The 57671-nt window shown below is 55.3% G+C and carries 54 protein-coding genes and 2 riboswitches (1 of these 56 running past the window's edge); of the genes, 20 read left to right on the top strand and 34 right to left on the bottom strand.

Annotated elements, in window-relative coordinates:
* The 5 genes from ccoG to ccoN form a co-directional block, all read right to left on the bottom strand.
* On the bottom strand, positions 1-1121 hold the 5' portion of the coding sequence (gene ccoG, locus ABIE64_RS14295; RefSeq protein ID WP_354377767.1) for a cytochrome c oxidase accessory protein CcoG. Its footprint begins 376 nt before the window's first position; the window shows 1121 of its 1497 coding nt (coding positions 1-1121); its start codon is at positions 1119-1121; its stop codon lies beyond the left edge, outside the window.
* Positions 1122-1352: 231 nt separating this feature from the next.
* Positions 1353-2225, bottom strand: coding sequence for a cytochrome-c oxidase, cbb3-type subunit III (gene ccoP, locus ABIE64_RS14290; RefSeq protein WP_341363132.1), 873 nt, complete (start codon positions 2223-2225; stop codon positions 1353-1355).
* A 15-nt stretch (positions 2226-2240) separates the two neighbouring features.
* On the bottom strand, positions 2241-2402 hold the full coding sequence (locus ABIE64_RS14285) for a cbb3-type cytochrome c oxidase subunit 3 (protein ID WP_007089114.1): 162 nt from the start codon (positions 2400-2402) through the stop codon (positions 2241-2243).
* Between the two features lie 16 nt (positions 2403-2418).
* Positions 2419-3147, bottom strand: a complete 729-nt coding sequence (gene ccoO / locus ABIE64_RS14280) for a cytochrome-c oxidase, cbb3-type subunit II (protein WP_007089113.1) — start codon at positions 3145-3147, stop codon at positions 2419-2421.
* A 14-nt stretch (positions 3148-3161) separates the two neighbouring features.
* Positions 3162-4619: a cytochrome-c oxidase, cbb3-type subunit I gene (gene ccoN, locus ABIE64_RS14275; protein WP_037990692.1), complete on the bottom strand. Its 1458-nt coding sequence runs from the start codon at positions 4617-4619 to the stop codon at positions 3162-3164.
* A gap of 474 nt (positions 4620-5093) precedes the next feature.
* Between ccoN and ABIE64_RS14270 the strand changes: the two genes are divergently transcribed.
* The 3 genes from ABIE64_RS14270 (at position 5094) to ABIE64_RS14260 (ending at position 7802) form a co-directional block, all read left to right on the top strand.
* The gene (locus ABIE64_RS14270) at positions 5094-5537 is read left to right on the top strand and encodes a hypothetical protein (RefSeq protein ID WP_051682292.1); all 444 of its coding nucleotides are present in this window, start codon (positions 5094-5096) and stop codon (positions 5535-5537) included.
* A gap of 50 nt (positions 5538-5587) precedes the next feature.
* On the top strand, positions 5588-6433 hold the full coding sequence (gene dapF, locus ABIE64_RS14265; RefSeq protein ID WP_007089110.1) for a diaminopimelate epimerase: 846 nt from the start codon (positions 5588-5590) through the stop codon (positions 6431-6433).
* Positions 6434-6608: 175 nt separating this feature from the next.
* Positions 6609-7802 (top strand): phosphoglycerate kinase, encoded by a 1194-nt coding sequence (locus tag ABIE64_RS14260; RefSeq protein WP_354377766.1) that lies wholly within the window; start codon positions 6609-6611, stop codon positions 7800-7802.
* Positions 7803-8944: 1142 nt separating this feature from the next.
* Here the strand turns inward: ABIE64_RS14260 and ABIE64_RS14255 are convergent.
* The 10 genes from ABIE64_RS14255 to gpmI form a co-directional block, all read right to left on the bottom strand.
* Positions 8945-9919, bottom strand: coding sequence for a phytoene/squalene synthase family protein (locus ABIE64_RS14255; RefSeq protein WP_354377765.1), 975 nt, complete (start codon positions 9917-9919; stop codon positions 8945-8947).
* A gap of 117 nt (positions 9920-10036) precedes the next feature.
* The gene (locus ABIE64_RS14250; protein WP_354377764.1) at positions 10037-10735 is read right to left on the bottom strand and encodes a hypothetical protein; all 699 of its coding nucleotides are present in this window, start codon (positions 10733-10735) and stop codon (positions 10037-10039) included.
* A gap of 82 nt (positions 10736-10817) precedes the next feature.
* On the bottom strand, positions 10818-11654 hold the full coding sequence (locus tag ABIE64_RS14245; protein ID WP_063095359.1) for an alpha/beta fold hydrolase: 837 nt from the start codon (positions 11652-11654) through the stop codon (positions 10818-10820).
* Positions 11655-11702: 48 nt separating this feature from the next.
* Positions 11703-12509 carry a methyltransferase domain-containing protein gene (locus ABIE64_RS14240; RefSeq protein WP_341363137.1) on the bottom strand — a complete coding sequence of 269 codons (807 nt, stop codon included), beginning with the start codon at positions 12507-12509 and terminating at the stop codon, positions 11703-11705.
* 75 nt (positions 12510-12584) lie between these two features.
* Positions 12585-12776 carry a hypothetical protein gene (locus ABIE64_RS14235; protein ID WP_007089103.1) on the bottom strand — a complete coding sequence of 64 codons (192 nt, stop codon included), beginning with the start codon at positions 12774-12776 and terminating at the stop codon, positions 12585-12587.
* Positions 12777-12862: 86 nt separating this feature from the next.
* Positions 12863-13459 (bottom strand): RNA pyrophosphohydrolase, encoded by a 597-nt coding sequence (locus tag ABIE64_RS14230; protein ID WP_083379426.1) that lies wholly within the window; start codon positions 13457-13459, stop codon positions 12863-12865.
* A gap of 38 nt (positions 13460-13497) precedes the next feature.
* On the bottom strand, positions 13498-14961 hold the full coding sequence (locus tag ABIE64_RS14225) for a divergent polysaccharide deacetylase family protein (protein ID WP_354377763.1): 1464 nt from the start codon (positions 14959-14961) through the stop codon (positions 13498-13500).
* A 101-nt stretch (positions 14962-15062) separates the two neighbouring features.
* Positions 15063-16367 (bottom strand): S41 family peptidase, encoded by a 1305-nt coding sequence (locus ABIE64_RS14220; RefSeq protein WP_037990521.1) that lies wholly within the window; start codon positions 16365-16367, stop codon positions 15063-15065.
* Complete coding sequence (locus ABIE64_RS14215) at positions 16364-17713, bottom strand: murein hydrolase activator EnvC family protein (RefSeq protein WP_354377762.1); 1350 nt, start codon at positions 17711-17713, stop codon at positions 16364-16366. The genes ABIE64_RS14220 and ABIE64_RS14215 overlap by 4 nt, the downstream gene beginning before the upstream one ends.
* Entirely contained in the window at positions 17691-19283 is a 1593-nt protein-coding gene (gpmI, locus tag ABIE64_RS14210; protein ID WP_354377761.1) for a 2,3-bisphosphoglycerate-independent phosphoglycerate mutase, read from the bottom strand. Before gpmI ends, ABIE64_RS14215 begins: the two co-directional genes overlap by 23 nt.
* Positions 19284-19557: 274 nt before the next feature.
* Positions 19558-19657: riboswitch (glycine riboswitch) on the top strand.
* 3 nt (positions 19658-19660) lie between these two features.
* A riboswitch (glycine riboswitch) is annotated at positions 19661-19788 on the top strand.
* A 70-nt stretch (positions 19789-19858) separates the two neighbouring features.
* On the opposite strand from gpmI, the gene ABIE64_RS14205 reads away from it, so the two are divergent.
* Complete coding sequence (locus tag ABIE64_RS14205) at positions 19859-21274, top strand: L-serine ammonia-lyase (RefSeq protein ID WP_354377760.1); 1416 nt, start codon at positions 19859-19861, stop codon at positions 21272-21274.
* 152 nt (positions 21275-21426) lie between these two features.
* A complete protein-coding gene (locus ABIE64_RS14200) occupies positions 21427-21960 on the top strand; it encodes a dihydrofolate reductase family protein (protein ID WP_354377759.1) in 534 nt (177 codons plus the stop codon).
* Between the two features lie 6 nt (positions 21961-21966).
* Here ABIE64_RS14200 and ABIE64_RS14195 read toward each other — a convergent pair whose 3' ends face one another.
* The 5 genes from ABIE64_RS14195 to ABIE64_RS14175 all read right to left on the bottom strand — a co-directional run bounded on the left by ABIE64_RS14195 (position 21967) and on the right by ABIE64_RS14175 (position 25601).
* Positions 21967-22623 carry a hypothetical protein gene (locus ABIE64_RS14195; RefSeq protein ID WP_354377758.1) on the bottom strand — a complete coding sequence of 219 codons (657 nt, stop codon included), beginning with the start codon at positions 22621-22623 and terminating at the stop codon, positions 21967-21969.
* A gap of 102 nt (positions 22624-22725) precedes the next feature.
* Positions 22726-23184, bottom strand: a complete 459-nt coding sequence (rlmH, locus tag ABIE64_RS14190) for a 23S rRNA (pseudouridine(1915)-N(3))-methyltransferase RlmH (protein ID WP_354377757.1) — start codon at positions 23182-23184, stop codon at positions 22726-22728.
* Positions 23185-23265: 81 nt separating this feature from the next.
* A complete protein-coding gene (gene rsfS, locus ABIE64_RS14185; RefSeq protein ID WP_007089093.1) occupies positions 23266-23655 on the bottom strand; it encodes a ribosome silencing factor in 390 nt (129 codons plus the stop codon).
* Positions 23656-23709: 54 nt separating this feature from the next.
* Positions 23710-24318, bottom strand: coding sequence for a nicotinate-nucleotide adenylyltransferase (locus ABIE64_RS14180; RefSeq protein WP_007089092.1), 609 nt, complete (start codon positions 24316-24318; stop codon positions 23710-23712).
* Complete coding sequence (locus ABIE64_RS14175) at positions 24315-25601, bottom strand: glutamate-5-semialdehyde dehydrogenase (protein ID WP_037990525.1); 1287 nt, start codon at positions 25599-25601, stop codon at positions 24315-24317. Before ABIE64_RS14175 ends, ABIE64_RS14180 begins: the two co-directional genes overlap by 4 nt.
* A gap of 306 nt (positions 25602-25907) precedes the next feature.
* On the opposite strand from ABIE64_RS14175, the gene ABIE64_RS14170 reads away from it, so the two are divergent.
* Positions 25908-27764 carry an ABCB family ABC transporter ATP-binding protein/permease gene (locus ABIE64_RS14170; protein ID WP_354377846.1) on the top strand — a complete coding sequence of 619 codons (1857 nt, stop codon included), beginning with the start codon at positions 25908-25910 and terminating at the stop codon, positions 27762-27764.
* Here the strand turns inward: ABIE64_RS14170 and ABIE64_RS14165 are convergent.
* A complete protein-coding gene (locus ABIE64_RS14165; protein ID WP_071240859.1) occupies positions 27754-28710 on the bottom strand; it encodes an AEC family transporter in 957 nt (318 codons plus the stop codon). The two genes, ABIE64_RS14170 and ABIE64_RS14165, sit on opposite strands and share 11 nt — an antisense overlap.
* 127 nt (positions 28711-28837) lie before the next feature.
* Between ABIE64_RS14165 and ABIE64_RS14160 the strand changes: the two genes are divergently transcribed.
* The gene (locus tag ABIE64_RS14160; RefSeq protein WP_354377755.1) at positions 28838-29452 is read left to right on the top strand and encodes a DUF4269 domain-containing protein; all 615 of its coding nucleotides are present in this window, start codon (positions 28838-28840) and stop codon (positions 29450-29452) included.
* On the opposite strand, the gene ABIE64_RS14155 is transcribed toward ABIE64_RS14160, so the two are convergent.
* From ABIE64_RS14155 to nadB, 3 genes are all read right to left on the bottom strand, one after another.
* On the bottom strand, positions 29442-30521 hold the full coding sequence (locus ABIE64_RS14155) for a sensor domain-containing diguanylate cyclase (protein WP_354377754.1): 1080 nt from the start codon (positions 30519-30521) through the stop codon (positions 29442-29444). The two genes, ABIE64_RS14160 and ABIE64_RS14155, sit on opposite strands and share 11 nt — an antisense overlap.
* Positions 30522-30606: 85 nt before the next feature.
* Positions 30607-31047, bottom strand: coding sequence for an MOSC domain-containing protein (locus tag ABIE64_RS14150; RefSeq protein ID WP_007089085.1), 441 nt, complete (start codon positions 31045-31047; stop codon positions 30607-30609).
* Between the two features lie 52 nt (positions 31048-31099).
* Positions 31100-32746 (bottom strand): L-aspartate oxidase, encoded by a 1647-nt coding sequence (gene nadB / locus ABIE64_RS14145; protein WP_354377753.1) that lies wholly within the window; start codon positions 32744-32746, stop codon positions 31100-31102.
* Positions 32747-33006: 260 nt separating this feature from the next.
* Between nadB and ABIE64_RS14140 the strand changes: the two genes are divergently transcribed.
* Complete coding sequence (locus ABIE64_RS14140; protein ID WP_354377752.1) at positions 33007-33426, top strand: GFA family protein; 420 nt, start codon at positions 33007-33009, stop codon at positions 33424-33426.
* An 11-nt stretch (positions 33427-33437) separates the two neighbouring features.
* Here ABIE64_RS14140 and ABIE64_RS14135 read toward each other — a convergent pair whose 3' ends face one another.
* The 8 genes from ABIE64_RS14135 to ABIE64_RS14100 form a co-directional block, all read right to left on the bottom strand.
* Positions 33438-34424, bottom strand: a complete 987-nt coding sequence (locus ABIE64_RS14135; protein WP_007089082.1) for an SAM-dependent methyltransferase — start codon at positions 34422-34424, stop codon at positions 33438-33440.
* 88 nt (positions 34425-34512) lie between these two features.
* Positions 34513-35814, bottom strand: coding sequence for an esterase-like activity of phytase family protein (locus ABIE64_RS14130; protein ID WP_007089081.1), 1302 nt, complete (start codon positions 35812-35814; stop codon positions 34513-34515).
* 182 nt (positions 35815-35996) lie between these two features.
* Positions 35997-36599, bottom strand: a complete 603-nt coding sequence (locus tag ABIE64_RS14125; RefSeq protein WP_354377751.1) for a flavin reductase family protein — start codon at positions 36597-36599, stop codon at positions 35997-35999.
* A 91-nt stretch (positions 36600-36690) separates the two neighbouring features.
* Positions 36691-37980, bottom strand: a complete 1290-nt coding sequence (locus ABIE64_RS14120) for an amidohydrolase family protein (protein ID WP_354377750.1) — start codon at positions 37978-37980, stop codon at positions 36691-36693.
* Between the two features lie 60 nt (positions 37981-38040).
* On the bottom strand, positions 38041-38982 hold the full coding sequence (locus ABIE64_RS14115) for an ABC transporter permease (RefSeq protein ID WP_037990534.1): 942 nt from the start codon (positions 38980-38982) through the stop codon (positions 38041-38043).
* A gap of 11 nt (positions 38983-38993) precedes the next feature.
* Entirely contained in the window at positions 38994-40064 is a 1071-nt protein-coding gene (locus ABIE64_RS14110) for an ABC transporter permease (RefSeq protein ID WP_354377749.1), read from the bottom strand.
* Positions 40061-41710, bottom strand: a complete 1650-nt coding sequence (locus tag ABIE64_RS14105; protein WP_354377748.1) for an ABC transporter ATP-binding protein — start codon at positions 41708-41710, stop codon at positions 40061-40063. Before ABIE64_RS14105 ends, ABIE64_RS14110 begins: the two co-directional genes overlap by 4 nt.
* 132 nt (positions 41711-41842) lie before the next feature.
* A complete protein-coding gene (locus tag ABIE64_RS14100) occupies positions 41843-42856 on the bottom strand; it encodes a BMP family protein (RefSeq protein WP_037990713.1) in 1014 nt (337 codons plus the stop codon).
* 464 nt (positions 42857-43320) lie between these two features.
* On the opposite strand from ABIE64_RS14100, the gene ABIE64_RS14095 reads away from it, so the two are divergent.
* Both ABIE64_RS14095 and ABIE64_RS14090 read left to right on the top strand, forming a co-directional pair.
* Positions 43321-44421, top strand: a complete 1101-nt coding sequence (locus tag ABIE64_RS14095; RefSeq protein ID WP_007089074.1) for a site-specific DNA-methyltransferase — start codon at positions 43321-43323, stop codon at positions 44419-44421.
* Positions 44422-44563: 142 nt separating this feature from the next.
* Positions 44564-44773 carry a hypothetical protein gene (locus tag ABIE64_RS14090; RefSeq protein ID WP_354377747.1) on the top strand — a complete coding sequence of 70 codons (210 nt, stop codon included), beginning with the start codon at positions 44564-44566 and terminating at the stop codon, positions 44771-44773.
* Positions 44774-44857: 84 nt separating this feature from the next.
* Here ABIE64_RS14090 and mutY read toward each other — a convergent pair whose 3' ends face one another.
* Positions 44858-45928: an A/G-specific adenine glycosylase gene (gene mutY, locus ABIE64_RS14085; RefSeq protein WP_354377746.1), complete on the bottom strand. Its 1071-nt coding sequence runs from the start codon at positions 45926-45928 to the stop codon at positions 44858-44860.
* An 80-nt stretch (positions 45929-46008) separates the two neighbouring features.
* On the opposite strand from mutY, the gene ABIE64_RS14080 reads away from it, so the two are divergent.
* From ABIE64_RS14080 to ABIE64_RS14040, 9 genes are all read left to right on the top strand, one after another.
* A complete protein-coding gene (locus ABIE64_RS14080; protein WP_007089071.1) occupies positions 46009-46632 on the top strand; it encodes a DUF721 domain-containing protein in 624 nt (207 codons plus the stop codon).
* A gap of 233 nt (positions 46633-46865) precedes the next feature.
* Positions 46866-47462: a thioredoxin domain-containing protein gene (locus ABIE64_RS14075; RefSeq protein WP_007089070.1), complete on the top strand. Its 597-nt coding sequence runs from the start codon at positions 46866-46868 to the stop codon at positions 47460-47462.
* 72 nt (positions 47463-47534) lie between these two features.
* The gene (gene smc, locus ABIE64_RS14070) at positions 47535-51068 is read left to right on the top strand and encodes a chromosome segregation protein SMC (protein WP_354377745.1); all 3534 of its coding nucleotides are present in this window, start codon (positions 47535-47537) and stop codon (positions 51066-51068) included.
* Positions 51069-51158: 90 nt separating this feature from the next.
* On the top strand, positions 51159-52502 hold the full coding sequence (locus tag ABIE64_RS14065; RefSeq protein WP_354377744.1) for a class I SAM-dependent methyltransferase: 1344 nt from the start codon (positions 51159-51161) through the stop codon (positions 52500-52502).
* Between the two features lie 459 nt (positions 52503-52961).
* Positions 52962-53315 (top strand): AtpZ/AtpI family protein, encoded by a 354-nt coding sequence (locus ABIE64_RS14060; RefSeq protein ID WP_007089068.1) that lies wholly within the window; start codon positions 52962-52964, stop codon positions 53313-53315.
* Between the two features lie 33 nt (positions 53316-53348).
* Positions 53349-54071 carry a F0F1 ATP synthase subunit A gene (locus tag ABIE64_RS14055; RefSeq protein ID WP_007089067.1) on the top strand — a complete coding sequence of 241 codons (723 nt, stop codon included), beginning with the start codon at positions 53349-53351 and terminating at the stop codon, positions 54069-54071.
* Between the two features lie 60 nt (positions 54072-54131).
* Positions 54132-54356 (top strand): ATP synthase subunit C family protein, encoded by a 225-nt coding sequence (locus tag ABIE64_RS14050; RefSeq protein ID WP_007089066.1) that lies wholly within the window; start codon positions 54132-54134, stop codon positions 54354-54356.
* A 74-nt stretch (positions 54357-54430) separates the two neighbouring features.
* Entirely contained in the window at positions 54431-54916 is a 486-nt protein-coding gene (locus tag ABIE64_RS14045; RefSeq protein ID WP_007089065.1) for a F0F1 ATP synthase subunit B family protein, read from the top strand.
* A gap of 4 nt (positions 54917-54920) precedes the next feature.
* On the top strand, positions 54921-55427 hold the full coding sequence (locus ABIE64_RS14040) for a F0F1 ATP synthase subunit B family protein (protein ID WP_007089064.1): 507 nt from the start codon (positions 54921-54923) through the stop codon (positions 55425-55427).
* An 89-nt stretch (positions 55428-55516) separates the two neighbouring features.
* Here ABIE64_RS14040 and ABIE64_RS14035 read toward each other — a convergent pair whose 3' ends face one another.
* Positions 55517-56482 (bottom strand): glutathione S-transferase family protein, encoded by a 966-nt coding sequence (locus ABIE64_RS14035; protein ID WP_354377743.1) that lies wholly within the window; start codon positions 56480-56482, stop codon positions 55517-55519.
* Between the two features lie 166 nt (positions 56483-56648).
* Here ABIE64_RS14035 and ABIE64_RS14030 point away from each other — a divergent pair, with 166 nt between their 5' ends.
* A complete protein-coding gene (locus ABIE64_RS14030) occupies positions 56649-57581 on the top strand; it encodes a LysR family transcriptional regulator (protein WP_063095313.1) in 933 nt (310 codons plus the stop codon).
* The last annotated feature ends 90 nt before the right edge of the window (positions 57582-57671 follow it).

The raw sequence follows: 57671 nt of genomic DNA, 5'->3' as shown, positions 1-57671 counted from the left end.
AAGGCCATCACGCCTGCGACCAGCATCACGATGATCGAATAGAAAATGGTACGCGGCCGGACAATGCGGATTTTGGTCGCCTTGCCATGCGCACGCAACTGGCTGTTTTGCACCGAATCAAACCGGACCAGATCCCGCGGGAAGCCGACCTTGTCCATCATTTCGTTACACGCATCGATACACAGGCCACAGCCGATACATTCCATCTGCAATCCGTCACGGATATCGATCCCCGTCGGACAGACGTTAAAGCAGGCATAGCAATCAATGCAGTGGCCGACTTCCGGCACTTCGCCGCGGACAAGGTTCTTGCGCTTGATCGGACCACGCGGTTCGCCGCGCCAGCCTTCATAGGTGACGATCATCGACTCGTCATCAAGCATCGCCGACTGGAAACGCGGCCACGGGCACATATAGGTGCAAACCTGTTCGCGCGCCCACCCGGCCAGCAGATAGGTCGAAAAAGTCAGGAACGCGATGGTGACATAAACACCCAGTGACGCATCACCGGTAAAGATATCGACCATGACCGTCGGCGCATCGTGGAAATAAAGCACAAACGCACCGCCGGTTGCCGCGGCAATCACCAGCCATGAAAGATGGGTCGCGCCGATTTTCCAGACTTTTTCGAATGTCCAGGGCGATTTGTCCAGACGCATGCGCGCATTGCGATCCCCCTGGATATGACGTTCGACCAGCATGAAAAGATCGGTCCACACCGTTTGCGGACAGCCATAACCGCACCAGATACGGCCAAACAGCGACGTTGCCAGAAACAGACCGATCGCGGCAAGGATCAGAAGGCCGGTGATATAATAGACTTCCTGCGGCCAGATCTCGATAAAGAAGAAATAGGCGCGGCCAAGATCCATGTCGATCAGCACGGCCTGATCCGGTGCCGAAGGTCCGCGGTCCCAGCGCAGCCAGGGAACAATCCAGTAAATGGCAAGCAGAGCGACCAGTGCAAACCATTTCAGGTTACGGAAACGACCCGAGACCCGTTTCGGATAGACCTTGTCGCGGGTTTTATAAAGTGGCTGGTCGCGGTCATCTTCCGGCAGTGTATCGTTTTGCGGGATCGGATGTGCGGGATCGGGCTGTTGCAAATGGGGCATGGCCATTGTCGCTACCTGACTGTTGGGCCGCATCGCCGATAACTGCTCTCTTGTGGCTTTGGGGCCACCAGTTATCTGCATGGTGCACAACATGGCATGCGGCATGCCATGTCGGATTAGGATTATTCAAATTGCAGTGCCAACATACGAAAAACCCGCCGCACCCCACCATGACACAAATCAATTTTTGATCAGATCACAGTGTATAAAGGTGCGGCGGGCAGAAGATTTTAAAGGTTACTGACCGCCACCAAGCGAGTGGACATAAACCGTCAGCATCTTGATGGTTTCTTCGTCAAGACGACCACCCCATGCAGGCATGACGCCACCACGAGAATTGGTCACGGTTTCGGTAATGGTTGCGGCATCGCCACCATACAGCCAGATCGCATCCGTCAGGTTCGGTGCCCCCAATTCCTGAACACCCTTGGCGTCTTCGCCATGGCAGGATGCGCAGTTATCGGCGAAGACTTCCATGCCGCGGGTTGCTGCGGCCTTGTCGGTTTCGCGTCCGGTAAAGGACAGGACATACTGAACAACATCATTGATGCCTTCGCGTTCCAGTATCTCGTCACGACCAAAGGCAGGCATTGCATTGAAACGCGTATCGTCATTGGCATCCCAGCGGACACCGACATGCAGCGTTTCATTGATGGTTTCAAGCGAACCACCCCACAGCCAGTCATCGTCCTGAAGGGATGGGAAGCCCGGGTTGCCCGAACCGCCGGTGCCATGACACGGTGCGCAGTTTTCTGCGAACACGGCCTTGCCACCTGCCATCGAGAAGTTCAGCAATTCGCTGTCATTAACGATTTCATCCAGATCCAGTGCTGCCAGACGCTCCATATACGGTGCGCGTTCGGCGGCAACATTGGCCATGGTTTCATGCAGTTGGGTCCGGTTGGTGGTTTCGAACATACCGGTAAGGTAGCTCGTTGCCGTCGGCCAGGACGGATAAACCACCCAATAGCCGACCGACCAGACGATTGTGGCCCAGAAAACATAGACCCACCAGGACGGCAGCGGTGTATTCAGCTCTTTGATGCCATCCCATTCATGACCGGTGGTTTCGTGACCCGAAACCTGGTCTTTTTCGACATGTGTCGACATAGCTCGGTTCTCCCCCTATTCCTCATCCCGAAACGGAATCCGGGCATGCTCTTCCATGTCTTTCCGGCGCTTTTTGCTGGGCCACATGACCCAGGCAATGATCGCCCCGAAAAGCAGCATCAGCCACAGACCCCACAAGGGTCGGAAAAAGTCAGCGAGTTGCGTAAAGAATTCCATGACGTTCCCCTTCGCCTTAGCGCAGGTTCAGTTGCGGGTTGTAGGTGGTGAAATCGACCATGCGACCCAGGACCTGCAGATACGCGACCAGCGCATCCATTTCGGTCAGTTTCGCGGGGTTTCCGTCAAAGTCACCGGTTGCCGCATTCGGATAACGTGCAAGGAGTTCATCGTAATCCTCGTCCGCCATCGCCTGCAGATACAGGTCGGCCTTGGCATTCTCGATCTGCTCGTCGGTATAAGGAACACCAACCATTTTAAGCGTTTCAAGATGGGCCTGGGCGTCATCGAACTTCAATTCGCGTTCCGCCAGGAACGGATAGCCCGGCATGATCGATTCCGGCACGACAGAGCGCGGATCTTTCAGGTGGGCAACATGCCAGTCGTTGGAATATTTGGCTCCAACGCGGGCAAGGTCCGGTCCGGTACGTTTCGATCCCCACTGGAACGGATGGTCATACATCGATTCCGCGGCAAGGCTGTAATGGCCATATCGTTCGACCTCGTCACGGAACGGACGAATCTGCTGGGAATGGCAGTTATAGCACCCTTCGCGGAGATAGATGTTGCGACCCGCCTGTTCGAGCGGTGAATAGGGACGGACCCCTTCGACCTTCTCGATGGTCTGTTCCATCGTGAACAACGGCACGATTTCGACAATACCACCGATGATGATGGTCAGGAAAATCCCGAGGATGAGAACAAAGACGTTCTTCTCAACAATGTGGTGTTTTTTCAGAAGCATTTTTCACATCCCCCTTATTCGGCTGCTACGGTAGCAGGTGTGCCGATCGGTGCTTCGCGACGCAGATCACCCTTGATCGTCTTGTAGACGTTCCAGACCATGATCAGCGATCCGAGCAGGAAGAGCAGGCCACCGGTTGCACGAATGATGTAGTAGGGGTGCATTGCTTCAACGGTTTCGATGAAGGAATACTGCAGGAAGCCAAGATCGTCGTAGGCACGCCACATCAGGCCCTGCATGATCCCCGAAACCCACATCGACGTGATGTAAAGAACGATACCGATGGTACCCAGCCAGAAGTGATAGGCAACCAGACGCATCGAATAGAGGCGTTCACGATGCCACAGGACCGGGATCAGGTGATAGATCGCACCGAAGGAAACGAAAGCCACCCAGCCAAGCGCGCCGGAATGAACATGTCCGATGGTCCAGTCGGTATAATGCGACAGGCCGTTGACGGCCTTGATCGACATGACCGGGCCTTCGAAGGTCGACATGCCATAGAAACCGACGGCAGCAACCATGAAGCGCAGGACAGGGTCGGTACGCAGTTTGTCCCAGGCACCCGAAAGCGTCATCAGGCCGTTGATCATCCCGCCCCAGGACGGCATCCACAACATGATCGAGAAAGTCATGCCAAGGGTCTGCGCCCAGTCAGGAAGGGCCGTGTAGTGCAGGTGGTGCGGACCAGCCCAGATATAAAGGAAGATCAGCGCCCAGAAGTGAATGATCGACAGGCGATAGGAATAAACCGGACGTTCGGCACGTTTCGGAATGAAATAGTACATCATCCCAAGGAAGCCGGCCGTCAGGAAGAAGCCCACCGCGTTATGGCCATACCACCACTGCGTCAGCGCATCCTGCACACCCGAGAACAGCGAGTAGGATTTGGTCCCCATGAAGGAAACCGGAATCGCCAGGTTGTTGCCCAGATGCAGCATTGCGATCGTCACGATAAAGGCCAGATAGAACCAGTTCGCAACATAGATATGCGGCTCATGACGTTTCAGCAGGGTTCCGACGAACATCGCCAGATACGCAACCCACACCACGGTGATCCAGATATCAACAAACCATTCCGGTTCGGCATATTCGCGACCCTGGGTAACCCCCATCACATAGCCGAGTGCGGCCATGACGATGAACAGCTGATAGCCCCAGAAAACGAATGCCGGAAGCGCCTTGCCGCCATAAAGCGGCGTGCGGCAGGTCCGTTGCACGACATAGAACGACGTTGCCAGAAGGGCGTTACCGCCAAAGGCAAAAATCACCGCCGAAGTATGCAACGGCCGCAGGCGACCGAAATTCAGAAATTCATTATCGAAATTAAGCGCCGGAAATGCGAGCTGCCAGGCGATGAAATCGCCCGCCAGAAATCCGACGACGCCCCAAAATACGGTCGCCAGTGCGCCCCAGCGCACAACGTCCATATTATAATTAACAGCAACTGGCGTTGATGCTGTCTGTGCCATGCTCCCCTGGCTCATGCTTGACTCCCGTTCAAGGTGTTCGGGTGAGTTGTCCCCAATCCGATCGGTCAACTCCATCAGTCCCGGCGGTGACCGGGTGCGACACATGTCATTCCCTTGCCACCTGCACCAAAAGCCCCACCGCTGCCGTGATGCGCTTTTGGCAGCATCACATGCAAAACGGACGAGGCTTTCGATTGTCAGGTGATTATGCGGGTTGAAGCCTTACGCGCCATTGATCCACGTCAATATTGGCTCGGAAAACCGCAGAACCCCTCAATCTCAAGACAAAGCTCGCCCGCATTGCGGGACAATTGATTGCTAAGCGTGTTTATGCGCGTTTGGGTCTGTAAAGGTGTTGATACAGGTCAAGGTCAACACGAAATCTTTGCGCCATGATTGCTGAAAATCGTGGGAAGAGTAACAATCATGTCAACAACCTATCAGGCAAGACCCCTAACACATCACACGGCGGATATGACTTTTCCGCTCGTGCAGATGATGCAGACCGGTCTTACGTTTGAGCGCTGGCGTGAATTTGTTGCCGAATTCTGCACTGATCGCGCCAATAGCATGATCGGGGCCGGATGCGACGATATCCTGTGGCAACGCCCGCGTGGCATCATCGTGATCGCCAATGAGCGGGGGTATATCCACGGTCTGTTTTCCTATCAGGTGCGTGACGACATGTCCGAGGGACTTGTCCTGCATGTCGACAACATCATGGCCGTCGAGATTGTTTCACGACCTTATGTGCTGGATGCGATGCGCGACGCGATGAACCGGCTGGTTCTGGATCATCATTGCGCGGCGGTTCATGTTTCGGTCGGTGAAATGGAAGAACGCCTGCGCGACTATTTCAGCGGGGCCGGCTTTGTGCCGCGCAAAATCCGTTACTGTGCCCCGGCTGCCCAGCATTGACGGCGCTGACTTTGGTGGACGATATCCGCTGACACCGTTATAAGGCGGTTATGAACGGTATTCCTTTTGTCAAAATGCATGGTCTGGGAAATGATTTCGTTGTCTTTGACGGACGACGCGATCCCGCCGTGCTTGATCTTGATAACGCAACTGCGGCCCGCATCGCCGACCGCAAAACCGGAGTCGGTTGTGATCAGCTGATCGTGATCGAACCCGCCCGCGACGACCTTGCCGATGCCTTCATGCGCATTCGCAACAATGACGGGGGCGAGGTCCAGGCCTGTGGCAATGCCACGCGCTGTGTGGCGAGCATCGTCATGGGCGAACTTGGCCGCAAGGATGTCATTATCCAGACCGTCGTCGGATTGCTTGATGCCAATGGTCTGGCCGATGGTCGTGTCACCGTCGATATGGGGCAGGTCAAGCTGGACTGGCGCGATATCCCGCTGGGTCAGGCAGTTGATACCAACCATATTCCGCTGTCCTTGGGCGGTTTGTCGGATGCGGTCGGGGTCAATGTCGGCAATCCGCATGCGGTGTTCTTTGTTGACGATGCCGAGTCGATTGATATCGAAAAGCTTGGCCCTGTCCTTGAACATCATGAAATGTTCCCCGAACGCGCCAATATTGAGGTTTGCAGCATCATTGGCGAAGACCGGATTCGCATGCGGGTCTGGGAACGTGGTGTGGGGGTGACGCGCGCCTGTGGTACGGGTGCCTGTGCGGCCGGTGTTGCCGCTGCGCGCCGCGGTTTGACCGGGCGGAAAACCGAAATCATTCTGGATGGTGGTCCGCTGACCATCGAATGGCTGCCCGACGATCATGTTCTGATGACCGGGCCGGTCGCGACCAGTTTCTCGGGCTTTTTGCACGGATCCCTTCTGGGACAGCATTGATTGAATTTCTGGTGCCGACCCGCAGGTAGCCTGATGGGTCGGTATCGTTCTGAATGGTTTCCCCGGTTGCACAATGCCTGTTCGTCGGGCAAAAGGGCGCAAACGGGTTCTTCGTTCAACCCATGTCGGGACGCCCCCTCCCGTCTTCTGTGAAACTCAAAAGCAGGTTCAGATAATGGCTGACTTCAATACGCTTGACGGTGTCAATGTCGCTGGCAAGCGCGTTTTGCTGCGCGCTGATCTTAACGTTCCAATGAAAGACGGCGTTGTGGGTGATACCACCCGCATCGAACGGACGGTTCCGGGGTTGATCGAACTGGCGGATGCCGGTGCGAAACTTGTCGTGATCACCCATTTTGGCCGCCCCAAGGGCGAACGCATTGCCGAAATGTCGCTTAAACCGGTTGCCGATGCGCTGGCCAAGCAGCTTGGGCGTCCGGTGAAATTCGCCGATGATTGCATTGGTGCGGCCGCCGCAGACGTCGTGAACAGCCTTAAGGACGGTGAAATCGCGGTTCTGGAAAACCTTCGTTACCACGCCGCAGAGGAAAAGAACGATCCGGCCTTTGTCGCCGAACTGGCAAAGCTTGGCGACATTTACGTCAATGATGCCTTTTCGTGCGCGCACCGTGCCCATGCCTCGACCGAGGGGCTGGCCCATAAACTTCCGGCCTATGCTGGTCGTCTGATGCAGGCCGAACTTGAAGCTCTTGGCAATGCGCTTGAAGCGCCGAAACATCCGGTGATGGCTATCGTCGGCGGTGCCAAGATTTCAACCAAGCTCGATTTGCTTGGCAATCTGGTTGCCAAGGTTGACCAGCTGGTGATCGGTGGCGGCATGGCCAATACCTTCCTTGCGGCCAAGGGTGTAAATGTTGGCAAGTCGCTGTGCGAACACGACCTTCTGGCAACGGCGCGCGAAATTTTTGCCAAGGCCGAAGCCGCCAATTGCGAAATCGTCCTGCCGGTCGATGGTCTGGTCGCCAGGGAATTCAAGGCACATGCCGATCACACGGTTTCCGACATCAACGATGTCGATGCCGATGGCATGATCCTTGATGCCGGGCCGAAAACCATTGCCGATCTGAACAAACGCCTTGAGTCCTGTGAAACGCTGGTCTGGAACGGTCCGCTGGGTGCGTTTGAAATTGCACCGTTCGACACGGCAACCGTTTCCGTCGCCCGGCAGGCGGCAAAACTGACCAAGGCTGGTAAACTTCTGTCGGTCGCGGGTGGTGGCGATACGGTTGCGGCCCTGCGTCACGCCGATGCCGATCAGGATTTCTCCTATGTCTCAACCGCGGGCGGTGCCTTCCTTGAATGGCTTGAAGGCAAGGAATTGCCGGGCGTTGCAGCCCTGCGTGGCTGATCCGCAAACTGCTGATTGTTAAATGCAAGACCCCGCCAATCGGCGGGGTCTTGCTGCTGACAAAGCATTCCCAATCATCCGAAATAAACCACGACGGCGGGAATCCCGTCTCTTTCAATGGGCCATGGATTCCGGGTCTGCACTCCGCTTCGCCCGGCATGACGATTTTGATCAACCGCCAAGCCACTCCAGCTCAGACAAAGCCAACCACCCCCGCTGCCCCCGGTATCGCCAAACGCCACCGACCGGACGGACCACGCCCGGACCCTGCTGTCCCGAACAAAAACTCGTCGCTCTCGGTTGACGCCCGAAACGCACCTCACCCCAAGGGCAACAGCGTTGCTGCATGGCAGGCACACGTCCCGCCTATGATGACCGACCTTTCGGCATCTCCAAACGGATCCATCGGCCCGCTGGCAACCGATCCTGCCAGCCGATCCCCGCCAGCCAATCCCGGCAACCGGGCCAGCCGACCCCGTGCCGATCCAATCCGGGCGCAATTCGGGCCCGCTGATTCTCGGCATTGTCACGCTTCACCGACCGGGCTGAATTGGACCGAACCAAATTGGCCCCGGCTCTCGCTGCCCCGTTCAAACGCCCTTGCCCCAAGGGCACAACTCTCCCGTCATGATAAACCACAGTTTTTCGCAAATATCCGACGGCCTTACGGCCTGATCGCACCACCCCCGTAATGACTTTTCCAAGCGCCATGAACGTCCCTTTGGCGATACCGTCCCCGCCATTTCATCCCGTCAGATCGCTGCCCTGTCATCGTCTCATTCCTGTTTTTGCCGCCCGAAACGCAAAAAACCCGCAAAAGCGAATCACGTTTTGCGGGTTTTGTCTCCGGACCCATTTGTCCTGTTGACTTTATCTTTATGCCACAAGCCAAAGAACAAATCAAGAACTATTTCCAAAAACCCGGAAAAAGTTCCCGGAAAAAGCTCAGCACGGCAAGAAAGGTATATTTTTTAATACCTTGGGTAAGACCATCTTACTCCGCCGCATCGACTTTCAGAACGCCGCGACGGATCTGGTCTTCTTCGATCTGGCTTTGGTCATCGGTTGATTCGTTCAGCGGAATATGGATTTTGCCAAACGCGATGTGATCGCCCGGGCCCCGCCAATCGGCGGGGTCTTTGCTATCCGGGAAGGCTGTTGTTGGCGGTTTGCGCGATGATTGTGTCGCGGTCCTTCAGGAACGCCGCATATCCGTTATCCATCATCGCACTGGCCAGTTCGATATAGACGGCAAACAGGCGTGACAGGGTGTCTGTTTCTTCCGCATCAAGGATCGCCAGAAGTTCAGCCGACCGGGCCTGCCCGGTTTCAAAATGTTCCCATGCGCGTTCCAGCAGAATAGTGCCCAGGCGGTCCAGTTCGTCATATTTCTTCTGCCCGATGGCATTGCGGATTTCGCCAAGCGTGATATCGGCGGCAATCAGGATTTCGGCTGGTATCGTCACCAGCCTGTCCGGGCCTTTGATATCGTCTGGAAGGTCGCGCAGGATATGCACCACGTAACAGAAAATCGCCATGTCGCGCGCATGATACAGCGGTGGATTGGTCAGGGGGGATGTATATCCGATTTCGTTATCGAATCGTGCCGATAGCAGATAAACAAAAATTGATGCCGGGGCGGCGGTTGCCCCCTCGCAATAGGCGATGAAATCGTCCCATTCATCCATCGGGTCTTCGGCAACATCGCGGCGCAATGCATCGGCCAGATCAACCCACGGATCAACTTCCAGATCGCTTCGGCCCAAAGTCAGACGCAGGGCATCAAATACCTGCTGGCTGAGCGGGCCGCTTTCGGGATGGGGGTTATCGCCATCGATCTTGGCAGCCTGGATTTGCTGCTGCCAGTGATCAATCGCAATCAGGGTGTCTTCGCGGGCATAGTCGCGTTCATGATCGGTCAGTTCAAGGAACCCGTCATCGACAATATCGTCGATCACCCGCATCGATGCATAGGCCGCCAGAAAGAAACGCTGCCGTTCCGGGCCAAGGCGCATGGCCGCACGGTAAAGATTGGCATTTTTTGCCGCGGCAAGGTCGTTGCAGGCGGAAAAGGCATCGGCATTCGGCCCGTCTATCGGTGCTGGCATTCTTGTCATGCGGCGTTTCGTCTTTTCCTGATGATCCTTCTAGGAGTCATACAGCCTCGTTCGGGCAGGCAAAAGGGGAATTGAGCATTTCGTAAAAGATCACGGCCAAATTAAGGTGGCCTGATCCTAGAATTCCAGGCGATATCCGGCTGTCAGACCCAGCATCGCGTCAAAGCGATCAAGCGCACCGGTATTCGGATCAGGGGCAAGATCACTGGTCAATCGACCATGTAACCCGATCCAGATATCCTGAAATGGCATATAGGACAGGCTGGCGGCAATGCCCGCATCATCCGTGCCCGAAGGATTGCCGGGATTGCCCGAAAAGTTCTGGCGGTAAAAGCCTCCGGGGTGGTGCGTGGGGGTGACATCAAAATCATTGCGTTGGTCGGTGCCAATGCTTTGCCCGATCGGGCCATTCAGTTCGAAAACCGGGCCAAAGGCAAAGCCCAGATCCGGGCGTGGGGCGTAGCCAATTCCGAACTGGGCCGCAATGCCGTTGTTTGTCGTTGGCTGGCTGTCGATTTCAAACCACAGAAGCGATGGGTCACTTTCCCCATCGGTGGATGGATTGTTCAGGACAATGCCGTGATTTCGACGAGGGGCGAAATAATTGCTCATCCCGCCAGGCAGCGCGGGGGGCAGTATTCCGGGGACCAGTGAATTTGGCGAACTGTCAGTCTGGGGCATGCCAATTGTCACACCGGTTTCATCTGGCGTGGCGGGCTGGATCGACTGGGCACGGGCTGCGTGCGAAAAACCGCCCGTTGTCGCGGCAACGGCAAGAATCGCAACAGACCACGCAATTGGACTTGATACATGCATATCTCGTGTTCCGACAACCTGATCGCAACTGGTGCACATCCCCTTGTGCAAACAAATTCTGGATGTTTCCGGCCCCGGTTTGTCAGTCGGCAAGGAACGCCTTGATGGCTTTTATCTGTTCCTCGTCATTCAAATGGGGTGCATGTCCGCAATTTGCTACAGTTAAAATCGGCATTTCCGGTTTTTGTTCCCGCATTTTTTCGACAATGGCGGGGGGAATCAGATCAGATTTCGCACCGCTGATCAGCATCACCGGGCAAGAAATAGCGTTGAATTGATCCCATGCATCAAAAGAATCAATATGTTCGGCAAAGACGCGCATGACTTCGGGATCATAATGCATCATGAAATTTCCGTTCGGCAGACGTCGCACCGAGCGCGCGGAAATAAATGACCATGTAGCTTCGTCGGTGATGCCAAACGGCGCATAGATCAGTTTGACGATTTCTTCGACATCATGGATCGTTTCAAATTCCGGGGTGGCCCCAACATAGGATTTGATCCGTGCGACTGCCGCAGTGTCAAGTTCCGGTCCGATGTCATTTAAAACCAGCTTTTCGATCCATCCGGCGGCTTCGGCGGTCATGGCAAGCCCGATCAACCCGCCCATTGACGTTCCGATCCACTTGCAGCTTGAAATCCTGAAATGTTCAAGCATTTCGAAGGTCTGTGCGACATAGAAGGGCAGGGTATATTCCCGGTCGGGATTCTTGGCCCATCCCGAAAGCCCGCGTCCGATCATGGACGGGCACAGGACAAAATACGTATCAGTGAAATGCGGCGCGACATGATCAAAATCATCGGCCAGTCGCGCCAGACCGTGGCTCATGACAAGGGCTGGTTTTTGGGGATCGCCCCACGTCCTGACATGAACTTCATAGCCGCAACAGGGAATAAAATGGTCACGGAAGGCGGGCATGGGGTGCTCCGTTTGTAATGCCCGCCAATAGAGACTTTAGCGTCGAATTTATGCGTCGCGTTTGCGGGCGATCATGAATAACCGGTTGAATGGAAACAGTGTGACGCCATCATCACGCGGCGGATAGACCTGTTTCAAGCGGGTTTTGTATTTTTCACAAAATGCGGCGCGCGCATCATCATCGGGCAGGGCGGCAAGAACCGGGCGCAAGGCGGTCGATGATGTCCAGTCGAAAACGGGGTCTTCCCCATGCAGGACATGGCAATACTGGGTCTGCCACAGGTCAATGGCGTCGCAATCGATGGACAGGACATCAAAATAGTCGCCCGGTCGCATGATCCGGATTTGCTGGGTCGCCCCGGCAACCGCATCGCGCCATTCAATTCCGGCTTCGCCAATCAACTGATGACTGGGTGCAAGGAAATTGTTCGGCACCTGAATGGCCAACAGTCCGCCGGGACGCAAAAACCGTGTCAGGCGGGGGAACAGTTTGGCGTGTTCGGGAATCCATTGCAGGGCGGCATTGGAAAACAGGATATCAACGGGGTTATCCGCTTCCCATTGCGCGATATCGGCCTGTTGCCATTCGATATTCTCGTCGCGCTTGGCGGCTGTTTCCAACATTTCTGCCGAAGAATCGATCCCGACAATCTGGACATCGGGATTTTCCGGTGTGCGATACGCCTGATCAAGCAACGCGGTGATGGATCCCGGCCCGCAGCCAAGATCGACAATGTGACGTGGCAAAAAGCCATCCGCCGGTTTGGGCAGACGGGCAATCAGGTCTTTTGCCGGGCGACGACGTTCATCGCCAAACAGACCGTAACGAACAGGATCCCAGTGTGTATTGCTCATACCCTGATCCATAACGTGCCCGGTCCCGAAAGAAAACCTTAAAGGCGATATCTACCGATATCTCGGCGGCAGACCTTATTTATGCCCGTCTTTTTCCAGCTGGTCATAATGTCCCTTGATCAGTGCGAACATGAACAGCACCGCACCAAAGAACAATGCCAGGCCCACAAAATAGGAATATCCATCATGTGATCCCGAAGCATAGAACAGGCCGAAAATCCCCACCACAATCGTCAGAACACCGAAGATCAAGCGATCCGCACCCATCTTAGAACTCCTCTAAACTTCTGATGTATCTTGATTTTCTGCAATCTATCGATTTGAGCGTATTGATCAAGAAATAACGTGGCGTCTTATGCCGTCCCCAAATTTCGAATTCTTTGAGGTACATCACGAAAGATTTCGACAAGTTGCAAATAAACCGGTCTTTTGAACGGTACAATCAGATCGGGCAAAGTTCCGAAATCGGTCCAGCGCCATGCATCAAATTCAGGATGGGGAACATCAATTTTGATATGTTTTTCCTTGCCCGTAAAGTGCATGGCAAACCATTTCTGTTTCTGGCCGCGATACTTGCCGCCAAATGCCTTGCCAATCAGGTGATCGGGTAAATCATAGGTCAGCCAGTCGGGCGTTTCGGCAACGATTTCCGCCTTGTCGGTGCCGATTTCTTCGGACAATTCGCGAAGCGCTGCCTGTTCGGCGGTTTCGCCATCATCTATCCCGCCCTGTGGCAATTGCCATGCGCCTTCAAACCCGATCCGGTTGCCGATCCAGACCTGTCCCTCATCGTTGAAAAGCGCGATCCCGACACAGGGGCGATAAGGCAGGTCTTCTGCGGTCAGCGTTGATTTGTCCGTGCTGCCGGTTTTTATCTTCTGATCCCCGGCCTTCTGATCATCGTCGGCTTTGGCTGCCTTCTTTGATTTGCCGCCCGATTTCTTCGCCATCAATACCCCCTGACAAACCGCATACGGTGGCGGTGTCATCAATTTTCGATTGTTTCACTTTCGCCGTCACCAGTATCGGACGGGGCGGCATCCTTTTGGGCGCGTTCTTCGGCCAATGCGGCGTCACGCCGGGCGGCTTCCGCCTCGTCCGCAGACTGCGGTGTGACCTGCAATTTTGCAAGCGCCGAAACCGGTGCAAGCTGAACGCCCTGGCGGGCAAGTCGTGCCGACCAGTTCCGAAGGCGCTGTATGGTCACCGGATAGGATTGCGCAATTCCGACGGCAACGCCGTTGCTTTTTGCCAGTTCGATCAGATCGTTAAGCCGGGCGTCGATTTGTCGGCGACTTGGAATTTCGTCGATCATGATGTTGCCAACGGCATTCGGACTATCGGCATTCGATGCCAATTGCGCGCCAAGGCTCACGGACCCGGAATTGGTACCTTCAACATACATAAGACCGGTCCGGTCGACGAATTCGATCACCGGACGGATGGCGCTATCGAGGCTTCCGAACTTCGACCCAAGATAACTGACGACACCCGCGTAGCCCGGGAACCGTGCGAGCAACCATTCAAGTCGCACAAGGTTTTCCCCTTCCGGCAGGCTGGTCAAAAGCGCGCGCGGACCGGGATCAGATAGCGGGAAGTCGATCGGCTCCATCGGCAACTGCAAGAATATCTCGTGGCCCATGGCGCGCGCATCGGCGGCGACCTGTTGCAGATTGTTGGCATAGGGCGACAGCGCCAGCGAAATGTTCAGCGGCAAATCTTCGATTGCCGCCTTCGTTCTGGTGCTATTCAGGCCTATACCGGTCACGATGATCGCGACATAGGGCTGGCCTTCAACCCGTTCGAAGGGCCGTTTATAGGCATCAAACGGCGTCGTGCCATCATCGGCAATCCGCGGAATACGACCGAAACTGCCTTCTTCATCCAGACCAGGAAGCGGAGCCGGGCGCAGGGGATCGGGTTCTATCGGCTGATCAAGTGCGCCTTCTTCGGCAAGGGCGGCGAGTTCTTCCGGGGTTGGTGTTGTCGTGCCATCCACTGCGCCCTCCTGACCGGGGGTGCCAACCAGATCTGAAACGCCTTCAAGCTGTCTGGCGATGTCTTCGGCACTTTGCGGATTGTTGGGATCACTAGCGGCTTTGGCCAGTGCTTCCTGCTCGGCGCGCGTGCGTTCTTCGACGTCGCGCACACCTTTGGCGATTTCTTCCTGAAGCTCGCGCTCGGTCCCGGGAACGGCGACGATGGTTTTGGGTGATCCAAGATGAAACAGCCGCCAGCCGGTTTCAGGATCAAGGATCGGGATAAGTCCGACACCCGCCGCGGCAATCGGGCTTAAAAACAGCGCAATGATCAGGAGTTTTGACAGCCACCAGCGCCGTGATGGCGGATGCTTGGGCAGACGTTCCCATTGAACCTCGATCGGCAGCTCGTTAAAGGGAAGATCCTCGTCCGACAGAGCGTCTGAAACATCATCTGTTTCAGGATTGCCCATGTCATCAAGAGGACCCCGTTCCTTCTTTCGGCCAAACCGTAAGGATTTTATGAGTTTCCTGATCACGAAAGGTCAGTCTCTTTCGGTCTGCGGATCGCACCTCACCCTTGCGGGCGGGGTGCGAACAGGGCGATGCCCCGGATCATATCAAGTGCACGGGACAGCTGATAATCTTCCAGCGCTATTTCCTCGGCAGCATTGCGGCGATCATTGGCATCGCTTTCGGCGTTGCTGATGGTTTCATCCTCGTTGCGCAATGCACCATTCAGATCGGCTTCGGATCGGCGCTGGGCGGCTTCGATGCTTTCGACACGGGCCTGCGGGACAATGATGTCAGGCACGATGCCGACTTCCTGGATCGATTTGCCCGACGGCGTGTAATAGCGAGCCGTGGTCAGACGCAGTGCCACATTGCCGGGCATCGGAAGGATTGTCTGAACCGATCCCTTGCCGAAACTGCGTGTTCCCATGATGACCGCGCGGCGGTGATCCTGAAGGGCACCGGCAACGATTTCGGATGCGGATGCCGAACCGTCATTAATCAGAACGATCATGGGAAGTCCGTCGGCAAGATCGCCCGGACGGGCATTGTAACGTTCGGTATTTTCGGTATCGCGCGGGCGGGTTGATACGATTTCTCCCTTATCAAGGAAGGCGTCCGAAACCGAAATCGCCTGATCGAGCAAACCACCAGGATTGTTGCGCATGTCAATCACAAGGCCCTTGATTTCCGGGCCGATCTGGTCGCGCAACTCGGTGATCGCACGTTGCAGGCCGCTAAAGGTCTGCTCGTTGAATTTGGTGATGCGGATATATCCGACATCATCCTTTGCTTCGGATCTAACCGACTGGATCTTGATCACGGCCCGGGTCAGGGTGACATCAAACGGTGCGGTTTCACCCTTGCGCATGATGGTCAGGATAATGTCCGTATTGACCTTGCCGCGCATCATTTCAACCGCTTCGTTCAGGCCAAGACCACGGATCGGTTTGCCGTCGATATGGGTGATGAAGTCACCGGGTTGCAAACCGGCCTTTTCGGCGGGCGTGTCATAAATCGGGGAAATGACTTTGACAAAGCCTTCTTCCATCGTGACTTCAATACCAAGCCCGCCGAACTCGCCGCGGGTATCGACCTGCATTTCCTCGAAATTATCCATATTCAGATAGGAGGAATGCGGATCAAGCGATGTCAGCATGCCGTTGATGGCCGCTTCGATCAGCTGCTTGTCATCGACTTCTTCGACATATTTCGATTTCACCTGTTCAAACACATCGCCAAACAGGTTCAGCAGCCGATAGGTTTCGGCTGATGTTGTTGGTGAAGATTGCGCCAGCGCGGGCGAAGCAAGGCCCAAAGTCATGCCGGTAGCGAGTGCGAATACTGCCAATCGAGAGGTTTTCATCCACTTACCTTGCCGTTTTTCGAGGCCAGCCAGGGAAGCGGATTGATCGCTTCACCGTCATGGCGCATCTCCAGATAGAGTTTAGGCGATAATTCACCCATTATTCCAACAGGTTCACCCGCCAACAAATATTGTCCTACCACACTGTCGAGCCGATCAAAACCAGCGATAAGGCTATGGTATCCTTCGCCGTGTTCGATAATCAAGAGGCGGCCATAGCCACGGAAGGGCCCGGCGAATACAACTTTGCCGTCAAAGGGCGATACGACCTGCGCGTTTGGGCGTGTGTCGATCTCGATCCCTTTGGAATGTGTAACCGCCAGTCCGTCCGGTCCGCGGGACCGTTCACCAAACAATGTAACGACCTTTCCGCTTGCGGGCATACGCAATTGTCCGTGTGCCAGCGTGATCGAACTGCCGACAGAAAGCTCTTCATCATTTGCCGATGGTGCCTTGCTGGCAGGGGCTGTTTTTTCCGCAGGGGTGGCGGGCGGCTCGTTTCTGGCAATTGTCGATGGGGCCGGGGGCGGTTTGGGTTCCGTGCGCTTGGCGATCTGGCGTTCCGGTTTCATGCGGGGTTCGGGAACGCCTTCCGCCCGCTTTTTCAGGCTTTCCAGAAGATCGCCCAATGATTTTGCCTCGGTCGCCAGTTCATTGACGGCGCGCGATGCCATTTTGGCCTCGGCCTCGGTTTCCGAACGCAGTTTGCGCTTTTCGTTAAGCAGGGCGGCCAGTGACTGGCGCTCTGCCTGTAATTCTTTGGTGGCGGTTGCCATTTCGCTGCGGCGCGTGCGGATGTCTTCGCGAAGGGTGCCAATTTCTTCAAGCTCGGCGCGCAAATCGCGCGCATGCTGTTCAACACCGGGCAGGGCGGCCTTTAACAGGATGGCTGACCGCAATGTATCCTGCGGGCTGGTCGGAAGGGCGATCACAGCTTCGGGCGGGGTGGTCGACAAACGCTGCAAGGCCATCAGGATGCGGGCATATTGCCCGGCTTTGTCTTCAAGGCTGGTGGCGGCCCGCTTTTCGCGCACTTCAAGTTCGGCAAGCTGATCTTCAAGATCGGTCAGGGTTGTTTCAAGGCGCTGGGCGCGTCTGGCGACCGAAATGGCTTCGGATTGAAGCGCCTGTTCCTCGGTCCAGAGTTCGCGCGATTTACGCGCCAGGAATTCTTCCTGCTTTTGCTGCTCTGACAGCTGGCTTTCAAGTTTATCAAGCTGACTGTCGACCTTGCGTAGCGACTGGGCAAAAGACGGCGCTGCCCCGCCCGCGATCATGGCTGCAATCACAGCCAGCGCAGGCAGGGCGGTCTTGGAACGCAGATCAGTTCGCAAGAAGCGCATCATTCCCTTTCAAACCCTTGATCAACGGTTTGCCGGACATTTCCGCCGGTTGCGGTAGCCCGAGAAGCTGCAACAAAGTCGGTGCCACGTCGGCCAGGCGACCATTTTCCAGTGTCGCGCCTTCGGGTCCATTCACCAGAATGGTCGGCACCAGATTAAGCGTATGCGCGGTGTGCGGCTCGCCGGTTTCCGGATCCACCATCATCTCACAGTTCCCGTGATCAGCGGTAACGAACATCACGCCGCCCACCGATTTAACCGCATCAACAACCTGCCCAAGGCAGGTATCGACCGCTTCGGCGGCCTTCATCGCGGCGGACAAAATGCCGCTATGGCCGACCATGTCGGGGTTGGCAAAGTTCAGAATGATCGCGTCATAGGTTTCAGCCCTGATCGCCGCCACCAGCTTTTCGGTCACTTCCGGGGCCGACATTTCCGGCTGCAAATCATAGGTCGCGACCTTGGGCGATGGCACCAGAATACGGTCTTCGCCCTCGAAAACCTGTTCTTCGCCGCCGTTAAAGAAGAAGGACACATGCGGATATTTTTCGGTTTCCGCGATGCGCAACTGCTTCATGCCAGCCCTGGAAACGACTTCACCAAAGATATTTGGCAACACCTGCGGCGGATAGATCGCATCCATATATTTTGCATGGTCGGATGAATATTCAACCATACCGGCCTGCACGGCAAATCTGATCGGGGTGCCACGGTCAAACCCGTCAAAGTCCGGTGCGCAGATCGCGGCCAGAATTTCACGCGCGCGGTCGGCCCGGAAATTGGTCATCAAAAGCCCGTCGCCGTCTTTCATGCCGGCATAATCGCCAATCACGGTCGGCAGAACGAATTCATCCGTGGTGTCGGCATCATAGGCTGCCCTGATTGCGGCTTCGGCACTTTCAGCGGTGCGGCCATCGGCGTAATTCTTGCCCTTTACCATCGTGAAATAGGCCTGACTGACGCGTTCCCAGCGATTGTCGCGGTCCATCGCGTAATAGCGCCCGGTGACGGTCACGATTTCAACATTGGCATCACCAATTAGTGCGCGAAATTTTTCAAGGAATTTGGCGGCACTTTTGGGGGCGGTATCGCGGCCATCCAGGTAGGCATGGATTTTTACCGGCACACCGGCCGATGCGATGATTTTGGCAAGGGCCGCCATATGGGCCTGATGGGAATGCACCCCGCCTTCGGACAGAAGCCCGGCGATATGACAGACGCCCCCGCTTTCTTTCAGCTTGGCGATAACCTTTTTGACGGTATCGGTATCGGCGATCGAACCGGTTTTGACAGCCTCGTCAATTTTTGGCAGTTCCTGCATCACAACCCGGCCGGCACCAAGATTCATATGGCCGACTTCGGAATTGCCCATCTGTCCTTCGGGCAGGCCGACATCAAGACCGCAGGCTTTCAGAAAGCCGGTCGGATTGTTGGCATAAAGCGCGTCCCAAACAGGGGTATTGGCCAATGCAACCGCATTGTCCTTGCTTTCCTCGCGATAACCCCAGCCATCCAGAATGCACAGCACCACCGGACGCGGGCGCTTTACGGTATTTGATACAGTCACAATCATAATCCCACGAACTAAAGTACACGAAATAAGGTAAAAGGCTGAATTACCGGTAAAGATGGTTATTATCCGGCAATTTTGCCATCCGTACAAAGACGCCGGGCGCGGTGGGTCCGCCATCAGACGCTGCCAATCATAGCATTTTCAACGCGCAATCTATCATGAATGCCGGTATTGAACAGCCTTCCGACCGGGTATTTTTTGTGCGCTTGCAAAGTCGCTTTTTGACAAGGATCATCACCTGCCTGTAATCTCGGGCGTTACGGTGATACCTCGAATAACCGCGATGGGAGAGCCCGCTTTGATCCCGCGATCAGATCGGCGCCGAAGGAGCAATAGCCCCGAAAACTCTCAGGCAGATGGACCGTTGCGGATTGAGGCTCTGGAGAGAGAAAGCGGTACGGGGCCAATGCCCGGCACCATATTTCCACCGAAGGATGAAGCCATGGCGTCAAAGACTTCTTTGTTTTTGGCAACAGGGCGCACAATCTCAGGTCAAGGGACAGAGGGGGCAAGACACCGGTTCTATAACGTCATGTGGCATTGATCCGCATGACAAAGAGCCGTGGGAGGCCCATTTGACCGAAGAAAATAAGCAGCGTCCGCAAGACGTTAATCTTTCCGTTGTCGATCTTTATACCATCGGCATCGGCCCATCGAGTTCGCATACGGTCGGCCCGATGCGCGCGGGCTATCGGTTCTGTCTGGAACTCGAAGCCCGGAATCTTTTGGAAAAAATCGGCTCGGTAATTGTCGATCTTTACGGATCGCTTGCCCTGACCGGCAAGGGCCATGCCACCGATACCGCGGTGATCATGGGGCTTTCGGGGGAACGACCGCGTTCGGTTGATCCCGACCGGATCGCACCGACAATGGATGCGATTGATAAAGATCACGCATTACAGCTTTACGGCGCGTATCCGGTTGCCTTCAACCGGGATACCAACCTTGTTTTCCATATGACCGAAAGCCTGCCCGAACACCCCAACGGCATGCGGATCACCGCCTTTGACCGTGACGGTGTTGTTTTGCACAAACAGGAATATTTTTCGGTTGGGGGTGGGTTTATCGTCTCGGGCGATGATCGCGGGGCGGAATATTCCGGCGATAATATCACACTGCCTTATCCTTTTTCCTCGGCCGATGAACTGATGGCGATCTGTAAAAAGGAAAAGCTGTCGATTGCCGAAGTCATGGCCGAAAACGAAAAAAGCTGGCGTGAACCTGCCGAGACCGAGGAATTTGTCGACCGCGTGCATCGCGCGATGATGGATTGTATTGAGCGTGGCTGCAAAACCGATGGCATCCTGCCCGGCGGGCTGAATGTCAAACGGCGTGCGCGCAAACTTTACCTTGAACTGACGGAACGGCCAGAAGCGGGGCTTAAGGACCCGTTGACCGTGATCGACTGGGTCAATCTTTATGCCCTTGCGGTTAACGAAGAAAATGCTGCCGGTTCGCGCGTCGTGACCGCCCCGACCAACGGGGCGGCGGGTGTTATTCCCGCCGTGCTGCGCTATTACGAACGGTTCGGGGCCAATGTGACACAGGGGAAAATACGCGAATTCCTGTTAACGGCGGCGGCCATTGGTTCGATCTATAAAAAGCGTGCGTCGATTTCTGCCGCCGAAGTCGGTTGCCAGGGGGAGGTCGGTGTGGCCTGCTCAATGGCGGCAGGCGCGCTTTGTGCCGTCATGGGCGGTACCCCCGAACAGGTTGAAAACGCCGCCGAAATTGGCATGGAACACAACCTTGGCCTGACCTGTGATCCGATTGGCGGTCTGGTACAGGTACCCTGCATCGAACGCAACACCATGGGGGCGGTCAAGGCGATCAATGCTGCCCGTCTGGCAATGCGCGGTGATGGTCAGCATACCGTGTCACTCGATAAGGTAATCGAAACCATGCGCCAGACCGGCATTGATATGCAAAGCAAATACAAGGAAACCAGCCAGGGCGGGCTGGCGGTCAATGTCAACGTGGTCGAATGTTGAGCTGACAGTTTGAAATACCGACCAAACACCCTCGAAGCCGCCGTTTCGGGGGTGTTTTTCATCCGGCCCGATTCTTGCCACCTTGCGCCTGCAATCTGATATCATTGAGAAATCAAAAACGGGGCAAAGACCTCGAACAGGTTGGGCAAAGCATGAAAAAGAAACTGTTCCGCATCTATATCGCGGTCAGTCTGGATGGCTATATCGCGCGCGCCAATGGTGCTGTTGACTGGCTTGATCAATTCGATCCGGCCGAGTTCGATTTCGAGGGCTTTCTGGGCACCGTGGGAACACTGATCATCGGGCGAAAAACCTTTGATCAGGTGATGGAATTTGGTGACTGGCCCTATGAAGATCGCCGCACGATTGTCCTGACATCGCGCGATTTGCCCGATAACCGCCCGGCCAATACAGAGGCCTATGGCGGTAGTCTTGTGGAACTGGCAAGCCAGCTTCGCGATGACAGGTCCGATACCGGCGATATCTGGATCGTCGGTGGGGCCAGTGTTGTGACCCAATTCCTGTTTGGCGGCCTTGTCGATCAGCTTGAAATGTTCATCATCCCCGAAATTCTGGGAGATGGCATCCGGCTGTTTGGCCGGGATGCTGTGGGCACGACACCGAAACTGGTGGCATCGGAGCACTACAAGTCCGGTGTCGTGCGCATGCAGTATGATTTGCGTTAAAGCCGGTTACTTAAGCGTTTCCAGTTTTTCGGCAATCTTTGATGAAAGTTCGCGTAGGGCATTAACAGCACTGCTTTGCCAGTCGCTGTCGAGGACCATCTGCATCTTTTCCTGATAGCTGTCGGTGACTGTAACCGGTTCGCCCTTGTTCAGTTCGTTGCCCTTCAACGTCACTTCGGACTTATTATGCACCGTGACCTGCCAGAAACCGGGTTCGAACCATGACCAGAACTTAATCAGGTCGGCATCGACGGCGTCGGCGCTGTCATATTCGGCGTCCCCCGGTTCAAGAACACGGTATCCGGCCTGTTTGAAGCCGTTGGAGATTGCCTTGTTGACGGCATCGGCAACAGTTTTGCCTTCGGGCAGCAAAACATCCCCCAGTGCCATTCCATAGGTGTTGCGTTTGCGGGCATAGGCACGCGATGTAAAGGTGACATCATCAATCTCGTCATTCGACAGCGACGGGATATCCGGTGTTGATGGATCAATCTCGAATTGGCGTTTGTCTTCGACCGAAACGATTTTAACGGCCGGCCCAGTCGCCGGGTTCTCAATTTTGGCCGGTTCCTGAATTTCGACAACGCTACGCGAAGCTGCGCACGCGCCGGTCAGCATTGCCAAACCGATAACGGCGGCAATCTTTAAGTATCTGTTTTGCATCGTTAATTCCCCTACTCAAACAGATAGAGAAATACCCATGGACAAAATTTGAAACAACTTATCCAAGAGTGGGGGAACCAATGCTTTTGGTGACTTTGGGGATTATTCCCGGTGATATGGATGGTTGGTCTGGATGGCATGGGCGCGGAAAAGCTGCTCGGCAATCAGGGCGCGCACCAGCATATGGGGCCAAGTCGCCTTGCCAAGTGACCAAAGCGTATTGGCGCGTGTTTTGATAGCGTCCCCATGGCCGTCGGCCCCGCCAATGGCAAAGGCGATATTTCCGGCATATTGATCGATCCAGCCTTCAAGCTTTGCAGCAAAATCGATGGAGCCATATTCGCGGCCATGCTCGTCAAGTGCGATCAAAAAGGCATTTTCGGGGATGACGCCCAGTAAAAGCTCCGCCTCGCGGTCTTTAAGCTGATTGGGGGGCAGCTTTTTCTTCTCTTCGACTTCTCGCACGGCAAAGGGCCAGCGCAGGCGGGTTGCGTAATGGTCAAAAAGATCTTTCTCGGGGCCGTTTTTCATTCGGCCCACCGCAGCAAGGGTAATTTGCATCTTTCCGATCTGGCTCCGCCCGCATGGGGACCACCGATGGCCAATCCCCGCGGTGGTCAGGGCAAACCGGGGCGGACTGTATTAATACAGTCGCGCCGCCTGCTGTTTAAGCGCCGGATTTTCAACGCCCCACATCTGTTCTATGTTGTAGAAAGCGCGAACTTCCGGGCGGAACAGATGGACGATGACATCGCCGGCATCAACCAGAACCCAGTCGCCCTGTTCCTTGCCTTCGGCCTGGGCACGGCCCTGACCTGCTTCTTTCAGCTTTTCGACAATATGCTCTGCCATCGACGCCACCCGTCTGGAGGATGACCCGGTTGCAATGATCATATGATCGGCAAGGGAGGTTTTATCGATCAGATTAATGGTGACAAGGTCTTCGGCCTTGTCATCTTCTAGCGTGCTCTGGATAAGGGCAAGAAGCTCGCCCGGGGTCAGAGTCTTTTTTGCGGTACCTATGGTCGCCACCTCAATTTACGCAAGAGAGCCCGATCCGTTTCGGATCCGGGGAACTCCCGCCGGTCAAACCTGCCATCTGCCTTCGGCGCGGATTGCGGTCGAAGAAGCCGGATGGCGCTTTATTGGCAGGTAAACCCAGGCCGGAACATCGAGATCGGCCAGCAAACCCGCCCTGTCCGATGGGATGCGCCAGCGTTCCATACGCTTGGCTGCCGTCCCGGACAATGCCTTGTTAGAATACCCCTCGCGGTCAAGAACCGCAATGGGAGCGCGCAAAATCAACCTGTCCCACCATTTCCATTTATGAAACTGGGCCAGATTGTCCGCCCCCATCAGCCATACGAACCGCGTTCGGGTAAAACGACGCTGCAAGGCTGCGAGAGTGTCGGCCGTATAACGGGTTCCCAGTTCTGATTCAATTGCAGAAACAACAATGCGGGGATGCTTTGCCATCATCAGCGCCGAATCGAACCGGTCGGCAAGGTCGGCCATACCCTGGGCGGGCTTGAGCGGGTTTTGCGGCGACACCAGCCACCAGACTGCATCAAGTTGCAGGGTTTTCAAGGCTTCCAGCGATATATGCAGATGCCCTTCATGCGCCGGGTTAAACGACCCGCCCAGCAATCCGACGCGGGGCGGGGCACTATGACTTCTGGGCGTCGAAAAACTCATGGGCGGGTCTGGCCGGTGCCGCGCACGATGTATTTATAGCTGGTCAGCTGTTCGACTCCGACCGGGCCGCGTGCATGCAGCTTGCCCGTCGAAATGCCAATCTCGGCCCCCATGCCAAATTCGCCGCCATCAGCAAACTGTGTCGATGCATTGACGATCACGATGCCGGAATCAACACCATTGAGGAACGTCGCGGTCGCATCGGTATCCTCGGCCAAAATGGCGTCGGTGTGATGCGATCCATATGTGTTGATATGGTTGACCGCTTCTTCGACGCCATTGATGACCTTGATCGACACAATGGCATCAAGATATTCGGTGATCCAATCATCGTCCGTGGCAGGCAGGATGCGGGTGTCTGCCTTTTGCGCGCTGGCATCGCCACGCATTTCACATCCCTTGTCGGCAAGGGCAGCGGCAATTTTCGGCAACAGATCATCGGCAACCACCTGATCAATCAGGATGGTTTCGGTCGCACCGCAAATGCCGGTCCGGCGCATCTTGGCATTCACCACGATATCGACGACTTTGGTCACATCCGCACTGGCATGGACATAGGTATGGCAAAGCCCTTCCAGATGCTTGAACAGGGGAATCCGGCTTTCATCGGTAATGCGCGATATCAGCGACTTGCCGCCGCGCGGGACGATGACGTCGATGTAATCGGACAGTTTCAGCATCTCGCCAACGGCGGCGCGATCCGTCACCGGGATCATCTGAAGCGCATGTTCGGGCAAACCGGCATCGAGAATACCGGCAAGCATGCAGTCAAAAATCGCGCGGGATGAATGGAAGCTTTCCGAACCACCGCGCAGGATGGCGGCATTGCCCGATTTGATGCACATGGCACCGGCATCGGCCGTCACATTCGGGCGGCTTTCATAAATGATGCCGATCACGCCAAGCGGCACAGACACGCGCGCGATATCGAGCCCGTTGCGTTCGGGGCTCCAGCGGGCAAGTTCGCGACCAACCGGATCGGGAAGGTCGGCAACTGCTTCGACCCCGGACGCCATGCTTTCGATGCGTGCAGGGTCAAGCGCAAGACGATCAAGCAATGCTGGCGTCAGGCCCTTTGCACGGCCTGCTTCCATGTCGCGTGCATTGGCGGCCAGAATGATATCGGCATTTTCGCGGAGTTTCCGGGCGGCGGCCTTAAGGGCAGCGGTTTTTGGTTCGGACGGGACCTGTGCCAGTTTCAGCGAAGCTTCACGGGCATTGATGCCCATGTCGTGCATCAGTGCTGCGATGTCCTGGGTTTCGATGCTGGCAAGTGCCGTCATGGTCCTGGTTCCGTTCCTTGAAGATGTCCCGCAGGCCGGAATTCCCGGGGCGGGCTTATCGCAATTTTATCGACAATTTGACAAAATATCCCTCTGACCGCGTAACTGCAATCATCTAGGAACGATAAATCAATGTTTTGCGAACTATTCCGTAGACGGCAAGACATGCTTTCTTGTCCGACTTGCTTGCCAAATCGTTGATTACGGGCCATCTGTTGTTTTGGGAAAGCGGGACGTCAATCGGAAAGCCGGGGCTGTGTCGGACACGTCACATGGTACCCACCAGGGGATAAAAACTTGAAAAATATGGGTGATAACCAGCCATCAGCCCGCGCTGAATTTGGTGTTGTTAAAACTTTTCTGCCGTATCTTTGGCCGCGTGGCGAGTTCGAGCTCAAGGTCCGTGTGGTTATCGCCCTGCTGTTTCTGGTCGGGGCGAAGGTCGCCAACGTTTATGTCCCGGTTTTGTATAAATACGCCGTCGATGCGCTTGACGGCGGTGGCAAGGCCGGTGCTTCGTCCGGTGGTGCCGATGCGACATCCCTGATTGTTGTGCCGGTGGGGATGATTGTCGCCTATGGGCTGGTGCGGGTTTTATCCTCGGCCTTCGGGGAATTGCGCGATGCCGTCTTTGCCAAGGTCGCGCAACGTGCCATCCGGACATCCGCCCTTGGCGTTTTTGAACATTTACATGCCCTGTCGCTTCGGTTCCATCTGGATCGTCAGATGGGCGGGCTTTCTCGCGCCATTGAACGCGGGGTCAAGGGGATTGAATTCCTTCTGTCCTTCATGCTGTTCAACATTCTGCCGACCCTGCTTGAAATCTTCATGGTGTCGGGCATTCTGTGGGTGCTTTATGATTTCTGGTTCGCGCTGATCACGTTTGTCACCATCGTGATCTATATCGCGTTCACCCTGATCGTGACCGAATGGCGCATGAAGTTCCGCCGCGAAATGAACCAGCGCGATGACGAAGCCAACACCAAGGCCATCGACAGTCTGATCAATTATGAAACGGTCAAGTATTTCAATAACGAGGATCACGAATCCCGGCGTTACGACAATGCCTTGCGCGGTTACGAAACGGCGGCGGTGAAGTCGCAGGAATCCCTGTCCAAGCTCAATATCGGGCAGGGTGCCATCATTGCGGTTGGTCTGGTTCTGAACATGCTTCTGGCGGCCAAGGGTGTTCAGGATGGCAACATGACCATTGGCGACTTTGTGCTGGTGAATACCTATTTGTTGCAGCTTTACATGCCGCTGAACTTCCTTGGTTTTGTCTATCGGCAGATCAAGCAGTCGCTGACCGACATGGAACGCATGTTTTCGTTACTCGACGTCGAAAAAGAAGTCGAAGACAAGGCCGGGGCACCTGCGTTGGTTTGTGCGGATGCGGCAATCCGGTTCGATGATGTCAAATTCGCCTATAACCCGGATCGTCAGATTCTGAAGGGTGTCAGTTTCGAAGTTCCGGCGGGCAAAACCGTTGCTGTTGTCGGGCCAAGCGGGGCGGGCAAATCGACCCTGACCCGCCTGATGTTCCGTTTCTATGACGTCTCAAGCGGTCGGATCACGATTGACGGGCAGGATATCCGCGATGTGTCGCAGACATCCCTGCGTCGTTCGATCGGTATCGTGCCGCAGGATACAGTCCTGTTTAACGATACGATTGCCTATAACATCGCTTATGGTCGCCCCGGAGCGGAAGAGGCGGAAATCACCAATGCCGCCAAACTCGCCAGCATCGATGGCTTCATCGCCGCCCTGCCACAGGGCTTTAAAACCATGGTCGGCGAACGCGGGCTTAAACTTTCCGGTGGGGAAAAACAGCGTGTATCGATTGCGCGCATGTTGCTGAAACGCCCGAAAGTCATGATCTTTGACGAGGCGACATCGGCCCTTGATACCCGTACCGAAAAGGATATCCAGCAGGCGCTTCGCGATGTGTCACGCGGGCATACGACGCTTGTGATCGCGCACCGGCTTTCGACCGTGATTGATGCCGATGAAATCATCGTGCTGCGCGACGGGCAGGTCGCCGAACGCGGCCGCCATCAGGACCTTCTGGCACAGGACGGGCTTTATGCCGAAATGTGGGCCCAGCAGCAGGAAATTCGCGAGGCCGAAGAAATCCTTGCCCATGCCGGGGATGTCAAGGCATAGGTCCGAAAACCTGCGTGGTGTCAAGCAGCCAAAGGGCGGTTGATATGGTGATGAAGGATAGTGACGTTGCGATCATAAGCGATGCGGCACAGAGTCCTTCATGGCCATAACGTTGTCCAAAGACCGCATAGATGCTCAGCATCGGCGAACAGGCAAAACTGACCGCGGCAATTTGCAGGACCGGCTCCATCGGCGGCATCAGCCAGACAAGGGAAAATACGATCAGCGGATGCAGGATCAGTTTGCCAGTAACGATCCGCGCCATATCAACGCGCATACCCCGGATTTTAAGCCCGACAAGACCCGCTCCGATCACAAACAGCGCCACCGGTCCCGATGACATTGCCAGCATGTCGATGGCTTTCAGGGCCGGGGCGGGCAGTTCAATCCCGGTCAGCGAAAGACAAAGGCCTGCAAAAATCGCGATGATGATAGGTGTTTTGCACAGGTTTTTTAATGCCTTGCCAAGAACCTGAAGCCGTCCCTGTCCGTTATTGTTCGCACTGTCGCCCAGCACAAGAACCAGCGGCATCATCACCAGCGTTTCGATCATCACGCACAGTGTTAATGCTATCGCTGCCGGTGGCCCCAGCACCTGAAGCGCGATCGGATAGCCGATAAATCCGCTGTTGGAGAATGACATGCCCAAACCCTGCAGGGTCGCATTGGCAAAGGATTTCCGGGCGATAAAGCGCGTATAGGCAATCCCGATTGTCAGAATGATTAACGAGCCGCCGCCATAGGCAATCAGAAATTCGCCGTGAATGATGTCGGCAATCGGCCGCCCTGAAAGCGTTTTGACCAGAAGGGCCGGTAGGGCAAAATTCATCACGAACGCCCCCATGCCGCGCGCCACATCCTGCGCGATGATATTTTGCCTGACCGCTACATAACCCAGTGCGATAATCAGGAAGATGGGGCTGGTGATCGCCAGAATATCAAGCATATTGGGGCATATTCCGAAACCGGCGCGGATGATCTGATCGACAGACCGCGGTTGTGCCAAAAATATTTGATTTTATTACATATCCCGTGCAATGCCGGGCGGGTCAAGAAATGGAATGGATTTATCAATGAACCAGACCGGAATGGATTGGCCCGAAAGCCTGATGCCCAATGCCTTTCGCGGTCTTGATTTGTTGCGATCCGTTTCCGTGCGTGGTCAAAAGGCGGCCGGTCTGATTTCAGGACATGGTGTCTGGGATGGGCTTGCCGGGTTTGATCCGATTGTCGCCGGAACTTTTCCGATCAATCTTGATATTGATGGATCGGATATCGACATTCTTTGCCATTGCCCGGATTTTGATGGTTTCAAAGCCCATGTACAGGCTGTCTTTGGTCATCATGATGATTTTGGGTTGCATCGCCGCCCGGCAACGCAACATGTCGCGCAGGCCATTGTCGTGCGGTTTGTTTTGGATGATTTGCCGGTCGAAATTTTTGCCACCGGCACGCCATCGCAATGCCAGTTCGGCTTCCGCCATATGCTGGTCGAGGCACGGTTGATACATCTTCTGGGGTCGCAGCTTTCCGAAGAAATCCGGAAAATGAAACGGGCCGGTTTCAAAACAGAACCTGCCTTCGCCATCCTTCTTGAGCTGGGCGCCGATCCCTATCTCGTGCTGAACGAAATGTATGATCTGGGGCCGCTTGCATTAAAAAGCAGGGTGGGGCGGTTCATCCTTTAAGGTCATCAATGATGCCATGGCTGTCCAGCGCGTGATAGCGGACCGTATCGCGCCCGCTTTGTTTCGCGCGATATAGCGCGGCATCGGCAATTTCGAAGATGGCCTTGCGGTTGTCGTTGCTGCAACCTGCCGCAATCCATGTGGCCCCGATGGAAATAGTCACGCCAAGGGTTTTGCCCTCGCTGGTGTTGATCGGCGTATTGCGCAGGATATTGCAAAGTTTTTCAGCAATTTTCGGGGTCGTTTCGCGCGTGATACCGGGAATGACACAGACAAATTCCTCGCCGCCGACACGTGCAATGATGTCATTTTCGCGCAAATGATTTTTGAGCATTCCGGCAATGCTGATGATGACCTCATCGCCAATCAGATGTCCGTGCGTGTCATTGACGCATTTGAAATGATCGATATCACATAACAAAATCCCGCAGGGTTCGGTCAATGGCACGCCTTCTGGGGCGAGTTCTCGATCAAGTATTTCATCAAGCCCGCGCCGGTTCCAAAGCCCTGTCATCGGATCAATCATGCTTTGACGAACCGCTTCATCAAGGCTTTGCATCAACCGTTTCTGGCTGAATTGTGCAAACCGCAGCAACAGAACCATATCGACCAGATAGGCAAGGTCCTTGAGGTTATAGATATCGCGCTGGCTCATTTCGCGCGGTTTGTCGTCAAAAATGCAAAGTGTCCCGACCGGTTGTCCTTCGTGATGATGCACTGGCATCCCGGCGTAAAAAATCACTGGCGTATCGCAGATCACCAACGGATTGTCGGAAAAACGGGGATCGATCCGGGCATCCTTGATCACCATCGGCTCGGTCTGGGTGATCGCATGCCCGCAGAACGAAATATCGCGGCGGCTTTCCAGCTTTTCGAAATTGGCCCGGGATTTGAAAATCTGTCGGTCATGATCGATTACCGTCATCGTGGCCGATTTGACGTCAAAGATCCGTTTGGCAAGTGACGTGATTCGGTCAAGTTCGGGTTCGGCATCAAAAGTTGCGATACGCATGCGCGTGATGATGCCCTGACGTTCGGCTTCGTTATGCGGTATTGGTGCAAGTTCCATCCTGATCCCCGACCATGCTGCTGCCTTTTAAGTGGGAAGCCGACAGGGGATTTCCAGATGGGCCAGTCCCGAGTAACCAGGATAATCAGTCAACAATAACCGTATCGCCCACCCGGATCGCACCGGGTTCAATCGCACGGCATGTAACCCCGCCCCGCCAGTCCGGTGTCAGGGCCTTTTCAAGGCCCGGTGCTGCGGCTTCCATCCGGTTGCACGGATCGGTTTCGCCGGTGATTTCAAGGACCAGTTCACCTATCCGGATGCGCGTACCGGGCGTTTGCGGCAATTTCACACCTCGTACCAGCAGATTGGCGCGCCGCGTGGTCCAGGGCAAATCCATACGGTCAATTTCGCCGCAGGCCGCCAACCAGTCTTCCTCAGTCATGACCGTGATCTGGCGTTTGCGTAGCTTGCCGCGATAATCGCCATCAACCCCAAAATCAAGACTGACAGAAACACCATCAAGCGTTTCCATCGGCGCACGTGAACGTGCCTTACGCGCGATACCAATCAGGGTGGCGGTCATGACAATCTCCGTCTTTGATCCGATTAACGTGGGGGAATGACGTCTTCGCCGATCAGGTCTTCCATTGGCCCGATACAACCCAGCGACCGGCAAAGTTTTCCGGCACAAGAATGGTCTGGCGAGGCGTCGCGCTGTCATCACGTTCCGGATAATCGGTGGTGTAATGCAGGCCGCGGCTTTCATGGCGCCAAAGGGCCGACTGGATGATCAGCTTGGCAACCACCGAAAGGTTACGCAATTCAAGCAGGTCATTGGTCACACGGAAATTGCCGTAATATTCGTCAATCTCCGACAGCAACAGATCAATGCGATGCTGCGCGCGTTGCAGACGTTTGGTCGTGCGCACGATGCCGACAAAGTCCCACATCACGTTGCGCAACTGTTCCCAGTTATGGGCGACAATGACTTCCTCGTCGGAATCGGTGATCCCGGTTTCGTCCCAGTCCGGCAGGTCCTTGAACCGGTCATCAACCGGGAGTGCTTCGACAATGTCGCGTGCTGCGGCCTCGCCAAATACCAGGCATTCCAGAAGCGAGTTCGACGCCAGCCGGTTCGCCCCGTGAAGGCCCGTGCCCGCGCATTCACCAATCGCATAAAGCCCGGTCAGATCGGTGCGCCCGCGAAGATCGGTCAAAACCCCGCCGCATGTATAATGTGCTGCCGGAACAACCGGGATCGGCTGTTTGGTCATGTCGATGCCGTACGACAGGCAGGTTTCATGGATGGTCGGGAAATGCTCCCGGATGAAATCCTCGCCCTTGTGCGTGATATCAAGGTACACGCAATCCGCACCCAGCCGTTTCATTTCATGGTCAATCGCGCGCGCAACAATATCGCGCGGGGCCAGTTCGCCGCGTTCGTCAAACCGGTCCATGAAACGCGTGCCATCGGCCAGCAGCAATTTGCCGCCTTCGCCGCGCACGGCCTCGGTAATCAGGAATGATTTGGCCTGCGGATGATACAGGCAGGTCGGGTGAAACTGGCTGAATTCCATATTCATCACCCGGCAACCCGCACGCCATGCCATGGCAATGCCATCGCCCGTCGATCCGTCCGGGTTGGACGTAAACCGGTACACCTTGCTGGCCCCCCCGGTGGCAAGCACCACGGTACGCGCATTGAACGACCGGACCTTGCCCGTTGTCAGATCAAGCGCATAGGCCCCGATGCACCGGCGGCCTTCACCGCCAAGCTTACGGTCGGTCACCAGATCAATCGCAAGGTAATTTTCGAAAATCCTGATGTTCGGATGTTTGGCAGCCTCACCCTGCAAGGTGGTCTGCACCGCCCGCCCGGTGGCATCGGCGGCATGAACGATGCGGCGATGGCTGTGTCCGCCTTCGCGCGTCAGGTGAAACGGCTGGTCATTGCCGCCTTCCGGGTCACGGGTCAGTTGAATGCCAAGTTCATCAAGCCATTTGATGGCATTGGGCGCATTGCGTGCGACAAATTCAACAGTGTCGCGTTTGCACAATCCGGCACCGGCAATCAGCGTGTCTTCGACGTGGCTTTCGATGCTGTCTGCGGCATCAAGCACGGCGGCAATTCCGCCCTGTGCCCAGTTGGTCGAACCGTCATCGATCTTGCCCTTCGACAGGACGGCAACCTTGACATGCGGAGCAAGCTTGAGTGCGGTGGACAAACCGGCAGCGCCACTGCCGATGACAAGCACATCATAATGGAAGGACAGATCGGTCATGATATCCCATCGCTTGTGAAGCAAGGCGACGGATGGCATCTGGCGCGGTGGCGTCATCATCCGGGGCCCGAACAGAAGCGGCAGAATAGGACTGCTTTGGGCGAAGCTCAAACATTATCGTCGCAATATTGCCCGCAATAACATCGATATTGCCACAAGCCATGCTTGCATGATGCCCGAATTGGTCCAGATACTGTTTAACAAGACAGCATCTGTAACCAGGCTGCGTTCCGCCTGCCCGATCAGAAGAGGAAGGTTTGATGAGCACATCGACACCAGCGCTAAGCACGATGACCGGCGGTTGCCATTGCGGCGAAGTTCGTTATGAAGTGCGCGGCAAACTGCATGACGCCAAAATGTGCCATTGTGGCCTGTGCCGCAAACTGCACGGTCATGTCAGTTCCTATGCCCGGGTGGAAAAGGATGCACTGCATCTAACCCGTGACGAAGGATTGCGCTGGTATCGCCTTTCTGATCAAAGCGACCGGGGCTTTTGCAAGGAATGCGGATCATCGCTGTTCTGGCGTCCCGTCCGGTCGCAGGAAGTCGCAATCACCCCTGGCACGCTTGACGGCGCATCAGGCATATCGACATCCGCCCAGATGTTTTGCAATGACAAGGGCGATTATTACCCGATTGATGCGGCTATCCCCGCCTATGACGGGGATGATCAGGACTGATTGACTTGCAATCAGTCCTGATCTGTAACACCGGGGACCTTCATCCAGGTCAGTTCGTGCTTGTTGTTGTATAGATGCACGACCTTTGACCCGGGAATATCGGCAAACTGGGTAATGGCGGCGTAATCTGTGTCGCCCTGCAGCTTGATGGTGCAGATGAAATTGGTTGCCATACCTGCATCCATCCACTGATTGACCAGTTGGAACAGCCGGTCCGGATAGCAGATCACGTCCGAACACAGCCAGTCGATGTAACCGATTTCATCGGGGTTCAGGCCGAACGCGCTTTCCTGCCGGAAATCAACACGCGGCAGGGTGGCGATTTTCGGATCAAGACGGGCCTTGTCGATGCTGATCACATCGGTGCCGAATTCATGCAAAACCCATGTCCATCCGCCGGGGCTGCCGCCCAGATCCATCGTGCGGTCGCCAACTTCGGGCCCAACACCAAGGCGGGTGAAGGCTTCCCAAAGTTTCAGATAGGCGCGGTTGGGCGGGGTGGTCTTGTCTTCTTCAAACTCGACCTCGCCATTTTTCCACGGGCTGGAACAATCCATCGATGCGATGATCGTATCGGGATCGATCAATGTCCACGATCCCAGCGGGGCGGTCGGGGCCGGCTCGCCAAAGACCTGCCGTTTGGCCGATACATGCGGCAAGTTGGCTTCGATCAGTTTCGCGCGCGAAAAATGATCAAACTTGAACATGGCCCAGTTACGTTGATTGAATTTCAGGATTTTGGCCGCACCCTTGATCGACGGGATCGCCATTCGGACCGGATTGCGCCAGACATTCTGCGCCCAGAAGACACGGCGTTCCGGGCCGGGTGCGAACATCAGCCGGTCATGGCTTTCGATCACGTCACCAAGTTCGGCGCGCAGCTGATCTTCAAAGCCGACAGGGGCCAGATAGCCGGTCGCATCCATCGGCTCGATGACCGCATCAATGCCATCGGGGATGTCAAAAGTCCGGGTGGTGTATGTCTGATCGTTTTTCATGGGCCGCTTTTACGCTGATTTCGCCCAATAAAAAAGCGGGAAAGCCGCATAACAGCTTTCCCGCAATGTCAGATGATCCAGCGAGAGATCAGAATTTGTCTGCCTGCACCAGACCGTCGATCAGAAGCACCTTGGTGGCATCCCCATTGATGCCGAAATCGTTGTCATTGATCAGGGCCAGTGCACCGTCGCCCATAACCGCAAGACCTTCGATCTTGGTCGGGGCCATCGGGTAATCGGCACTGTCAAAACGAAGCGTTTTGACAACTGCCTTCAGGTCAAACTTCGACAGGTCGTTTTCCTGTTCAAGCGACGGGCTGGTCGACATATCGTCCCAGCGCGATGCCAGAATGTTTGATGCACCATCCAGTTTGACTTCATGCAGCTTGGTGGTGCCATCGGTCCGTTCCAGAACCAGCAGGCGGTCATCGCCAAGTGCCATTACTTCGGAAATGCGCGGTGCGTTCTGTTTGTCGGACGGATCGTTGCGGAAGGTCTGCGGATCATCCAGCTGATAGATATATTCGCCGGCAAGTTCGCCCTTCATGCGGTCATACACGAACAGGCGGGTGTTCTTTGCCTTTTTGTAGGCATCTGCATTCGGGTTGGCCAGCGGGTTCTGAACCATGAAATACAGTTTGCTTTCATCGGGCGATACGGCCATCGATTCAATGCCGCGGTTGGTCTGGCGGGTCACAAGGATTGCCGGAAGACCGCCGGTGATCTTATAGGCCGCACCTTCGAAATCCTTTTCCGAACCGGCTGGAACGATACGTTCATTGACCGTACCGTCGGCGGCAACATGCAGGATCGACGGACCGTTTTCTTCACCGATCCAGTACGAACCATCCGACAGGCGAATGATGCCTTCGGCGTCAATTGCCGACACCGACTGTGCCAGTTCCTTGCCATTGGCATCGACCGGCTTTTCGGTTTTGGCAACCGATAGCTTGTTGGTCAAACCGGTCAGGGGCACGCCATTCTGGTCCTTAAGCGCGATAACGTCCTTGACGTCAAAGCTGCCGTTATCGTTCAGGAAAATGGTATAGATCGACGGCGAATAATCCGGCGTCGGATAGACGCGCACCTTACGGCCCTGACAAACGACGTCTTCGGAGACGCCAAGAACGTCCTGCACATCACCGCAAACAAAGTTCGGACCACGGTCGGAAACGGCATAGAACATATTGGACGGATCACCCGGACGGCGATAGGCCCCCGAACCGAACCCAACCGTCAGGTCGCGTGCCTTGCCGCCATCCACCATGACGGTCGACAGATTGTTTATCGCACTTTTGGTTTCGAAAACCTTGACGTCACCCGCCATTGCCGTTGTCGCAAGAAGAATGGCCGCAATACCGGCAAAACCGGCTGCAATCGTCCGTTTCATGGTGTGATCCCCCACATCGTGTAATGCATACGAAGAAATGCCCGAACCCGGTTATGCATCGGTTCAGGCGTAAGTGATGAGGATCACATTAGAATTTTACTGTGACAGTTTGTTTGCGGTTACGGGTCGTTTCCGTGAAACAACAGAAAGTCGTAACCTCTCGCCGTAAAGCAGCGGGCTGTTTACCAGAAATCCTCGCGCCGGACGGTAAATGTTTCCGCGACACTGACATATTCGTGATAGCCCAGACGTGCCAGCGGCTCGAACAGGGTGACATCGACCATGCCGTCACGGATGATTGCATCATCAATATGCAGACCGACCACCGTTCCGATCACCATCGCGTTTTTGCTTTGCGGGGTGGGGCCGGGCAGATCGACAATCTGGAACACCTTGCATTCCATATGGATTGGCACCCCCTTGATCCGATGGGCGGCGACCGTTTGACCCGGTTCCTTTTCTAGACCGGCATAATCAAATTCGTCCTGTTCGGGCGGAAGCGGTGCCGAACAGAAATTGATTTCGCGCAGCATCGCGCGTGGGGCGACGGCGGCAATAAATTCACCGGTTTCACGCGCATTGTTCAGACTGTCAATTGAGCCGCCAGATGCAAACATGACCATCGGCGGATTGCCGCAGACTGCATTGAAAAACGAATAGGGGGCCAGATTGGCGCGTCCCTGTTTATCGACCGTCGAAATCCAGCCAATCGGGCGTGGGGCGACACAGGCCTTGAACGGATCATGTGGCAGGTTATGTGGCGTTTTGCCCGGTTCGTAAAACATGGTGGTTCTCGATAATGTGCGTTGACCAACATCATATGGGGTGTAACGGCGAATGGATCACGTGACGAAATCGTTTCACGTGTGCGATTTGCTATTTCCCCGGGGCATAATCATCGCCGCGCACCGTTTCCGGTCGTTCCGAAAGATGCAGGCGGGTTTGCTGTAACGGGGTTTCGGCGATGATGTTGCCGCGCCTGATGACATAAAGCCGGTTGGCGCGAAGCCGGATGGCTTCGATCGTATCGCGGGCCTGTAACACGACGAAATCGGCATTGTTGCCAACCGCAATCCCGTATCCTTCAAGCCCCATGATTTTTGCCGGTTCGGTTGTCACCGCGTCAAAACAGGCCCGGATATCATCGCGTGACGTCATCTGTGCGACATGAAGCCCCATCGATGCGACTTCAAGCATATCGCCCGATCCCATCGAATACCATGGGTCCATCACGCAATCATGGCCAAACGCCACGGTCAGCCCCGCCTTGCGCAACTCCGGCACGCGCGTCATGCCGCGACGCTTGGGATAGGTATCGTGACGACCCTGAAGGGTGATATTGATCAATGGGTTGGCAATCACGCTGACCTCGGCCTCGGTCATCAGGGCGATCAGCTTCGATACGTAATAATTATCCATCGAATGCATCGATGTCAGATGCGATCCGGCCACCTGTCCCTGAAGGCCAAGGCGCTGCGTTTCATAAGCCAGCATTTCGATATGACGCGATAGCGGGTCATCGGTTTCATCGCAATGCATATCAACCCGGAGGCCGCGTTTGGCCGCCATTTCGCAAAGTTCGGTAATGCTTTGCGCGCCGTCTGCCATGGTGCGTTCGAAATGCGGGATGCCGCCGACAACATCGACCCCTTTATCCAGTGCGCGAATGACATTCTGCTTTGCTGTCGGGCTGCGCAGATAGCCATCCTGGGGAAACGCCACCAGTTGCAGGTCGATATAGGGTGCGACCTGTTTTTTGACCTCAAGCAACGCATCGACCGCAAGCAGACGGTCATCGCAGACATCAACATGCGTTCGGATGGCAAGCAGGCCCTTCGATACGGCCAGATCGCAGTAACGAAGTGCGCGTTCAATCACCGCCTCGATGGTCAAAATCGGCTTAAGTTCGCCCCAAAGCGCAATGCCTTCCAGCAGAGTGCCCGACTCATTCATCCTTGGCAGTCCCAGCGACAGCGTCGCATCCATGTGGAAATGGCTATCGACGAAGGGCGGGCTGACCAGCAGCCTGTCACAATCGATTTCCTCGCCCGCCAAGATTGGTAATTTCGGCCCGATTTCGATGATCTTGCCATTCTTGCAGGCGATATCAACACCGGTGCGGCCATCAGGCAGATTGGCATTTTTAAGGATCAGATCGGCTTGCATGGCGGCGTCCTTCGGTAATGGGATATTTTAATCATCAGGCTATTTGTTTCGGGTCGAAAATCAACGCTGTCCCTTGAACCACGGCACCAGCAATGCCTTGGGATAATCGGCCTTGCGCGCCACAATGATCAGGGCGGCAATCGATAGCAGATAGGGCATCATCAGGAAAACCTGCGATGGCAGAAACGCGCCAACTTCGGTTTGCAGGCGGACCTGAAACGCATCAAACGCACCAAAAAGCAACGCGCCCAGCAATGCCTTGCCCGGTCGCCAGCTTGCAAACACCGTAAGCGCAATGCAAACCCAGCCACGGCCATTGATCATGCCAAAGAAAAACGCATCAAACGCCGACATGGTCAGAAACGCGCCGCCCAACGCCATCAGACTCGATCCGGCAACCACGGCCCCGATGCGTAGCGCATAAACCGATAACCCTTGCGCCTCGACCGAGGACGGATTATCGCCAACCGCCCGGATCGCAAGGCCAAGCGGGGTGCGATACAAGACCCAGCCGGTGACAAACACCATGACAAGCGCCAGCATTGTAAGAGCCGTTTGCGAAAACAGCGCCGGGCCGATAAACGGCAAATCCGACAGGATCGGAATATCAAGCGGCTGGAACGGAATGATCCGCGGCGGTGACGACACATCGGGCAATGCCGTGCGATAGGTAAAATACGACAGGCTGGTCGCCAGCAGCGTCACCCCGATCCCCGACACATGCTGCGACAGGCCAAGCGGCACGGTCAGGATCGCGTGGATCAGGCCGAAAAACCCACCGGCCAGGGCGGCAACCAGAACGCCGCCCCACAATCCGGCACCCAGCCAGACCGCCATCCATCCGGCCATCGCCCCGGCTGTAAAAATCCCCTCGATGCCAAGGTTAAGAACTCCGGCGCGCTCACAAATCAGCGCGCCGAGCACCCCGAAAATCAGCGGGGTGGCAATGCGAAGCGCTGCGGCCCAGAAATTTGCGGTCAAAAGGATGTCGATGATTTCCATTTTCTTTCCCCTTAACCTGCTGATTTCTGGCGTTCAAAATGGACCTTGAACCGGGTCAGAAACCCGCCAATCAGAACGCATAACAACGACATCGCGACAATCAGATCGGCCAGATAACTTGAAACGCCGATTGCGCGGCTCATGGAATCAGCACCGACAAAAACCGATGCCACAAACACGGCGGATATGATCACGCCAACCGGTGAAAGGCGGGCCAGCATTGCAACCACGATCCCCGCATAGCCATAACCCGGCGACAGATCGGTCGCCAGATATCCACGGGTTCCCGCGACTTCGGAAACACCGGCAAGTCCGGCCAAACCACCCGACAGCATCGCGACCAGTACCATGGTTTTGGTTACCGAAATTCCGGAAAATCTGGCTGCGGCGGCATTTTCACCGACCGCACGAATTTCAAATCCCCAGACGGTGCGTTTAACGAAAATCGCCAGCGCCACGGCACAGATCAGCGCGATCACCAATCCAAGATGCACCCGCATCCGTTCGATCAGCGGCGGCAGGACGGCGCTATCGATTACCGGTTCGGACTGTGGCCAACCCATCGACATCGGGTCTTTTAGCGCACCTTCCAGCATCATCTGCACAAACAGAATGACGATGAAGTTCAGAAGCAGAGTGGTGACAACCTCGTCCACCCCTAACCGCGTTTTCAAAAGCGTCGGGCCGATCAGCATTACCGCCCCGGCGAGCGCCCCGGCAATCAGCACCACCGGGATCATGATATAGCTTGGCCCGTCAATCACGCCCGATCCGATGGTAACGGCGGCCATGGCCCCCATATAAAGCTGTCCCTCGGCCCCGATATTCCAAAGTTTGGCCCGAAACGCGATTGCGGCCGCCAATCCGGTCAGGATCAGCGGGGTGGCACGCGTCAGCATTTCCGAAATCGAAAACATCGATCCAAACGCGCCGCTTATCATCAGGCCATAGGCGTTTATGATCGGTGCTCCGGCAAGGGCAAGCGGGATCGCTGCCAGAAGAATGGCGATAGTTGCCGCCATGACGGGGACGCCATAAACCATGATTGTGGATGGATTGGTGCGGGGTTCAAACCGGATCACGCCGGGTCTCCTGATTTTGGGGCATTTTCATCGGTTTTTGCGCTGGCCTTTGTGCTGGGCTCAAATTTACCGGACCCGAAATCGGCATCGCTTTTTTTCTGTCCGGCCATCATCAGGCCAAGCTCTGATCGGTCAATATCGTTTGCCGCAAACGCAGCCGATACATGACCGGCATGGATCACCGCAATCTGATCGGACAAGGTCAGCAATTCATCGAGATCCTCGGATATCAGAACCACCGCTGCCCCGCCTTCGCGCGCCTCAAGAAGCCGTCTATGGACTTCTGATTGCGCACCCACGTCAAGCCCGCGGGATGGCTGGTTGGCAAGGATCAGTTTTGGTGATTTTTCAAGAACACGCGCAAGGATAAGTTTTTGAATATTCCCGCCAGATAGCAGACGTGCGGGAGCATCCGGACCGGGGCAGCGCACATCGTAATCGGCGATTGCATGTTCGGCGCGTTTTCGGATTGCCTCGAAATCAAGGAAGCCGAATTTCTGATAATCACGGGATCGGACATCTTCGATGGCGATGTTTTCCGCCACCGTCATCGACCCCACCATACCATCATGATGGCGGTCTTCGGGGATACGCGCGATGCCGATCTGGGCAAACTTGTGAGCATCGAATTTGGTAACTTTTTCACCAAAAATCTCGACCGAGCCACCATCGGGACGATCCAGCCCGGCAATCAGTTGCGCCAACGCCGCCTGCCCGTTACCCGATACCCCTGCAATGCCAAGAATTTCGCCCTCACGCGCCAGAAGGTTCACCCCATGCAGCGACCGCCTGGCATCGCCACGATCAATCGTGACATCCCGAAGCTCGATGACCGGCTTGCCCGGTGCACGTTCGCTTCGGCGGCTTAAGGGAACATCGCGGCCAACCATCAGCTCGGCAATCGAACGTCTGTCGGCCTGATCGGTTGCCATTTCGCCGACTTTTTTGCCGCCGCGCAGCACCGCGATGCGATGGGAAACCGCCAGAACCTCGGCCAGTTTATGGGCAATGATAATGACCGAAAGCCCGGTCGTGGCAAGCTTGCGAAGGATCGCAAAAAGGCTGTCTGCCTCCTGCGGCGTCAGAACCGCAGTTGGTTCATCCAGCACCAGCAAACGGGCATCGCGATAAAGAGCCTTGAGGATTTCAACGCGCTGCTTTTCGCCGACGGTCAGTTTATGAACCGGCTGATCCAGATCGACATTAAGACCCGATCCCGCCATCAGTTTTGACAGTTTGGCGCGTGCCTTGGTCCGGTCGCGGCGTAGGCGAAAAATCGGTTCTGTGCCAAGGACGATGTTATCAAGGCCGCTTAGATTTTCGGCCAGTGTGAAATGCTGATGAACCATGCCGATCCCGGCATCAAGGGCCGCCTGCGGTGCGCCGGGTTCAAGCGGGGCAAGGATACCATCCGCACCCGCGACCATCACGGTCCCCGTATCCGCAACATAATGACCAAACAGAATGTTCATCAGGGTGGTTTTGCCCGCACCGTTTTCGCCAAGCAGTGCAACGATTTCGCCCTTGTGGACGTCAAGGTCGATGGCGTCATTGGCGATCAGCGGGCCGAATTTCTTGGTGATTGCAGCCAGTTGCAGCAGCAATTGCGGGGACGTTTCCAAAGATGGGGTGGCAGCAGATGACATCCGGCTGATCCGTTAATTTTTATGTGTCACGCCTTGGGCCATATTGGCGTATCGAGTGCATGTCGGGATCGCCCCGAAAAACGAAAGGCAGTCCGATGTTTAAACCGGACTGCCTGCAAAGTGGAAGAAATCTTACATGGAAGATTTCGGTTCTTCGTCATTCACCTTGACGGTAAAGCTGCCATCCAGAATTTCTGCCTGTTTGGCGTCAACTTCGGCAACAGTACCTTCGGGCAGAAGGGCGCTATCAAGAACGACGGTGCCGCCGCCCGGTGCCATATAGCTGAGTTTGCCGTAATCTTCGGCCTTGAATTCACCAGCTTTGACCGCTGCAATCGCATGATCCACCGTCGGCTCCATGTGCCAAAGGGCCGAACCCAGAATGGTGCCCGGATAGTCTGCCGCGGTATCGATCACGTTGCCAACAGCCAGAACGCCGCGTTCCTTCGCGGCATCCGAAACGCCAAAGCGTTCGGCATACATGACATCCGCACCCTTATCGATCATCGCAAAGGCGGCTTCTTTGGCTTTGGGCGGATCGTACCAGCTGTTAATGAAGGTCACGGTAAATTCGACATCCGGATTGACCGATTTGGCACCTTCCATGAAGGCATTCATCAGGCGGTTGACTTCCGGAATGGCAAAACCGCCAACCATGCCGATTTTGTTCGATTTGGTCGCCTTGCCGGCTGCCATGCCAACAAGATAGCTTGGTTCATGGATATAGTTGTCAAAGACCGAGAAATTGTCGCCTTCGGGGCCGAAGCTTGAGCCCATCAGAAACGCGGTTTCGGGATAATCGGCGGCAACCTTGCGGGCCGCGCGTTCAACACCGAAAACTTCGCCCAGAATAAGGGCCGAGCCATTTTCGGCATATTCACGCATCACGCGTTCATAGTCGGTATTGGCGACGTTTTCGGAAAATTCATAGGTGATGTCGCCGCGTTCCTGAGCGGTATTCAGCGCCTTGTGGATACGCGAAACCCACTGCTGTTCGACCGGAACGGTGTAAATCGCCGAAACCTTGATCGGGTCGGCTGCCATTGCCGGTGCCGGTACGCCAAGGCCAAAAGATACCACCGCGGCTGCTGCGGCCATGGCCGATAGCATTGCGCGACGGGAAAGACGGAAAGTGCCAGACTTCATGATGTCCCCCTGCAGGTTATTGCCAATCTTGAAAATTCTATTTTTCTGCGTATTTGATATGCAGATTGTATACATGATCATAAGAAGGGCAAATGCAGAGTTGTCCAAACGGTCAAATTACCGTTTTCGGCTAAATTGCTGTAACGCAATTCACATCAGGATGTATTGAACTACGTGAATATACGGATGCGCGCGTTAGCTATCTGCGAATTCACATTTGAATTCTTGCCGCACATACCCGGTCAGACCAGAACGAAGTCAAGGAGTCCGATGAAGATATGCGGGGTTTTTGACCGCTACTGTCCGGGATGAAAATCTTCCTGTTTTTGGGCCGAACCGGTTAAGATTGTCTAAACGGCTGAAATTACTTTGAAACTGTGGCGACTCCTTGGAAATTTTCGGAGTCTATTAACTTTTTGCGGTGATGCTTTCCTCAAGAAATATGGGGGAACCTGGAACGCATCATGACAAAGAAAACATCCTTACCGCTTGATCAGGTTATGGTCGGGGACTGCATCGAACTGATGAACAGCCTGCCGGAAAAGTCGGTCGATCTGATTTTCGCCGATCCGCCCTATAACCTGCAGCTGGGTGGTGATCTGCTGCGCCCTAATAATTCCAAGGTCGACGCGGTTGACGATCATTGGGACCAGTTTGACAGTTTCCGTCACTATGACGAGTTCACCCGTGACTGGCTGACCGCCGCGCGCCGTGTCCTTAAGGATACCGGTGCGATCTGGGTGATCGGTTCGTATCACAACATTTATCGCGTCGGCACGGTGATGCAGGATATCGGTTACTGGATCCTGAACGACATCGTGTGGCGCAAAACCAACCCGATGCCGAATTTCCGTGGCAAACGTTTCTGCAATGCGCATGAAACCCTGCTGTGGTGTTCGAAAAACGCCGAGCAGAAGGCGATCACGTTCAATTACGAAGCGATGAAGCAGCTCAACGAAGGATTGCAGATGCGGTCCGACTGGTTGCTGCCGATCTGTTCCGGGTCCGAGCGCCTGAAGAATGAAAAGGGTAAAAAGGTCCATCCTACCCAGAAACCCGAAGCATTGTTGCAGCGTGTTCTGCTGGCGACGACCCGTCAGGGCGACGTTGTACTTGATCCGTTCTTTGGTACCGGCACCACCGGTGCGGCAGCGCGCCGCCTTGGCCGTCACTTCATCGGGCTTGAGCGCGAGGAAGAATATGCAAAGGCCGCCAAGGAACGCATTGCCAAGGTTCAGATGCTTGATGGTGAAAGCCTTGAGATGACGGAGTCGAAGCGGTCGCTTCCGCGTATTCCGTTCGGTGCGGTCATCGAACGCGGTCTGCTGGCACCGGGCGACAAGATTTATGACAACCGCGGCAATGTTGCAGCGCTTGTTCGTGCCGATGGCTCAATCAGTCACAAGGACAATGCCGGTTCGATTCATCAGATCGGTGCCCATGTTCAGGGCGCACAGGCTTGTAATGGCTGGACTTATTGGCATTACAAGTGTGACGGGCGATTGGTTGTGATCGACAATCTGCGCAGTCAGCTTCGCAAGGAAATGGGGCAGGTTTCCGCCTGATTTCGTGCGGTGCAACACGCTTAAAATGATCTGATCAGGAAGGCCGGGATGGTTGTGAAACCTTCCGGCCTTTTGCATTCGGGGGCAATTCTTGCTATATCTTGAATCTTGGAATTATCCGTAAGGATAGATGGAGAGCCCCATGCAGGTTGGCGCAACAGGTAGTGCCGCTTACGCACCGAACCCGGTCCAGATCCAGCAGGCAGCTGCACCGATCGCCGAAACAGGTGGTAACGATCTTCAGTCACCGTCGGCCCAGCGGGTCGATCAGGTGGCAGAAAGCGACACGTCACAACAATCGGCCCCGCCGAGCAGCACGGGCCGTGGGCAGGTTATTGATATATACGCCTGACCACCTGATTAACGATTTAAAAGGCCCGCGCCGGAATGGCAACGGGCCTTCTTTTTGCGTTTTGAACGTTCGCTTGACGCCGACCTAGCGGTATTTCAGCGCGTGACGCACGATTTTTTTCATCACCGTCGGCAGGGCGAATTGCGATAACCCGTCAATCGTTGTCCAGCTGCCATCAAGTTTTGCCGCGTCGCTTTCAGCTATATTGGCGGCAAGGACCGTCACATCGAGATGGAAATGGGTGAAAGTGTGCCCGACAGTACCATCTAGTTCCGTCCAACTTGCCTTGATCGGGGCTTCGGACAACATCACATCGTCCGGGGCCTCAATCGCGCGCCAGTCACTGCCGGGCACTTCGTAAAGTCCACCCAGAAGACCCTTTTCCGGGCGGCGCCGGACCAGGATTTTACCGTCTTCGCGCCGTATCCAGAAGGCATAGCCAACCCGGGTTGGTTTGGCGGGTTTCTTACGTTTTTTGGGTAGTTCCGGGGCAATGCCCGATTTGCGGCCTTCGCAGGAAGCCTGCCACGGGCAAATGCCACATGCCGGATTGCGTGGCGTGCAGATCGTTGCGCCCAAATCCATCAGCGCCTGCGCATAGTCGCCCGGCCGGTCGGACGGGGTCAGGGCCGCCGACTTTTCCTTGATTTCGGGTTTGACGTCGGGCAGTGGGGTTTCAAGCGCAAAAAGACGGGATATGACCCGTTCGATATTGCCATCGACCGGGCTTGAATGACGGTTAAAGGCGATGGCTGCAACGGCGGCGGCGGTATAGGGACCGATGCCGGGCAGCTTCAGAAGGCCTTCTTCGGTATCGGGGAACCGGCCGCCATATTCATCGGCAACAACCTTGGCGCATTTGTGCAGGTTGCGTGCGCGTGCATAATATCCCAGACCTTGCCAGGCATGCAGAACTTCATCGAGATCGGCATTGGCAAGATCGTTGACAGTCGGCCAGCGTTGCAGGAATGCCGCGAAATAGGGACCGACCGTAATCACGGTGGTCTGTTGCAGCATGATTTCGCTAAGCCAGACGCGGTAAGGGTCCTGTGCGTCGCCCGGTTCGGCACGCCATGGAAGGGTGCGATGATGACGGTCATACCAGTCCAGCATGGTCCGACCGAGGTGATGGATTTCGTCGTTGGTGAAATGCACGGCGTTCCCGTGTTATGTTGCGGGGATGAAAACGGGTAATTACGTTTAGGTCAGATTCAGACCCTACGAAAGAAGCGGGCGTGAGCAAGCAAAAAGATATGACCGATACGCCGACACATAGCACGCCAGATCAGCGTGCCGATATGGTTGCTGCAAAAAATGCGGTCAAAAAGAAACAAAAGATTACCCCGATGGGCAGTTCGGAGCGCCGCATGGGCCTGCGCAATATTGCCGCCATGGTTGGCAATCTGACACGTCCGCTGGTCCGCAAACGCGGTTTCTTTCAGGCCGAAATCATTTTGCACTGGTCCGAAATTGTCGGTCGCGATCTTGAACAATTCACCATGCCGGTCAAATACAATCCGCCTCGCGGCGAAAATGCCGGGGGCGGAACCCTTGTGATCCGGGTGATGGGACCGGTGGCGATTGAATTACAGCACCGCATGCCGCAGATCATCGACCGGGTGAATACCTATTTCGGATATCGCGCGGTTGAACGCATCAAGATGATGCAGGGAGATATTTCCCGCCCGGAGCGCACCGTCAAACGGCCGGAAAATGTGCCCGAAGGTCCGATCCGCGAAACCAGCGAGATCGATATCGCCAAAATCGAAGACCCGCATCTGCGCGAAGTGCTGACCCGGCTTGGACGCCGCATTTCGGGGGACGTTCACGCGCGGGGGCAACCGGGACAGAAGAAATAGCCGGTGAAATTGCGTTTAAAATCACGTGTAAGTCATTTGCCAATCGGTGGCCCAAAGCCTTATTCCGATGCGGGCCGGATCGAATCATTTTCCCATAATGTTTGATCACGGAGTTGCCGCATTTCCAAACGATGTTGGCGACTCGTTGGCTCATTAGCGCTTTTGGGGGGCGTGTTGACTCCCGCGCTGCAACAGGCTTGTAATCACAAAATATTGTTTTAACGGAGGTTTCCTTGCTGAAGGCAGTTAAGTTTTTTGCGGTCGCATGTGCATTTGCGATTGGTGTTGTCGGGGCGCAGCAGGCCGAGGCTGTAGAATATAAGGAACATGTGCTTGGCAATCCGGATGCGCCGGTGACGATCATCGAATATGCGTCGCTGACCTGCCCGCATTGCGCCACATTCCATAATGAAACCCTGCCGGAGATCAAGAAATCGTTGATCGATACCGGAAAGGCCAAGCTGATCTTCCGCGATTATCCGCTTGATGGCGTTGCGGTTCGCGCGGCGGCTGTTGCGCAGTGTGCCGGTGATGACCGTTATTTTGGTGTTTTGGGCATGCTGTTCAAATCGCAGATGACCTGGGCACGGGCCGCAGACCCGATTGACGGGATTAAACAGGTGGTTCGTTTTGCCGGTATGGATGGCGATGCGGTTGATGCCTGCATGGCGGACGAGGCCCTGATCGACGGGATCGTTGCATCGCGCATGCGCGGCGAACAGGAATTCAAGGTCAATTCAACGCCGAGCTTCGTGATTGATGGTGAAACCTTTGCCGGTTCGCGCGATCTGAAGTTCTTTGAAGACAAAGTCGAAGATCTGACCAACTGATAAATATGATCCTGCCGGATGCTGCAGATGCGACATCCGGCAATCAGGGGAAGGGACGGATCGGGGGCATGATTGGTCCAGTTTAAATCGCTACGGCTGACGGGGTTCAAATCCTTCGTCGATTCAACCGAATTGCTGGTTGAAGACGGGTTGACAGGTGTTGTCGGCCCGAATGGCTGTGGCAAATCCAATCTTGTCGAAGCCCTGCGCTGGGTCATGGGTGAAACCTCTGCCAAGCAGATGCGCGGCTCGGACATGTCCGACGTTATTTTTGGCGGGACATCGTCGCGTCCTGCGCGGAACGTGGCCGAAGTTACCGTCGTTCTGGATAATGCCGAACGCAAAGCACCGGCGATGTTCAACGATCACGAAACGCTTGAGGTCGTGCGACGTATCGAACGCAGCGGCGGGTCGAATTATCGGGTCAATGGCAAGGATGTCCGTGCGCGTGACGTCCAATTGCTGTTTGCCGATGCCGCGACCGGGGCACGGTCAAACGCGATGGTGTCACAGGGCAAGATCGGTGCGCTGATCGGAGCGAAGCCAAGTCAGCGCAGACTGGTTCTGGAGGAAGCCGCCGGTATTACCGGCCTGCATTCACGCCGTCACGAGGCCGAGCTTCGACTTAAAAATGCCGAACAGAATATGGAACGCCTTGAAGACGTTCTGGTCACACTCGATAGCCAGATCGCGTCTCTGCAAAAGCAGGCGCGACAGGCCGAACGGTATCGCAAACTTTCCGAAAGCATCCGCCAGACGGAGGCTCTGCTATTCCACATCCGCTGGACCGATGCCGAAAAACGGCAAGCAGATGCCCGTGAATTGCTGGTGCTGGGCGAAAGTGCCGTGCGTGACCTGACCGGTCAGGTGACCGAGGCAACGACCATTCAGGCCCATATTGCGGCAAGCCTTCCGGATCTTCGCAAAAAGGAAAGCGATGCGGCAGCGGCCTTGCAGCGCATGCTGATCGAGCGTGAGGGACTGGACAAGGACAAGTCACAGATCGAAACCCAAATGTCGCAGCTTCGTGCGCGCATCCAGCAGATTGATGCCGACCTTGCGCGTGAAGCCGAACTGGCAAGCGACGCCGAAGGGGCGTTGAACAAGCTTAAGGCAGAACGCGAAGAGCTGGGTCAAGCCCAGGACGGCGAGGATGACGAGCTTGACGAGGCAAAGGAACGCGCCGTCGCGCAGGCCGCAAGGGTTGAAACGCTGGAAGGGCAGGTTGACGAACTGACCAACCGGGCAGCCGCCGAAGAAGCCCGGCTTAAAAGCGTTCAGCAGCGGTTAAGCGAGCTTTCCGCCCGCCGGTCACGTTTGACCGAACGCTATGACGAGGCCGTTGCCCGCCTTGATGATATCCGGGTTGAAGCCGATTTTACCGACGCCCTCGAAGAGGCCGGTCTGGCGCTTGAGGAATGCGAAGAACTTTGCGAGCAGCGCAAGCTTGCCATCGAAGATGCCGAAATGCGTCTTGCCGAATTGCGCGACCGTGAAGACAGCCTGAAAACGGCGGAAACCGAATCGCGCGATGCCCTGCGTGATGTCGAAAGCCGCAAGGCACGGCTTGTCGCCGAGATCGAGGCGCTTGAAAGTCTGGTCAAGGGCAATGCAGATCAGCAGTTCCCGGCGGTGATCGAAAAGCTTTCGGTGACCAGCGGCCTTGAAATGGCGATGGCGGCGGCACTTGGCGAGGACCTTGACGCGCCCGATGCCGAAGATGCCCCGATGCACTGGTCGGCGGTTGACCCCGACGCAGATGACCCTGACCTGCCCGAAGGGGTCCAGGCACTGGCGAAATTTGTTGACGGTCCGGCATTGCTGAACCGACGCCTTTGGCAGATCGGGGTTGTTGATGACGAGGCAACCGGTAACTGGCTGGCCAAGACGTTGAAAACCGGGCAGCGGTTGGTGTCGCGTGAAGGTGCGCTTTGGCGTTGGGACGGGTATCGGATCAAGGTTGGCGCGGAGCTTCCGGCAGCCGCACGTTTGCGACAGCGTAATCGACTTGAAGAATTACGCCTTGAGCTTGAAGAGATCGACGACGCGGTCGAGCTTGCAGCGGAAAAGGCCGATACAACGCGGGAAAATGTTGAACGTCTTGAAGAAGATGTTGAAGCCGCACGCAACGGCGAACAGGAAGCCCACCGTGCCCTTCGCGAGGCAGAGGGATCATTGGCCCGCGCGCGAGAAGAAATTGCCAATATCAAACGTGACGCCAGTGCCATTGAAGGACGCCTGCAAAACGCAGAAGAAGCAGAAAAGCGTGCCAAGCAGGACCTTGATGAACTGATCGCCGAGCAGGAAGAATTGGCGGCAACTCCAGAGGAATCGAGCGAAGGCCTGATGGAAATCAAGGCCGAACTGATTGAAAAACGTGCCGAGCTTTCGGATGCGCGTGCCGATCAGATGGAAGCGCGTAGCCAGCTTGAACGGATGCAGCGCGACGCATCTGGCCGCCGCAAGCGACTTGAATTTGTCGAAAGCGAAATCGCATCCTGGAATGATCGTGCATCGGGCGCAGGCGAACGTGTGGCCCAGCTTCGCGAGCGTCAGGAAGAAGCGCGCATGGAGATCGAGGAGCTTGAACTTAAGCCCGACGAGATAGAAGAGCGCCGCGCGATCCTTTCCGACCGTATCGAGATTGCCGATCAGGCACGCAAGGACGCGGCGGATGAACTGGTGCGTGCCGAAAATGCGCAGCGCGAAGCCGATCAGAACCTTAAGGAAGCGGAACAGAAACTAGCCGAGGCCCGCGAAGGCCGGGTTCGGTGCGAGGCCCTTCTGGAGCAGGCAGAACAGCATCGTCGCGATTTGATCGAACGCATTCGCGAACGGGTTAATGCCACGCCTGATCAGCTTGTCGAACTGGCCGAAATCGATCAGACCAAGGAATTACCATCCGAAGACGATATCGAGGCCCGTTTGCAGCGTCAGTCGCGCGAACGCGAAAACCTTGGTGCGGTTAACCTGAGGGCCGAGGTCGAACTGGCCGAGATGGAAGAACAGAAAGACACACTGGTTTCCGAACGCGATGACCTGATCGCCGCCATTGATAAATTGCGCAATGGTATCAACCAGCTGAACCGTGAAGCACGGAATCGCCTGAAAGCGGCATTTGACGAAGTCGACAAACATTTCCAGCAGTTGTTTGTCCGCCTGTTTGGCGGTGGCGGGGCGCATCTGATGCTGACTGATGCGGACGATCCGCTGGAAGCCGGGCTTGAGATCATGGCATCCCCGCCGGGCAAGAAATTGCAGCACCTTTCATTGCTGTCTGGTGGCGAGCAGGCATTGACCGCTGTTGCGCTTCTGTTTGCGGTGTTCCTGACCAACCCGGCACCGATTTGCGTGCTCGACGAAGTTGACGCACCACTTGATGACGCCAACGTCGACCGGTTCTGTAAATTGCTTGAAGCGATTGGTCGTCACGCCAATACGCGTTTCCTTGTGATTACCCACCATCGCATGACCATGGCCCGCATGAACCGCCTGTTCGGGGTGACGATGGCGGAACGTGGTGTTTCCTCGCTGGTGTCGGTCGATTTGCGCCAGGCCGAGGTCTATTCCCAGAAAGAGCAAAAAGAGCTCGATTTTACCAATTGATGATTTTTCCGGTATTTGGGTTTCGTTCGTCTCTGCCTTTGGGTTAAGAGGGAGGCTTGGCGAGATAATCCAACCGGGAAAATTGCGAAAATGTCCAAAGAAGTCCGTGCGTTATACGAGCAATTTCCTTATCCCATGCGTGACCCGCAGGAGGAAAAGGAACGGTTGCTGATGCCGCCGATGGACACCCTTTCGCGGGTCAATCATTACGGTTTCGGCGGACGCAAGAAGATTGATGCGAGATTTCGTGCGCTTGTTGCCGGGGGCGGTACAGGTGACAGTCTTGTCTGGCTGGCCGAACAACTGCGCGATTGCGGCGGGCAGGTTACATATCTGGAACCATCAAGTGCGAGCACCAAGGTGGCGCGTGCCCGCGCCGAAGCACGTGGGTTGACCAATATTACCTATGTGAATGCAACGATTGGCGAGTTTGCCGCGACCGCACCGGAAAAGTTCGATTACATCAATTGTGCTGGTGTGCTGCATCACCTTGAGGTTCCCGAACAAGGTCTTCGTGATCTGGTGTCGGTTCTGGCCAATGATGGTTGCATCGGTACCATGCTGTATGGGGAACATGGCCGCCTTGCCGTGACCGAGTGGCGCAAGATGGTTGCACCGCTTCTGCCCGGAAAGACGCTTGATGAGCAGCTTGCCATGACCCGAAGCCTTCTTTCGATGCTTCCCGAAGGCAACATGCTGCTTAAAATGGGGGGTGGTCCGGGCTTTATTAAAGGGTTGCTGGAAAACGATCCCGAGATTGTCGATCTGCTGCTGCATCCGGTTGAATGTGCCTATGACGTGCACGGGGTCTATGACTTTGCTGCCTCGGCAGGGCTTGATGTTGCTGCCTTTACCGGCTTTTTCGGTTTTGGCGGCACCGGAAAGGCGCATTACAGCATTGAAAACCATGTTGCGGACCCGAAAATCCTGCGGGATCTGATGGCTTTGCCGCTTCGCGATCAGCAGGCATTTTGTGAACGTTACAGCTGTGCGATGCCGTTGCATGCCTTTTATCTTACACGTTCTGATGCCAAACGTGCGGCGGGAACAACGACAATGCCGGATCGTGATTTGTGCCCGTGGTTCTTTGTCGCCCCTTCTGACGGTTTCTTTGACGATATGCTGACCAATGCAGGCAAACCGATTATCCTTGCGGATGGAACCGGTAATGCGGTCGATCTGACCGGTGGACCTGACTTGGCCAGGCTTTTAGCGCTGTTTGATGGCAAGACGTCCTTTGGCGATATATCAGCCCGGTTGCGTGACGAAATCCTGCACAAACAGCCCATCGATATGAACCAGATTGCAGTCAATACATTGGCCGCTGTCTGGGCGCTGTTTCACAAGTTCGACTGGATGCTGGCATCGTCATCCGAAAGCGGCTGGCAGCAGCAGGATGGACAACGCCGTTTGTCAGTTAATTTGCCGAAGTGATCCTTGATCGGTGTTTTTGCGGCTAACGGCGCGGGCGGATTTGTGATGAATCGGCATGGCTGATGACTGCGTGTTCCAGCCCGTATCGGACCTTGGGCGGGATACCGGTGCCAAAACACGGTACAAAAGGCGGAAATCAATAAAAAGCGATTGAATTCACAATGGTTACTCAGAAGCCCAATTCAGCGGTTCAACGGGCCAGGAACCAAGGGAAACCGCCGGTTGCAAGCGGTTGTTTATGGAAAAGTCTGATAAATGCGGCTGCGACTATCGCCTAACGTCAAATGTGAATGATCACACATTTCGACGGTAAAATTGTTATAAAACAGATGTTTAATGTCAATTTTGTGCCCCCGGCAAGGTGGGGTTTTACGGCTTGACAGCCTATGGGGCGCTAAGTATGTTGCCCGCGCATTTCCTTGCGACGTTTGCAAGGCTGCCACAGCGGGGTTCACGACAATGAGCGATGATAAAGATCGCGCTTCATTAGCAGAGCTTGAAAGCAAGTTGGTGGCCGTAGCAAGCAAGCGTGAAGAAACGCACAGCCCGAACCGGGCGACCGGCAAACCATCCCAAGGGATGGCATTAGGAATGAGAATTTCGGCGGAAATGATCGCTGCTGTTCTTGTTGGACTATTGATTGGCTGGGCGCTGGATCGGGTGCTTGGTACGACGCCCTGGCTGCTTGTTCTGTTTGTATTTCTCGGAGCAGGTGCTGGTGGTCTTAACGCTTATCGGGTGGCCAAAGGATTCGACAGTGCAGTCGGACTTGGACGCGCGATGGGGGAGCGCAAGCAGGGGGACAAGGATTAGCCTTGGCCCTCAAAAGATTGAGCGAGGATTACGGTGGCTGGACCGCTAGAGCAGTTTGAAATCAAGCCCTTGGCCGAGCTTTCGGTTGCCGGCATTGATGTTTCCTTCACCAACTCCGCACTTTGGATGGTGATCGCAGCCGTTCTCGTAACGGGCTTCATGACGCTCAGCATGCGTCGTGGGGCATTGGTGCCTGGCCGTTGGCAGGGTGCCGCCGAGGTGATGTATGAATTCGTCGCCAATATGTTGAAAGATAACGTGGGGACCGCGGGGCGCAAGTATTTCCCGTTCGTTTTCACCCTGTTTATGTTTGTTCTGTTCGGGAACCTGCTTGGCATGATCCCGCACAGCTTTACTTTTACGAGCCATATCGCTGTGACTTTTGCGATGGCTCTGGTGATCTTTATCGGTGTGACCATTATCGGCTTCGTTCGCCACGGTACGCATTACTTCCGGATGTTCTTCCCGGCAGGTGCGCCGATTGCAACGGCCTTCATTCTGATCCCGATTGAAATCATCTCCTATTTCTCTCGTCCGTTCAGCTTGGCGATCCGACTGTTTGCGAACATGACCGTCGGACACATCATGCTGAAAGTGATTGGCGGGTTCGTCGGCCTGATCGGCATCTTCGGCGTCCTTCCGTTTGCTCTTCTGACGGGGATTACGGTTCTGGAGTTCGGCATTGCTGCGCTTCAGGCTTATGTCTACACCATTCTCACCTGCATCTATCTCCATGATGCAATCCACATGCACTAATGCTAGTGGACCGGTGTGATCTCTTCTGATTGCCTTTAAGAAATTCGAAAGGGTGAAGTTATGGAACTCGATGCTGCTAAGATGATCGGTGCTGGCCTGGCTGCTATTGGCATGATTGGTGCCGGTATCGGGGTTGGTAACATCTGGTCGAGCCTGATTGCGACTGTTGGCCGTAACCCGGCTGCAAAAGGCGACGTTGAACTGTATGGCTGGATCGGCTTTGCCGTTACCGAAGCTATTGCACTGTTCGCACTCGTCGTTGCGCTGATCGTTCTGTTCGGCTAATCGGCGCCTTTTGCGCGAATACTCGGCCCGGCGAGGATACCCCTCGCCGGTGTCGTTGAATTCGGGAGTAGGCTATGCCGCAGTTTGATATTGCGACGTTCTCGGAACAGATTTTCTGGCTGTTCGTTATTTTTGGCATCCTGTATTTCCTGATGTCGAAAATCGCGCTGCCGAAGGTTGGCGAAGTTCTGGAACGCCGTCACAAGACTATTGAAGACAATCTTGGCAAGGCCCGGGCGTTGAAAGACGAAACCGATGCCGCCATCGCGAAGTACGAGGCTGCCTTGGCAGAAGCTCGTGATGCCGCACAGGCAGATATTCGCGAAGCAACGGAGAAAGCAGCTGCAGAGCAAGCTGCGAAAACCGAAGCGCTGGTCAAGAAACTGTCGAAAAAGACCGCTGATGCCGAAAAGGCAATTGCCGGTGCGAAAGACGACGCAATGAAAGGTGTGGCCGAAGCTGCATCTGAAATCGCCCGTGAAGCAACCGACAAGCTTATCGGTGTCAAGGTTCAGGCCAAAACTGCCGACAAGGCCGTTTCGGCGATTGTAGGAGAGTAAGAAGATGGCAACCCCGCACGAGGTTACGTTCCTTACCGATCCTTACACCTGGACCACGCTTTCTTTCTTGCTGGTTGCCGGTTTCGGCGGCTTCAAGGCTGTTAAGGGTATTTCCGGTGCACTCGACAAGCGTGCGCAGAAAATCTCGGAAGAGCTGGATGAAGCACAGCGCCTGCGTGAAGAAGCTCAGGAGCTTCTGGCCAAATATCAGGCCAAACAGCGCGAAGCATTGAAGGAAGCGGATGAAATCCGCGCCCATGCCAAGGTGGAAGCCGACCGCATGCTGGAGAATGCCCAGGCTGAACTGAAAGCGTCGCTCAAGCGTCGTGAACAGCAGGCCATGGACCGTATTGCCAATCTCGAAACCCAGGCCATTGCCGAAGTTCGTGCCCGTGTGGCCGAAATCGCGGCACAGGCCACATTTGCACTGGTTTCCGAAAAGGTTACTGCTGCAAAGGCAGACGAGCTTGTCGATAGCGCAATTGCGGAAATCAAAGGTCGCCTGAATTAATAGTTTCCGGTTTTCGGAATGCAAAACCCCCGCAGAACTTCTGCGGGGGTTTTTGTTTGGGCGTGGTGTTGTCAGCCAATAAATCGTATCTATCCGGCGAACTGTTTGTCCCGGCCATGTGGCATATCAAGATCAAGAACAGGTCCCTTGGGCACGATGCCCGTCGGGTTGATCATCAGGTGGCTTTCATAATAGTGGCCCTTGATATGTTCAAAGAACACGGTCTGTTTGATGCCGGGCACCTGATATAGTTCGCGCGTATAGGCCCAAAGATTGGGATAGTCCTTCAGCATTTTCAGGTTGCATTTGAAATGCCCGTGATAGACCGGATCAAACCGGATCAGGGTGGTGAATAGCCGCCAGTCGGCCTCTGTCAGACGATCACCCGCCAGATAGCGATGGGTCGACAGACGTTCCTCCAGCCAGTCCAGCGTGCCAAAAAGCGTTGCCACAGCGTCTTCATACGCATCCTGAGCGGTCGCAAAGCCGGATTTGTAGACACCATTATTCACATCGTCATAGACGCGGCCATTGATCGCATCGATTTCGCTGCGCAGATCTTCGGGATAGTAATCGCCGGGTTTGGCTCCCAGATCATCAAAGGCAGTGTGGAGCATCCGGATGATTTCGGCAGATTCGTTGCTGACAATCCGGTTGGTTTTCTTGTCCCAAAGAACCGGCACCGTAACCCGTCCAGTATAATCAGGTTTTGCCGCAGTATAAATCTGATGCATGAAACGGTGATTGCCAAGATGGTCGGGCAGCCGGTCATCAGGGGAAAATTCCCAGCCATTTTCAAGCATGCGCCAATGCACGACCGAAACTGAAATCATGTCTTCCAGTCCCTTGAGGGCGCGGAAGATCAGCGTGCGATGTGCCCACGGGCAGGCATAGGAAACATACAGGTGATAACGACCAGCTTCGGCAGGAAATTCGGCGTCCTTGTCTTTCGACAGCCAGTTCCGAAAAGCGGCGTCCTGACGTTTGAACTTACCACCGGTCGATTTCGTGTCGTACCATTGGTCTTTCCATTCTCCATCGACCAAAAGGCCCATAATCGTATCCTCCGGTTTTTTGTGGTCCCGTGATATGCCGATTACGCGCGGCCGGGGTTGTTGTTCCCATCATCGTCATTTCCCCGTTGAATGCAATCGGGCGATATGACATTAATTTGTTTCCAAATGGGCAACAATTATTCGATACTCGGACAGGGGCAAAGCAATGCTGATCGGCAATCTGGATGGAATGACGGTTTTTGCTCGTGTCGTCGAGGAGCAAAGCTTTTCCGGTGCCGCGCGCAAACTTGCCATGTCAAAATCCGCGGTGAGCAAGCATGTCACCAAGCTTGAAGACAGTCTTGGCATTCGTTTGCTTAATCGCACGACACGCCGTTTGAGCCTGACCGACGCGGGTGCAACTTTTTATCAGCACTGCGCGCGCGTGGTTGAGGAAATCGAAACAGCCGAACATGCCCTGACCGATTTACGGGGCACGCCGCGGGGTACGCTCCGGATTTCGGCTCCGCTGACATTTGGCCAGCGGTATATGCCCGATCTGGTGTCTGAATTCATGGGCCTGCATCCGGGGTTGCATGTCGATATTCATCTGGCCGATCACATGGTTGATCTGGTTGCCGAAGGGTTCGATATGGCCATCCGCATCACTCGGTTAAAGGATTCCAGCCTGATTGCCCGCAAGCTTGCCGACTTTAACGGTTACGTCGTGGCATCGCCGGGCTACATCGCCGAACATGGTGAACCCAAACACCCGACCGAACTGGCCAATCACCGGACACTTGCCTATACCAACCTTCCCAGCCCGAATGTCTGGGAATTTGAAGGAGCCGAAGGCCAGATTAATGTCCGCGTCAATCCGGTCATGTCGTGTAACAATGGTGATTTTACCTCGTTCGCAGCGATCCGGGGCCTTGGTATCGCGCGTGAACCGGAATTCATCGTTGCCGAGGCGCTTCAAAAAGGGTCGCTGGTCGAAATCCTTAAGGAATATAATTCGCTGGCCAGTGGCGGGATTTATGCCGTATATCCGGAACGACGCCATCTTCCGACCAAGGTGCGTATTTTTATTGATTTTCTGGTGGAAAAGTTTCGCGGTGGATTATGTAATTTCCACAAAACGATGTATCCGGTCGACTAAAGCATTTTGCGTTTTATAGGAATCATTGAAGGGATTCCCCTTAGTGTATTTATGTGATTCACTTCCGTCAGGAGGTGCTTCATGGGCAAA

The organism is Thalassospira sp. MBR-102, from assembly GCF_040549275.1.
GTDB classification, from domain to species: domain Bacteria; phylum Pseudomonadota; class Alphaproteobacteria; order Rhodospirillales; family Thalassospiraceae; genus Thalassospira; species Thalassospira xiamenensis.
Note: the sequence above shows the minus strand (reverse complement) of the source record. Positions and strands in the feature narration are given on the sequence as shown.

What these genes read in the sequence shown, in the direction of transcription:
- ABIE64_RS14175 (WP_037990525.1), bottom strand. Translation starts at nt 25,601, where the DNA reads ATGACGGCACTTGCCAGCATCGAAACCCAGGACATCGCAGCACTGATG.
- ABIE64_RS14065 (WP_354377744.1), top strand. Translation starts at nt 51,159, where the DNA reads ATGTCCAAAGAAGTCCGTGCGTTATACGAGCAATTTCCTTATCCCATG.
- ABIE64_RS14105 (WP_354377748.1), bottom strand. Translation starts at nt 41,710, where the DNA reads ATGTCATCTGCTGCCACCCCATCTTTGGAAACGTCCCCGCAATTGCTG.
- ABIE64_RS14050 (WP_007089066.1), top strand. Translation starts at nt 54,132, where the DNA reads ATGGAACTCGATGCTGCTAAGATGATCGGTGCTGGCCTGGCTGCTATT.
- rlmH (WP_354377757.1), bottom strand. Translation starts at nt 23,184, where the DNA reads ATGCAAATTACCCTTGCTGCGGTGGGCCGAATGAAAAACGGCCCCGAG.
- ABIE64_RS14095 (WP_007089074.1), top strand. Translation starts at nt 43,321, where the DNA reads ATGACAAAGAAAACATCCTTACCGCTTGATCAGGTTATGGTCGGGGAC.
- ABIE64_RS14100 (WP_037990713.1), bottom strand. Translation starts at nt 42,856, where the DNA reads ATGAAGTCTGGCACTTTCCGTCTTTCCCGTCGCGCAATGCTATCGGCC.
- ABIE64_RS14165 (WP_071240859.1), bottom strand. Translation starts at nt 28,710, where the DNA reads ATGCTTGATATTCTGGCGATCACCAGCCCCATCTTCCTGATTATCGCA.
- ABIE64_RS14240 (WP_341363137.1), bottom strand. Translation starts at nt 12,509, where the DNA reads ATGAGCAATACACACTGGGATCCTGTTCGTTACGGTCTGTTTGGCGAT.
- ABIE64_RS14045 (WP_007089065.1), top strand. Translation starts at nt 54,431, where the DNA reads ATGCCGCAGTTTGATATTGCGACGTTCTCGGAACAGATTTTCTGGCTG.
- ABIE64_RS14040 (WP_007089064.1), top strand. Translation starts at nt 54,921, where the DNA reads ATGGCAACCCCGCACGAGGTTACGTTCCTTACCGATCCTTACACCTGG.
- ABIE64_RS14220 (WP_037990521.1), bottom strand. Translation starts at nt 16,367, where the DNA reads ATGAAAACCTCTCGATTGGCAGTATTCGCACTCGCTACCGGCATGACT.
- ABIE64_RS14060 (WP_007089068.1), top strand. Translation starts at nt 52,962, where the DNA reads ATGAGCGATGATAAAGATCGCGCTTCATTAGCAGAGCTTGAAAGCAAG.
- ABIE64_RS14030 (WP_063095313.1), top strand. Translation starts at nt 56,649, where the DNA reads ATGCTGATCGGCAATCTGGATGGAATGACGGTTTTTGCTCGTGTCGTC.
- ABIE64_RS14035 (WP_354377743.1), bottom strand. Translation starts at nt 56,482, where the DNA reads ATGGGCCTTTTGGTCGATGGAGAATGGAAAGACCAATGGTACGACACG.
- ccoO (WP_007089113.1), bottom strand. Translation starts at nt 3,147, where the DNA reads ATGCTTCTGAAAAAACACCACATTGTTGAGAAGAACGTCTTTGTTCTC.
- gpmI (WP_354377761.1), bottom strand. Translation starts at nt 19,283, where the DNA reads ATGATTGTGACTGTATCAAATACCGTAAAGCGCCCGCGTCCGGTGGTG.
- ABIE64_RS14285 (WP_007089114.1), bottom strand. Translation starts at nt 2,402, where the DNA reads ATGGAATTCTTTACGCAACTCGCTGACTTTTTCCGACCCTTGTGGGGT.
- ABIE64_RS14125 (WP_354377751.1), bottom strand. Translation starts at nt 36,599, where the DNA reads ATGTTTTACGAACCGGGCAAAACGCCACATAACCTGCCACATGATCCG.
- ABIE64_RS14155 (WP_354377754.1), bottom strand. Translation starts at nt 30,521, where the DNA reads ATGGAACTTGCACCAATACCGCATAACGAAGCCGAACGTCAGGGCATC.
- ABIE64_RS14200 (WP_354377759.1), top strand. Translation starts at nt 21,427, where the DNA reads ATGAAAAAGAAACTGTTCCGCATCTATATCGCGGTCAGTCTGGATGGC.
- ABIE64_RS14160 (WP_354377755.1), top strand. Translation starts at nt 28,838, where the DNA reads ATGAACCAGACCGGAATGGATTGGCCCGAAAGCCTGATGCCCAATGCC.
- ABIE64_RS14140 (WP_354377752.1), top strand. Translation starts at nt 33,007, where the DNA reads ATGAGCACATCGACACCAGCGCTAAGCACGATGACCGGCGGTTGCCAT.
- ABIE64_RS14235 (WP_007089103.1), bottom strand. Translation starts at nt 12,776, where the DNA reads ATGGGTGCGGATCGCTTGATCTTCGGTGTTCTGACGATTGTGGTGGGG.
- ccoP (WP_341363132.1), bottom strand. Translation starts at nt 2,225, where the DNA reads ATGTCGACACATGTCGAAAAAGACCAGGTTTCGGGTCACGAAACCACC.
- ABIE64_RS14195 (WP_354377758.1), bottom strand. Translation starts at nt 22,623, where the DNA reads ATGCAAAACAGATACTTAAAGATTGCCGCCGTTATCGGTTTGGCAATG.
- nadB (WP_354377753.1), bottom strand. Translation starts at nt 32,746, where the DNA reads ATGACCGATCTGTCCTTCCATTATGATGTGCTTGTCATCGGCAGTGGC.
- ABIE64_RS14270 (WP_051682292.1), top strand. Translation starts at nt 5,094, where the DNA reads ATGACTTTTCCGCTCGTGCAGATGATGCAGACCGGTCTTACGTTTGAG.
- ABIE64_RS14245 (WP_063095359.1), bottom strand. Translation starts at nt 11,654, where the DNA reads ATGCCCGCCTTCCGTGACCATTTTATTCCCTGTTGCGGCTATGAAGTT.
- ABIE64_RS14255 (WP_354377765.1), bottom strand. Translation starts at nt 9,919, where the DNA reads ATGACAAGAATGCCAGCACCGATAGACGGGCCGAATGCCGATGCCTTT.
- ABIE64_RS14250 (WP_354377764.1), bottom strand. Translation starts at nt 10,735, where the DNA reads ATGCATGTATCAAGTCCAATTGCGTGGTCTGTTGCGATTCTTGCCGTT.
- ccoN (WP_037990692.1), bottom strand. Translation starts at nt 4,619, where the DNA reads ATGGCACAGACAGCATCAACGCCAGTTGCTGTTAATTATAATATGGAC.
- ABIE64_RS14170 (WP_354377846.1), top strand. Translation starts at nt 25,908, where the DNA reads ATGGGTGATAACCAGCCATCAGCCCGCGCTGAATTTGGTGTTGTTAAA.
- ABIE64_RS14225 (WP_354377763.1), bottom strand. Translation starts at nt 14,961, where the DNA reads ATGGGCAATCCTGAAACAGATGATGTTTCAGACGCTCTGTCGGACGAG.
- ABIE64_RS14150 (WP_007089085.1), bottom strand. Translation starts at nt 31,047, where the DNA reads ATGACCGCCACCCTGATTGGTATCGCGCGTAAGGCACGTTCACGTGCG.
- ABIE64_RS14130 (WP_007089081.1), bottom strand. Translation starts at nt 35,814, where the DNA reads ATGAAACGGACGATTGCAGCCGGTTTTGCCGGTATTGCGGCCATTCTT.
- ABIE64_RS14120 (WP_354377750.1), bottom strand. Translation starts at nt 37,980, where the DNA reads ATGCAAGCCGATCTGATCCTTAAAAATGCCAATCTGCCTGATGGCCGC.
- dapF (WP_007089110.1), top strand. Translation starts at nt 5,588, where the DNA reads ATGAACGGTATTCCTTTTGTCAAAATGCATGGTCTGGGAAATGATTTC.
- ABIE64_RS14180 (WP_007089092.1), bottom strand. Translation starts at nt 24,318, where the DNA reads ATGAGTTTTTCGACGCCCAGAAGTCATAGTGCCCCGCCCCGCGTCGGA.
- ABIE64_RS14215 (WP_354377762.1), bottom strand. Translation starts at nt 17,713, where the DNA reads ATGATGCGCTTCTTGCGAACTGATCTGCGTTCCAAGACCGCCCTGCCT.
- ABIE64_RS14090 (WP_354377747.1), top strand. Translation starts at nt 44,564, where the DNA reads ATGCAGGTTGGCGCAACAGGTAGTGCCGCTTACGCACCGAACCCGGTC.
- ABIE64_RS14230 (WP_083379426.1), bottom strand. Translation starts at nt 13,459, where the DNA reads ATGGCGAAGAAATCGGGCGGCAAATCAAAGAAGGCAGCCAAAGCCGAC.
- ABIE64_RS14135 (WP_007089082.1), bottom strand. Translation starts at nt 34,424, where the DNA reads ATGAAAAACGATCAGACATACACCACCCGGACTTTTGACATCCCCGAT.
- ABIE64_RS14115 (WP_037990534.1), bottom strand. Translation starts at nt 38,982, where the DNA reads ATGGAAATCATCGACATCCTTTTGACCGCAAATTTCTGGGCCGCAGCG.
- ABIE64_RS14260 (WP_354377766.1), top strand. Translation starts at nt 6,609, where the DNA reads ATGGCTGACTTCAATACGCTTGACGGTGTCAATGTCGCTGGCAAGCGC.